This is a genomic window from Mesobacillus stamsii, assembly GCF_030814065.1.
Classification (GTDB): Bacteria; Bacillota; Bacilli; order Bacillales; family Cytobacillaceae; genus Mesobacillus; species Mesobacillus stamsii.
Window position 1 is genome coordinate 57,672 of the sequence record NZ_JAUSUN010000012.1, and the last position, 49,325, is coordinate 106,996.

Genomic DNA, 49,325 nt, shown 5'->3' on the forward strand with positions numbered 1-49,325 from the left:
TAAGCCCTTCGTAATCGGACGAAAAAACTGGCTTTTCAGCAATACCCCACGTGGAGCGCGTTCTAGCGCAGTCATTTACAGTATTGTAGAGACAGCGAAAGAAAATGACTTAAATCCATATTATTATTTACGCTATCTATTTGAGGAGCTTCCCAATCTGGATTCAAAAGACCAGAATGCACTGGACAAATTACTGCCATGGTCAGAAACGCTCCCGGTCCATTGCAGGCTCTTTAATCAATTATCTAAATCATAATTTGATCCCCATCTATAATATAGGTGGGGATTATTTTACGCTTACGAATAAACAAGAAGGGAAGGGGGTTATTCCACTTGGAGCAATACAATGTTCTTGTCGTAGATGATGAAAAGGAGATACGGGATGCGATTGAGATTTATTTAAAGAACGAGGGAATCAAGGTTATCAAGGCAGCGGATGGGATCGAGGCGATCGAGAAGCTGAACGAGCAGCCGGTGCATTTGATCCTGCTCGATGTGATGATGCCGCGTCAGGATGGGATTACGACGACATTCCGAATTCGGGAAGACAAGAATATCCCGATCATCATTTTGAGCGCGAAAGCAGAGGATACCGATAAAATCCTCGGGCTACAAGTCGGAGCGGATGATTATGTGACGAAGCCGTTCAACCCGCTCGAATTGATCGCAAGAGTAAAATCGCAGCTCAGGAGATATGTCTCGCTCGGTACATACGAAGGGAAGGCGAAGGTGATCGACCTGAAGGGCTTGACACTTGACCAGTCCTCGAAGGAGGTCACCGCACATGGAGAACCGGTAAGACTGACGCCAATCGAGTACAAGATGCTCGAGCTATTGATGACAAATGCCGGCAGAGTGTTCTCCATTCATGATATTTATGAGCGAGTATGGAAAGAGCCGAGTTACAATGCCGAAAATACGGTTGCCGTTCATATTCGCAAGATCCGCGAAAAAATAGAGATCGATCCAAAGAATCCGAGATTTTTGAAGGTGGTGTGGGGGATTGGATACAAAATTGAAAAGTAAGTATGTATTTGCGGCATGGGTGCTCTTGATGGCATTTGGTTTGAGCGGGATTTTTTCCTTGCTGACAAACAGCAGCCGATATGTGCAGGGGAATTATTTTCAGTCGCAGGAATTCAACTCACAAATGGATCAGTTTATCGCGATGCTGAATGTCTACGAGCTTTATGGAATGCCAAAAGCAGAAATGAAAAAACAGATTACCGTTACTGATGAGGAAATAGAAGAACATCGAACAAGATATGGAAACCTTGCAGAGCAAATTTCCAATATCAGAATGCAATATGAAGATCAAATTCAGGTTGCAAATGATACAGGAAACAAGGCGGTCGAAGCGGTCCTTAAGAAGGAAAGAGACGCAAAAGTCGCGGACATAACAGAGAATTTCAAGAGCGATGAATATGTCCGCGCTAAAGTTGTGAAAGAAAAAGAAAAGAAGATTGATGAATTTTACAAGGGGCTGCAAAGTTACCAACGTGAATTCAATAATCTAGAGGGTGCCTTCAAATATTACCTGAAAGACAATGCAACAGGCGAAGTCTATACGAATCTTACCATTTCGAAGGGAAAAACGGCCTCTGACTATCTGAATAAAAAGGAAATGTATTATTTACAGGATTACGAGAACCTGCAAAATATCTACATGTATGAAATATTTATGCCTTTTAATGAAGTGGCTGAAGAAATTTTAAGAAATCATAAAGACCGGGAGGTGACCGGCCAAATCGGACTTTCCAAGCATGCGTCAGAAAAAAACAGCGTGATCATGAATTATCGAGACTACCAAAAGGGTCAAACACTCTTTTTCGGTTATCTCCTAACTAGCATCGCTACCTTGATTGCGAGCTATTTCCTCGGAAAAAGAAAACTGGCAACCGTAGTTGGTTCTTTTGATCAGTGGAAGCCCATTTATAGGAAAATCCCGCTGGACGTTAGAGCAGGAATACTTTTAACAACCTTGTTTTTCCTGTTGCTGTCAATGTCTCTGATTAATCAACAATTTGTGTATTATCATGAAAATTTCTTTGCGAATGTTATCGACTTGATTGTCAGCCTGATTGTAGCAGCTTCCTTGCTGGCATTCGCCTGGATCCAGCTGAGCTTTCTTTCTGAGTATCGCAACGATTGGCCAAAGTTTGAGGAGGAAATGAAAAAAACGATAGTAGCAAAAAGCTATCATGCCATTGTAAATGCGTTTTTCATCAAGAGCATTGGTTTCCAGCTGCTCATTCTTCTCGGGATTGTATTTGCAATGGGCATGCTGTTCGTAGCGGTCCTTGTAGCGGGCGGAGGGAATGTAATCGTAATAGCTTTCGCATTTGGAGTGGTCAGTTTGCCACTTTTCATCCTAATCATGAGCAAGGCTGGCTATCTGAATAAAGTATTGACGCATACAGAGGAACTGGCTGCAGGAAATTTAGGCGCGAACATACCGGTGAAAGGCAAGTCGGCAATCGCTAGGCATGCTGCCAATATTAATGACCTGCGAACGGCTGTGAATGTCTCCAACAAGGAACAGGCAAAAAGTGAACGGCTGAAAACGGAGTTGATTACCAATGTAAGCCATGATCTCAGGACGCCGCTTACTTCGATTATCACCTATACAGAGCTTCTCAAAACGCCTGACCTAGACCAGGAGGATCGGGCCTCCTATATCGAAATCCTCGACCGTAAATCGAAACGGCTGAAAGTGTTGATCGACGACCTGTTCGAGGCAACAAAAATGGCGAGCGGAAATATTGAACTTCACAAGGAGAAGGTGGACATTAATCAGCTGCTGCAGCAAGCTTTAGCCGAGCATAATGAAGCGCTGAGTCAGTCCTCTCTACAGCTGCGCGTAACACAGCCGGATCATTCGATTTATGTTTATGTAGACGGGCAAAAGCTCTGGAGAGTTTTCGATAATCTGATTGGCAATATTCTGAAGTATGCACTGGAAAATACGAGAGTTTATATTTCGGTAAAAGCAGACCAAAACCAGGTAGTGCTCCTCTTTAAAAATATTACCAAATACGAGCTGGGCGATGACCAGGGTGAACTGTTCGAGCGCTTCAAACGCGGTGATCAGTCGCGTCATACAGAGGGATCCGGGCTAGGGCTCGCAATCGCTAAATCCATCATCGACCTGCACGGAGGCTCACTTGAGATCGATGTCGATGGCGACCTGTTCAAGGTGACGATCACGCTGGACCAATACGCTTAATCAAACATCCCCCTTTGCCAGGCAGAGGGGGTGTTTACTGTTTTTGGCGGATTTTTATATACAGAATCCTTGATAGCACGATCATCCCTGCATGAAAAAAGCTATTCCAGAGCTTGTTCGTCCCCATTTTTAATAGGCCCGCCTGCACCAGAATCCAATCCATTCCGGTTAATCCTATAAAAATTTTCAGCCTTGGAAGCACTCCCTTTTTCGAAGAGTTGCTGACAAAGAAAACAGCGCAAACCAAACTATAGAGTGGAGCAAGAACGAAATGCTCATGCCATGAATGATACCTTCTCGGCCAAAAGCGTACCTTTTTTCCGACTGAAGATAGATAGATCCAAGTAAGCCCAATGACCTCAGTCGTCAAGTATTGGGCAAGCACCAACACTGATTTTTTTTTCGCAATCAGGGCGCGGTAAAACCAATCGCTGATCGAAAAATAAACCATTAGAAAGAATACCGTATAGGATGGCTTCCACCAGTATGCTTTATAGATTTTCAAGCGCAGGAATAATCGTTCAATCGCATAATAAATCAGCGTGATGGAAAGCTTCCAGTACCGATTTTTCCGATACAAGGTTAGCAAGGTAGCAGTAATGGGAACATAGAATCCCTGCGATAAAATTGCCCCGAGAAATTGGTCAAGGGCGCCGTTTTTATGAATATTTGGCTTATAGGAGTAGCCTTTTAATAAAATAAGGACTAGGTACTCAAAAAAATAGGCCAATCCAATATTTGCGAACAGCAGCGTCCAAATCTGCTTTTGCCGTCTGTTGAGCGTTAATAGGAAAAAAAGCAAGACATGAACAGCAGCCAGCAGCAGAAAGGGAGGAGCGTTCGTTCGAGTTTTTATCATATCAACACCCAGGTTTTCGTATTTAGCTATACTATTCGCTAATTCCAAAAAATTATTTAACGGGACAAGCGTTAGATCATGACTAGTGTAAAGACACATGGTAAGATAGAGAAGCAACAGATTCATGGTGGTAAAACAATTTTTTTTAGGGAAACTAGTTTTACACGCTAATGCGGCAGGAGGTTTTTATGAAAAAGTCACAGGAAATATCAGAAAAGAAGCTGTTAGGAATTGCCGGACTAGGCTGGATGTTTGATGCGATGGATGTGGGGATTTTATCCTTTGTCATCGCAGCCTTGCAGGTGGATTGGGGATTAACAGGCAAGGAGATGGGCTGGATCGGGAGCGTGAACTCGATTGGAATGGCAGTCGGTGCCTTAGTGTTTGGATTGCTTGCTGACAGGATTGGCCGGAAAAACGTCTTTATCATTACCTTATTGCTTTTCTCTGTCGGAAGTGGAATCTCTGCGCTGGCAACGAGCTTATCCTTCTTTTTGTTGTTGCGATTTGTGATTGGGCTAGGATTGGGCGGTGAACTGCCAGTTGCTTCCACACTTGTTGCCGAAAGTGTCCCTGCTGAAAAACGCGGACGCGTCGTGGTCCTGCTCGAAAGCTTCTGGGCTGCAGGCTGGCTTGTTGCTGCGTTAATCTCTTACTTCATCATTCCGAATTTCGGCTGGCAAATGGCATTGATTCTGAGTGCATTGCCGGGATTATATGCGCTGTATCTGCGCATCAACCTGCCTGATTCACCAAGGTTCCTGGCGGTTGCCAAAAAAGAACGGCTGACGATTTGGGAAAGCATTTCAGAGGTATGGTCAAGAGAACATTTCAAGAGAACCGCGATGCTTTGGATTCTCTGGTTTACTGTCGTATTTTCTTATTATGGCATGTTTCTCTGGCTGCCAAGCGTGATGGTGATGAAGGGCTTCACCTTGATCAAGAGCTTCCAGTATGTCTTGATCATGACGCTTGCTCAATTGCCGGGATATTTCACCGCCGCATGGCTGATTGAAAAAGCAGGCCGGAAGTTCGTGCTGGTAGGGTATTTGATTGGAACAGCCGTCAGCGCCTACTTCTTTGGAACGGCAGATTCTCTGGCATTGCTGATTATCACCGGCATTCTGCTGTCGTTTTTCAACTTAGGTGCCTGGGGTGCACTTTATGCTTATACACCTGAACAGTACCCAACAACCATCCGCGGCTCCGGGGCGGGAATGGCTGCATCCTTTGGCCGGGTCGGCGGCATAGCCGGTCCGCTGATGGTACCATATTTATCAGCACAAAACCTATCCATCACCACCATTTTTACAATTTTTTGCATCGCCATCCTGATCGGTGCCGCAGCCGTATTTTTCTGGGGCACAGAAACAAAGCAGAAAGAGCTTGCCCAAACTTAAAAGGAAAAGCCCGCTCTTTTTGAAAGAAAGATGCCCTTATAGAGCTGAAATTGCTCGCATAAGGGTATCATTCTGTTTGAAAGATGCCCTTATTGCAGTAGTTTTAGTGAAAATCATGACAAATATAAAATTTGGGGAGAGATGATTTCCAAGTCGCTATAAAAATCGAAAACTCGCTATTATTTTGAAACAGGCTAGGGCTTGCGCTAGTATTATGTTTCTGTTGGCATTACTGGCTTATTTCCTTGAATTCCCTAGGTGTGATGCTGTTATATTTTTTAAAAAGCACTGTATAGTAGCTTTGGTTGCAGAATTTGAACAACAAGGCTATATCCGATATCGAGGTGTCTGTATGGAGGATGAAGTATTTTGATTCCTCAATTCGTCTTTTGTTGATGAACTCCGTGATGGAAATGCCTACCTCCCGTTTGAATTTTCCCGATAGGTAATTAGGGTGGACAAACACATTTGCTGCAACAATCTCGAGGGAAAGGTCCTTTAAGATGTTTTCATAAATGTAAGAGATTGCCTGATTGACGGTGCGGCTATAGTTATGATTGGAGCTTTCATCTTTCAGTGTTTTTAAAAAGTGCTGTAGCATATCGTATTCGAGCATTTCGATAGGATCCAATGTCTGGTATTTTTCCAATTCCAAAATATAAGTATCGCTGAGATGGAAAGCGGTCTCTGGGTGGACGCCTCCCTTAATGATCGCACGGGTGAAAAGAGTACACATTGCAATAAGACTATTTTTGCGGGATCTGACCGGATCGTTCGCCAGTTTTGCACCTTTTAGCTTGTTGATTCGCTTGAGGATATCGAAGGCAAGTTCTTCTTTTCCTTTTGAAAGAGCCTCCATTAGCTGTTCCTCTAGATTGTATGGAGGATGCAAATAATTTTCCTGTTGGTTTCTCACTCTTGATAATAGAAACTGTTTTATGATGGAGGGGCTGATGGAAGTGGTCATTTTTCACCTCGATACATTATGAATTTATTAAAAATATGAATTATTTAATATAATTGTAAGCGCTTGCGGCTTATAATTCAAGTGAATCAATATCTTTTATATAAGGGGGCATTACAGTGAAAAAATGGTGGTCCATATTCGTAACGGTTGCACTTGTTGCTGGAATCATTGCAGGCTGCAGCGGAAACTCTGGTACAACAACAAAAGAAGGGGACAACGGTGCAGCTGTAGACAAAGAAAAAACAGCGGAAACAGTTACCTTGAAATTCGCTGCCCAGAATGATAATACACCAGCGACAAAACAGCTGATCGATGAGTTTAACAAAAGCCAGGATCAGTACAAAGTGGAATGGGTTGAAATGACGAACGATTCAGCGCAGATGCACGATCAGCTTTTAACTTCTTTATCGAGCGGTTCAGATGAATACGACATCCTGTCACTCGATGTTGTATGGGCTGGTGAATTTGCAGGGGCAGGTTATTTGGAACCGATCGATGCCCGCATGAAAGAAGAAGGAATAAGCAAGGATGATTTCAACAGTGGATCGATGGCTTCAGGGAACTATCAAGGCAAGCAATTCACCCTGCCATTCTTTCCTGACCTCGGTCTGCTATACTACCGCAAGGATATTGTCAGCCAAGAGGATGCAGCCAAGCTTGATAGCGGGAAGTATACGTATGCGGACCTAGGTGCCATGGCTGAAAAATACACCGGCCAAGGCGGAACGAAATTTGGTTTCCTATACCAGTCCAAACAGTATGAAGGCTTGACGGTCAATGTGAATGAATTTTCGAAGTCATTTGAAGATGTGAAAGGCGGACTAGAACAGATGTATGCCTTCACTAATGCTGCCTGGGCTCCGCAAGACCTTCTTAACTTTACGGAAGGGGAAACACATACAACGTTCGAACAAGGAAATGCCGTTTTTGCACGTAACTGGCCGTATCAATTTGGCCGTATCAAAGGGCAGGAAGATGGTGTTAAAGTTACCGTTGACCAAGTAGGCATTGCTCCGCTGCCAAATGGCGGATCGGTCGGCGGCTGGCTGCTAAGCATCAATAAGTCCTCCAAGAATGTAGATGGTGCATGGGAATTTGTTAAGTTTGTCTCAGGCAAGGAAGGCCAGAAAACCATGTCCACTGTCGGAGGCTATCTGCCAGGCTTCAATGAACTATTAGAGGATCAGGAAGTCATTTCTTCCAATGATATGCTTTCTTACGAAGGATTCAAAAATGCATTGTCGAATACGATTGCTCGTCCAGTTTCTCCTGAGTACTCCAAGGTGTCTGATACAATCCAGATAAATGCCCATAAATATTTGAGCACTGGTGAAGGACTGGAAGAAGCAGTAAAAGCAATCGAAGAAGCAACAAAAAAATAGATTCATTGATTGTAAGGGAGGCTCTATTTTGACTAGAGCCTTTTTTCCATCAAGCTCCTTGTTGGAGGATTTAGCGGAAAAGAGGTGTCCAACTAGATGAAAAAAATTGGTCTGAGAGAATTTTTGTTCCTTGCTCCTGTTATCGTGCTGATCTCGATCTTCTCATTGGTGCCGGTGATTCAGTCATTTACTTATACCTTCTTTGACTACAGGCTTAATGACCAACAGAACGCAGGTCTCTATCTGAACGAGCGGTTCAATTATGAATTATTTGATGAGACACAGCTTTACTTGACGATGTTTTTAGAAGAAGACAAGCAGCAGGTAACCGATCCTGTGCTTTTGGGAAAAATTGATACAGTCATTGCCAAGGTAGAGGATAAAGCAAAGGCTTTTGCGGGCAAAGAAGGTGTCCAAAAGATTACCAAAGAAGAGAAGACGGAGCTGATAGCTCTCTCAAAAGAGACGCAGGAAGTGGTCCAACAACTTGCTGAGCAATATGACACTGCAAATGAAGAAAACCTGCCGCTAATTGCGAAAGATATTGAAAACAGTATTATTCCTGCCAATTTCATCGGCCTCAAGGGGTATAAACAGGCACTAGGCGATGCCAGACTGGGCGCTGCACTTGTCAACACTACTATTTTCACTTTTGTTTCTGTCGCGTTTGAATTGGTGTTGGGCCTGGCCCTAGCGATGATCATGAACAAAGCAATGAGAGGAAAGGGACTCATTCGGACGACATCCTTGATTCCGTGGGCAATTCCTACAGCTGTAGCTGCTTTGATGTGGAGTTATTTATATGACGGAAGCAGTGGGATTGTTGCTCACTTGTTTCAAATGGTCGGCCTTGTCGATAACTCCCGGGAATTGCTGCTATCAGCAGGCGGTGCGATGGTTTCGACCATTCTTGCTGATGTTTGGAAGACGACGCCATATATGGCGTTGCTGCTATTAGCTGGGCTGCAGAATATTTCAAAAGACACCTATGAAGCGGCTGATATTGATGGAGCCAGCTCCATTCAAAAGTTCTTTACGATTACGATCCCGTTGCTCAAACCATCGATCCTTGTTGCATTGCTGTTCCGTACCCTCGATGCTTTCCGGGTATTTGACCTGATCTATGTATTGACAGGCGGCGGACCTGGCGGAGCGACAGAAACTTTATCAATCTATGGATATAAAGCAATGTTTGCCCAGACAAACTTTGGCTATGGTTCCGTCATCGTCATGATCATGTTCGTCTGCGTTGCCGTAATTGCAACCATTTATGTTAAGTTCCTTGGCGCTAATTTGATGGATAAAAACTAAAGGGGGCGTACTGAAAAGTGGACACAACAAGCAAAAAAATGAAATGGATTGTTGGCTTTTTGATTGCGATCTATCTGTTCGCAATGTTCTTCCCCTTTCTCTGGATTTTGATTACATCTTTTAAAACGTCAGGGGAAATATATGGGGATGGGGCCTTTCGATTCATACCGGATAATCCAACTCTGCAAAACTTCATTACGGTAATCGTTGACAAAGGCATTCTTGGAGCAATTAAGACGAGCTTGATTGTCTCTTTCACAACGACTATCTATATTGTCCTTGTCGCGACATTTGCGGCGTACGCGATCTCCCGCTTTGATTTCAAAGGGAAAAATGTCCTGCTAGGAATCATTCTTGCGGTATCGATGTTTCCCCAAATGATTGTTGTTGGGCCAGTCTATAATTTATTCCAGGATCTAGGATGGACGAACAGCTACGCCATTATTCTTCCTTATTCAACAATTACATTGCCGATGGCTGTCTGGATCCTTGTGACCCATTTTAATCAAATTCCGCTGGCGCTGGAGGAATCAGCAAAGATGGATGGAGCAACACCAGTACAGACCTTGTTTAAAATCGTCTTTCCGCTGGCAGCTCCCGGTGTATTTACGACGGCGATTATCGTTTTTATCGCGGCCTGGAACGAGTTCCTGCTGACGATTACAATCAATTCAAACAAAAGCTATCACACTGTTCCGGTTGCGATTTCCTTCTTGCGCACCCAATTTGAAATTCTTTGGGGTGAGGTTGCCGCGGCTACGACAATTGTTACGATTCCAACGCTGTTAATTGTTCTCTTTTTCCAGAAGCAGATTGTTTCAGGATTGACTTCAGGCGGCGTAAAAGAATGATTTAGGAGTGAGTGAAGAGTATGACTTGGACCTTAACTAGCAATGAACGGACACAGGATTCTCTGCTTCTGGAGGAAAGCTTATATTCGCTTGGGAACGGATACCTGGGCATTCGAGGAAACTTTGAAGAAGGCTACGGGGAAGGCATGGAATCCATTCGAGGTGCATACCAGAATGCTTTTCATGACATCATTGAAATTCCTTATGGGGAAAAGCTGTTTGCCTTTCCAGAAACACAGCAAAAATTGGTCAATGTAATCGACTCACAGACCGTCCAAATTTTTTTTGGCGAGGAGGAGGAACGTTTTTCCTTATTCGAAGGGAAAGTTCTTTCCTATAACCGCCAGCTTCATCTGGATAAAGGTTATGCAGATCGGGTGATCCACTGGCAATCTCCTGCAGGGAAGGAAGTCAAATTGACCTTCCGTCGGCTTGTATCGTTTTTCTACCGTGAATTATTCGTGATAGAGACAATGATCGAACCGGTAAATTTTTTTGGCAAAGTCAAAATCCTTTCTTCTATTAATGGAAATATAGCCAATTACGTCAATCCAAATGATCCGAGGGTTGGATCCGGACATGCAAAAATGCTGTCGGTAAAGGAAACGGGTATCTCACAGGAAATTCTCTATACCTTGAATGAAACGTTTGTTTCAAAGCTGCAAACTTCCTGTGTGTCCACCCACCATCTCTCTGGTGCGGAAGGCGTTCCCGAGTTTGTAAAAAAAGATTCAGGGGTAGAGATGGTCATTGATTTCCAATTGTCTGGCCCTGTTAAGCTGACGAAATGGAATGTGTATACGGACAATCTTCGGCATGAAGGGAATATAGTGGAACAAGGAATGGGAATCATTCAAAACTTACGGGACAAAACCTTTGATCAAATTTTGGAATTGCAAACAGAATATATGGAAGGCTTCTGGGAAGGCTCCGATATTATCATTCGCGGCGATGACAACCTCCAGGAAGGAATCCGCTTTAATCTGTTCCAGCTGCTGCAGTCTACAGGCAGGGACAAATACAGCAATATTTCAGCCAAAGGGCTCTCCGGTGAAGGCTATGAAGGACATTACTTTTGGGACACGGAAATTTATATTCTTCCTGTGTTCATGCTAAGTCATCCTGACCTTGCGAAGCAGCTTTTACGATACCGCTACTCCATTTTGGATCATGCTCGTGCCCGCGCAAAGGAAATGGGCCATAAACAGGGAGCTTTGTTTCCGTGGCGGACCATTTCAGGGGGAGAATCGTCCTCGTATTTTCCCGCAGGTACGGCGCAGTATCATATTAGTGCGGACATTGCCTATAGTTATGTCCAGTATTACCTCGCTACGGAAGACAGGGATTTTATCATGGAATATGGGGCAGAAGTATTGTTTGAAACTGCCCGGCTATGGCTGGAAGTTGGTCATTATCACGAAGGTTTATTCAAGATTGATGCGGTTACCGGCCCGGATGAATACACGTGCATCATTAACAACAATTACTACACGAATGTGATGGCAAAATATAATCTTCAATGGGCAGCAAAGATGTACAAGATGATGCTGGACAAAGAGCCGGAGCAATTGGCACAGCTCGCCGACAGACTGAAGTTATCAACAGCGGAGGTCAGCAGCTGGGAAAAAGCCGGCCAGAACATTTATCTGCCTTATGACAAAGAACTCAAAATAAATCCACAGGATGACTCCTTCCTGAAAAAAGCGGTATGGGATTTTGATCATACGCCGAAGGATCACTATCCTCTGCTGCTGCACTACCATCCGCTTACCTTATACCGATACCAGGTATGCAAGCAGGCGGACACCGTTCTCGCCCATTTTTTACTTGAGGAGGAGCAAGATTTCGAGACGATTAAAAATTCATTCAGCTATTATGAGCGAATTACGACACATGACTCATCCTTGTCTTCCTGCATATTCAGCATCATGGCCGCTAAAATAGGAGACTATAAAAAAGCGTATGAATACTTTATTGAAACCGCTCGGCTTGACCTTGATAATACCCATGGAAACACGAAGGATGGGCTTCATATGGCAAATATGGGCGGGACATGGATGTCGATTGTTTATGGTTTTGCAGGTCTGCGGCTTAAGGAAAACGGAATCGTCTTGAATCCTTCTATTCCAGAAAACTGGAGCCAATATGGATTTAAAGTCAAGTATAAAGGAATGCGATTGGATATTTTGATTAGCCAGGCTGGCGTGAAACTTGAACTCGTTGCCGGAGAGGAACTTACTTTGTATTTGAACGGTGAAAAAATCACCTTGCGAAGCGGCAAGGAATATGTCTCCTGATTTATCCAATTCGATTTATCATGATTTTCCCTTTTGCAGGGGAAATCATGGTATAATAGTGCAAACGTTTGTTCAACTGTAAAGGGAGATAAAAGCTATGAAAAGATTATTTGAGATTGATAGCTGGAAGATCATTGAAACGGAATTACATCGAGAGGATTTCCGCCTGGCTGAAAGCATTATGAGCCTTGGGAATGGACATATGGGCATGCGCGGGAATTTTGAAGAAACATACACAGGAGATTTTCACCGCGGTTCCTATATTGCTGGTGTCTGGTTTCCTGATAAAACCCGTGTCGGCTGGTGGAAGAACGGGTATCCGGATTATTTTGGGAAGGTGATCAACTCTACGAACTTTATCGGGATCAAAGTTCTTATCGATGGCGAAGAAGTGGATTTGAATAAGGCCGAAGTAAGCAAGTACTATCGCGAGCTTGATATGCAGCATGGTGTTATGACACGTACATTCACCATCAATCAAAACGGCAAGGAAACAGAAGTGGAAGTCGTGCGCTTCCTGTCAGTAGCTGACAAGGAGCTGGCAGCGATTCGCTACGCCGTCACAGCCAAGAACTACGATGGAATCGTAACCTTTGTTCCTTATCTCGATGGCGATGTTCGCAATGAAGACTCCAATTATGAAGAAGATTTCTGGTATGAAATCAGCAGGGATGCAGCAGCTTATCGCGGCAGCCTGGTGATGAAGACGAAAGACAATCCATTCGGCACACCGACTTTCCAAGTTGCGGCTACTATGCAAACGGTTGTGGAAGGGGAAGTAGTCAAACAGAAAGTCAGCCAAAAGGAAGAATATGTCGAAAATGTGATCGAAGTGAAAGCGGACAAGGGGCAGACAGTGACCCTTTATAAATATGTTGCTGTTACGACGGACCGTGATTATGAAGCGTTTGAGCTGGTTGCAAAAGGCCGTGACGTCCTTGATCGATCTGTTGCACAAGGCTTTGAACAGCTTTTGGAAAAGCACAGCAAGGGCTGGGAGAGCCGCTGGGAAATCGCAGATATCGAAATTGCCGGGGACGATTCGGCTCAGCAAGGAATCCGTTTCAACCTGTTTCAGCTGTTTTCCACTTATTATGGGGAAGATTCACGCTTGAACATCGGACCTAAAGGCTTCACGGGGGAAAAATATGGCGGTGCGACATACTGGGATACGGAGGCTTATGCAATCCCGCTCTATTTGTCGACTGCAGAGTCAACGGTTGCCCGAAATCTGTTGATCTATCGCCACAACCAGCTTGACGGCGCCTTCCATAATGCAAAGCAGCAAGGATCAAAGGGTGCGCTTTTTCCAATGGTGACGTTCACAGGTGTGGAGAGCCATAACGAGTGGGAAATCACATTCGAAGAGATTCACCGTAATGGAGCCATCGCCTATGCGATCTACAACTATGTCAACTATACGGGCGATAAAAATTATCTCCATGAATACGGAATCGATGTACTCGTCGGCATTTCCCGTTTCTGGGCAGACCGCGTCCACTACAACAAACCGAAGAATGTGTATATGATTCATGGCGTTACCGGACCGAATGAATACGAAAATAATGTGAACAACAACTGGTACACGAACCGCATCGCGGTCTGGACATTGCGCTACACGCTTGACGTCATTGATTTCCTAAACCAAAATGGCCATGAGGCGCGCCTCGTCGGCCATGCGATAACAGAGGAAGAGCTGACAAAGTGGCAGGAAATCATCGAAAAAATGTACTTCCCATATGATGAAGAAAAGGGCGTATTCATTCAGCACGATACATTCCTTGATAAAGATCTGATGACGGTGGAGGAGCTTGCCGCTGAGGAACGCCCGATCAATCAAAATTGGTCATGGGACAGAATTTTGCGCAGCTGCTTTATCAAGCAGGCGGACGTCCTTCAAGGCCTATACTTCTTCAATCACGAGTTCACAAAGGAAGAGAAGCGCCGCAACTTTGAATTTTATGAGCCAATGACCGTTCATGAATCTTCTCTATCTCCAAGCGTTCATGCGGTGCTTGCTGCAGAGCTTGGCATGGAAGAGAAGGCATATGAAATGTACAACCGCACGGCCCGCCTCGACCTTGACAATTACAACAACGATACAGAAGACGGCCTGCACATCACAAGTATGACCGGTGCATGGCTGGCGATCGTCCAGGGCTTCGCAGGTATGCGCACAGCAGAAGGCGTATTGTCATTCGCGCCATTCATCCCGAAAGCATGGAATCAATACAGCTTCCACATCATCTACCGCGACCACTATATCAAGGTAGAAGTAAACCAAGAAAGCGTCGTCCTCACACAGCAAGGACCTGAACTCGCGATAAAACTTTACGGCAAGGCAGCAACCATCCCTGCAGAAGGCGAGCTTTCTATAAAATATCGATAACAGTCTCTGTTGCTAAATGGGGAAGACAGGATAATGACAGTCTGAATGTTTTCAAAAAGGAGATTTACTCATGGTTAGATCACTTAAAGCATTTATTTTTGACCTTGATGGGGTCATCACTGATACAGCGGAATACCATTTTTTAGCGTGGAAAGCGCTGGCGGAGGAGTTAGGGATTTCGTTTACTCGCGAGGATAACGAGCAATTGAAGGGCGTTTCCCGGATGGATTCGCTCGAAAAGATTCTCGAGCTTGGCAGCCGGACAGGCGATTTTTCAGCGGACGAAAAACAAGCTTTAGCTGAAAAGAAAAATGAGCACTACCTAACCTTGATCCAGAACATCACTCCTGATGACCTGTTGCCGGCGATCAAGGAATTGATTGCCGACATTAAAACAAGCGGGCTAAAACTAGGCCTTGCGTCCGCTAGCAAGAATGCATTTACTGTGATGGAATCGCTCGGGTTAAAAGCCGAATTTGATGGGATAGTAGATGCAAAAACAGTCGCACACGGCAAACCGCATCCGGAAGTGTTCCTTCGCGCAGCAGAAATGCTAGGGGTTGAGCCGGAGGCCTGCATCAGTATCGAGGATGCAGCAGCAGGCATACAGGCTATCAAAGCTGCCGGCATGTTCGCTGTTGCAGTCGGTCCTAAGGAAAGCTTTGAAAATGCTGATATTGTCTATGCCAGCACTGCAGAGCTGTCTTTGGAGAAGATAATAGAAGTGTATAATGGCTAATATTTCAGAACCCAGAAGCAGATGTACAGCTGGGTTTTATAAATTAGCGATCACTCTATGAGTGATCGCTTCATTTCCTATAAAAGCTGGGCATCTTGTTGATCTTTGTTCTTATGATCCATATCTGATTTATATAACGGATTATCTACTCTTCAACAGGGAAATATGCTACTATTGGCTTTTTTTTAAGGACGGTGTAGCAATGTGTACGATTGCCTTATAGTTGGGGGCGGGATTGCCGGACTGCAGGCGGCGATTCAGCTCGGACGTTACAAACATAACATAATGGTGCTTGATGCAGGGGATGGACGGTCGGCATTATGCCAAAGCTATCATAATATACTTGGTTTTCCTGATGGTGTAAGCGGACCACAGTTAAGGGAGATTGGCCGAAAACAGGCAGCTGAATATGGCGTGAGCTTTGTGATTGGAAAGGCGGAAGCTGCACAAAAGACAGGTTCCGGTTTTGAAGTTAAGGCGGAGAGCGGGGACACTTACGAAGCGAAGACATTGCTCTTGGCCACAGGAGTCATGGACCGAATTCCGCCTTTCCCGGAGCTGATGCCTACTCTTGGAATCAGTGTGTATATCTGTCCGGATTGTGATGGACAGGAAGTGAAGGATAAATCGACAATCGTGATGGGATCTGGTAACCCCGGTGCGAACATGGCACTGACCTTGAATTATTTTACTGATAAACTCACATATGTGAATCATGAAAACAAAGAAGTGGACGAGGAGATAATGTCCGCCATGGAGAAAAAGGGAATAAAGTATGTGGAAGGACCGATTGAAAAAGTGCTGGCGGATGGTTCAGACTTTAGAGGAGTTGTGCTCGCAAACAGCGAGGAATGGACTTCAGAACGCGGTTTCATTGCTTTTGGCGGGAATGAAGTGAAATCCCAGCTCGCACAACAGCTTGGTGTCGATCTTCATAAAAATAAGCATGTATTAGTGGACCCACGGACGAAAAGGACTAATGTCGAGAACGTCTGGGCGGCAGGAGACCTTGTCGCCCACTCCGAGCAGACAACGATCGCGATGGGAGACGGCATGCAAGCCAGCATCTGGATTCATAAAACACTTTTAGCGGAAAAGGGATAATCTTATCTGTCAGGTGACTTTCCATTTTTGAAAGGCCTTTATCCTGGTTGGGGCACTTTATTAACCGGTTGTGAACCATATAATCCCGGTCGGGGAATGCGTTTCCTGCTGGACAAAACCAAAAAAAGCCGCCACTCAAACATGAATGGCGGCTTTTGCTTTATTCTAGATCGACTTTTTCCAGCGGCAGTTCGGCGGGACCGTCGATGACATCGCCTTTAAAAGAGAAGCGTGATCCGTGGCAAGGGCAGTCCCAGGTGCGATCGCCATTGTTCCAGTTAAGCTCGCAGCCCATGTGAGTACAGGTGGTATCCACGACATGCAGCTGGCCGTTTTCATCACGATAAGCTCCAGCTCGTTTGCCGTTCACTGTAACGACGGCGCCTTCCTCCTGACCGAGGCCCTCTGGATTTGTCGATGGCCGATCCAGTTTTCCTTTCATCAGCTCCTTTGCAACGAGGGCATTATCAGCAACAAATGCTGCGACATCGGGTTTTGAATGGAATCTTTGTGGTTCGAAAACGTCCTCGTAAGGATTTTCCTTCCGTAAGACAAGGTCGGTCATGAGCAGCGCGGCCTGTATGCCATTGCTCATTCCCCATTTCCGGTAGCCAGTGGCAACAAAAATGTTATCCGTGCTCGAGGAGTATTTTCCAACATAAGGTATTTTATCAAGTGTAGTCGGATCCTGGGCGCTCCAACGGAATGGGATGTCTTTTACGCCGAACGTCTCGGCAGCAAACGCCTCGAGGGCTTCATAATACTGGTGTGTATTGTCATCCTGTCCGGTAATATGACTGTCTCCGCCAAACAGCACAAGCTTCTCGCCGTTCCAGTCCGTAGAGCGCAGGGAGCGAGTCGGTGTTTCGGCATTGATGTACATCCCGCCTGGGAATTCCTTTTCAGTCTTGACAGCAAGCACATAGGAGCGATGGACCTGCATCCTGGCAAAATAAAAGCCTTTTAGATCATAAAATGGAAAATGAGTGCTGATGATCAGCTGATTGCAGTGCACCTTATGCCCGTCCCTTGTTGTAACAACGGGCTCAGAGCCTTCCTCCAAATCGACAGCGGTTGTATGTTCATAAATCTGGCCGCCCATTTCTGTAAAACGGTCCACTAAATGCTTCAAAAATTTCAGCGGGTGAAATTGCGCCTGGTTTCTCATGACAATTGCCGCCATTGCATCGACAGGAACTGGCAGCTTGGAAACATACTCACTGCCCGCCACACCCAGCTTCTCATAAGCCTTAAATTCCGACAGCAGCTTCGCCATTTCCTTGTCAGAATTGGTATATAAATAGGCATCTTCTTCAGAAAAATCGCAATCAATCTGTTGTTCTTTTACGAGCTGTTTGACAAATTGCATGGCAGCGAAATTGGCTTGATAGTAAAGGCGCGCATGGTCCTCACCAAAATGGCTGATGAGCTCATCATAAATCAGTCCATGCTGGGCAGTCACCTTTGCGGTCGTATGTCCGGTTGTTCCATTTAAAATGCTCCCAGCTTCGATTACAGATACTTTCGCACCAGCCTTTGCCAGCAAATAGGCAGAGGTCAAGCCGGTGATTCCACCTCCAATAATCGCAACGTCTGTCCTTAGATCTTCCTGCAGCTTCGAGAAAGCAGGCAGCTCAGCTGTCGTGCGCCAATAAGGTTCAGGGAAACGAGGTAGCTTTGAATCGTTCATCAACAATCCTCCTTAAAAGTCTTCATAGTCTTTAATTTTTCCTGTTTTCGTGAGAATCATGCTAGTTTTCCTTTTACCCCGTAAAAATGGCAATAGACAAGTTTTTCCCAAATGAAGCGAATTGACCAGGATTCGAAGTACTGCATGTTAAAATAAAGATAAAAAGCTACGGAGGCCAATATGAAAATTGCAGTTTTTGGGACAGGCTATGTTGGTCTTGTCACCGGTGTTTGTTTTGCCGAAATAGGCTACAATGTTACTTGTTTTGATATAGAGGAAACGAAAATCGACACTCTTTCCCAGGGGAAGTGTCCGATTTTTGAGCCGGGTCTTGAGGAGATGCTGAGAAGAAATCTTGCTAATGGAAGGCTTTCTTTTACAAACGATGGAAAAGCCGCTTGCAGGAACGCTGATTATTTTTTCATCGCAGTCGGAACGCCTGAAAAGGAAGATGGATCAGCAAATCTTGAGTACCTGGAGGGCGCAATTGCCGAGATCGCCAACAATCTGAACAAGGATGCCATCCTTGTCATTAAAAGTACGGTGCCTGTTGGGACCAATGAGCGGGTCAAGGACAAACTGAAAGCCAACATTCCGAGAGAACTGCGGGTAAGCGTCGTGTCAAATCCTGAGTTTCTCCGCGAGGGATCGGGCATTCTTGATACCTTTCACGCAGACCGGATTGTCATCGGGGCAGATGATCAGGAGACCGGCCGCGCGGTGGCTAGGCTTTATGAACCATTTGACCGGCCGATTTTACAGACAGATGTCCGCAGTGCCGAGCTAATCAAGTATGCGGCCAATGCGTTTTTGGCGACGAAAATTAGTTTTATCAATGAAATCGCAAATTTATGTGAGCATATGGGTGCTGATATCGGCGACGTGGCAAAAGGAATCGGCATGGACCACAGAATTGGCAGCCAGTTTTTAAATGCGGGAATTGGCTATGGAGGATCCTGTTTTCCGAAGGATACAAAGGCGCTGGAAAAACTGACAGAGTCCTGCAATTATGACTTTAAAATTCTTCGTTCCGTCATCGAGGTGAACAGCAGGCAGAAACAGCAGCTTTTTTATAAAGCAAAGGAGCTGTTTGGCAGTCTTCACGGAAAAAGGGTGGCTGTGCTGGGCCTTGCGTTCAAGCCGCATACCGATGACATCCGCGAGGCGCCCGCTATGGAGCTGATTGCTAGGCTGCTGGACGAACAAGCGGATATCTCTGTCTATGACCCGGCTGCTTCGGGCAAAGTATCACCAGTTTTTGGCAGCAGTCTTTATTATGCTGAAAATGCCGATGCTGCCATCAAAGGGGCGGATGCAGTGTTCATCATGACCGAATGGCCGGAAATCACCGAGTATGACTTAGCGCGGTATCGATTACTGATGCGGCAGCCAATTATTTTTGACGGGCGAAACTGCTATGACGTTGCCGAGGCAGAAGCAGCGGGAATAGCGTATGTTTCTGTCGGAAGGAAGGCGGTGAATGTTCAAGTCAGTCTGAAACGATGATGGCATGCAAAACCTCAGGTCGGGAGGGAACAGGATGGCAAAGGGCAAAACGAATGTAATGCGAATTTTAGATAAACAGAAAGTATCGTATGAAATTTTCGCTTATGATGCGAAGGACGGAAAGATTGACGGAGTGACGGTTGCCGGCAAAATCAGCCGCGACCCCGCACAGGTGTATAAAACGCTTGTAGTAGTTGGGGCAAGCAAGAATTTATATGTCTTCGTTCTTCCCGTCGCAGCCGAGCTGGACCTGAAAAAGGCGGCAAAGGAAGCTGGCGAGAAGAAAGTAGAAATGCTGCCGGTCAAGGACATCGAGAAATTCACCGGCTATATCCGCGGCGGCTGCTCACCGATTGGCATGAAAAAGAACTATCCAACGTTCTTAGACGAGAGCGCACGAGCACGAAATACGATCATCGTCAGTGCCGGGAAAATCGGCTTCCAAGTCGAGCTCGCACCGGATCAGTTGATTCAGGCAACTGACGCGAAATATGCCAATTTGAGAATCTGAATAGCTTTCCTAAAAAACAGTCTCTGGATGCGGAGACTGTTTTTTATGAGCTTTTCTATTGAATTTCCGCTAAAAAAGACTAAGCAATTTGCTTCGAAAAATAGGAAAACTTTCGTGCCAGCTAGCACCAAACTAGGCGTTTTGCATAGATTACATGGAATACATCAAGAGAGGGGATATGAGATTGCATAGCAATAACTTCTACCCATACGGACCGAATCAGCAATTGGAAGCTGAATATGATTATGATGAAAATGAATACGAACAACAGGTGTACCCTAGAATGTATGGTGGCTTCCCAGGAGGACCGGGCGGCTTCCCAGGGATTCCAGGTGGATTTCCAGGAGGGCCGGGCGGCTTCCCAGGCAGTCCAGGCGGCTTCCCGGGAGGACCGGGTGGATTTCCGGGTAATCCAGGCGGATTTCCAGGAGGACCGGGTGGGTTTCCAGGCAGTCCAGGTGGTTTCCCAGGAGGACCGGGTGGGTTTCCAGGCAATCCAGGTGGCTTCCCAGGAGGACCGGGTGGCTACCCAGGCAGTCCAGGTGGCTACCCAGGTAACCCCGGAGGACCAGGGGGATCACCTAGCGGAGGCCAGGCAGGAGGTCCGCCATCATCTCCGCCGCCAACCTATGTACCGCAGGAGCAAGCAACGGCCTTTGCAGTCGATCCAGGCGGAATCCGCAGATGCTTGTACCGATTTACTTATATTTGGTTGATGAACGGCAGAAGCTTTTGGTACTACCCGGTATTCCTTGGACGCAATTCAATAGCCGGCTGGAGATGGAGCCGCCGCCGCGGTTGGGTATATTACGGCGTAGATTTAAGTCAGATCCGTTCATTTCAGTGTCAATAAGTAAAAAAAGAGAAGCATGCTGCTTCTCTTTTCTGCTTCACAAAGTTGCAGGAGCGTTCTAATTTTGTTCAGCAGTGGTGAATTATTTTGTATAAACCCTTGTTTCATAAGGTTTGAAGGTGAACGCTGCTGCTGGTCCATGGTCTTCCACTTGATAATTGTGGAGCAAAAGCCTGCTTGTTTCGAGCGGGAAACCGTCAAATGCGAAGCTTGCCGGTTCACCGGACAAATTTGAAATCACGATCGCCTGCTTGTCATCCAATGTACGCGTGTATGCATAGATCTGCTCATGTCCTTCCAGAACCAAGTCGTATGTGCCGTAAGTGAACACTTGATTGGCCTTCTTCATCTGAATCATCTTTTTGTAAAAATGAAGGATGGAATCTTGGTCCATGAGCTGAGCTTCTACATGAACAGCTTGGTAATTTGGGTTTATCCCTAACCATGGACTTCCGGTTGTGAACCCGGCATTTACAGCATTGGACCACTGCATAGGTGTTCTAGAGTTGTCGCGGCTTGTTGCCCAGATGAAGTTCATGATTTCTTCATGGGAGACGCCATTTTCACGACGAATAGTGTACAGGTTTTTAGTGGCAACATCATCGTAATCATCGATGGAAGGAAATTGAACATTCGTCATGCCAATTTCTTGGCCCTGATAGATGAAGGGCGTACCCTGCATTAGGAAGTACATTGCGGCAAGCGCAGTCGCACTTTCGCGCCAGTAGGACTGATCATCTCCCCAGGTGGAAACAATTCGAGCCTTATCATGGTTTTCGATGAATAACGCATTCCAGCCTTTTCCTTCGAGGCCTTTTTGCCAGCGGGTAAAGGTGTTTTTCAATTTTGCCAAGTCCAGTGCTTTTTTTTCAGAATCCCACAAGTCAAGATGTTCAAACTGAAAGACCATATTGAACTTCCCCTGCTCCTCGCCGACCCAGAGATCCGCTTCCTCGATGCTGACACCATTTGCTTCCCCAACTGTCATGATATCGTACTTAGCGAAGGTCTCCTGTTTCAGTTCCTCAAGGAATGTCTGGATTCCATCGACATTCATATGCTTTTCAAAAGAAGACACATAGGGCAGTCCTTCAGGGTTTGGCATATCCTTCAGACCTTCCTCTTTTTTGATATGACTGATGGCGTCCACTCGGAAGCCGTCGATTCCCTTATCCAGCCACCAGTTAATCATCTCATACAATGCCGTACGGACTTGTTTATTTTCCCAGTTTAGGTCTGGCTGTTTGCGAGAGAAGATGTGCAAAAAGTACTGATTTGTCAGCTCATCGTACTCCCAGGCAGAGCCGCCAAAAATGCTCTCCCAGTTGTTTGGTTCTGCGCCGTCCTTGCCATCGCGCCAAATATACCAATCGCGTTTCGGACTGTGCTTGGATGCGCGGGATTCGATGAACCATTGGTGCTCATCGCTCGTATGGTTGATCACAAGGTCAATAATCAATTTCATGCCGCGCCTGTGCGTTTCAGCGAGCAGCTGGTCAAAATCTGCCATCGACCCAAATTCATCCATGATATCCTGATAATCACTAATATCATATCCGTTATCGTCATTAGGGGACTTGTACATTGGGCAGATCCAGATGACATCGATCCCCAAATCCTGTAAATAATCAAGCTTTGAAATGATTCCTTGCAAATCGCCGATGCCATCGCCGTTGGAATCCATGAAGCTCCTAGGATATATCTGATAGGCAACAGCCTCTTTCCACCACGTATGTTTCAATGGGAACCCTCCTCGAGTATAGTAGGGATAGTCTTGCGCGTGCAAACGATTGCATCATTACCGCGTATTATAGCATAGGGATGATTAACTGACAATATGGAATAATGTTAAAGGTGTTTGTAATTCGTCTGTTGTCTGACAACAACTTCTCCATAATATTTGCCTGTTGCAGCTTTTAGGGTCTATCATGAATAGTATTACAGAAAAATATAAGCAGAAGGTGAAGAGATGATTAAGTGCATAGCAACTGATATGGATGGAACATTATTGACGGCGACCCAAAAGATCCCACTTGAAAACCGCAAAGCGATTATCAGCGCCAAGGAGCAGGGCGTGGAGGTTGTGGTTGCGACCGGGCGCTCTTACCACGAGGCTAAATTCGTGGTGGAGGAAGCAGGTTTAAAGCTGCCAATGATTTGTGTGAATGGCGCCGAGGTCCGTTCGGAAGCAGGCGAGGTTATTGCCTCCAGTCCGCTGGATAAGGCGATCGCCAGTCAGGCTGCATTACGGCTTGTGGAGAGCGGTGTCTATTTTGAGGTATATACAAACGAAGGCACATTCACGGAAGACATAGATAAAGCAGTCTCCACAATTGTGGATATTTTTTCAACCGCCAATCCAGAAGTACCAATCGAACAGATTGCTGCGTCAGCCGAAGAAAGGCTGCACAAAGGGTTGATTACAAAAGTAGATCATTATGACGAGTTATTCGAAGACGATCAATATGAAATTTACAAATTGTTGGCTTTCTCTCTCGATGATGCCAAGCTTGATGCCGCCAGGATTGGGTTGAAGGAAATTGCCGGATTAGCGGTAAGTTCATCTGGGCGGGAGAATATCGAGATCTCAAGCCTAGAAGCACAAAAAGGCATCGCGCTTGGAAAATTCGTTCAATCAAGAGGGATTACCCTGGAGGAAACGATGGCTATCGGAGATCATTTTAATGACGTATCTATGCTGGAAAGAGTCGGAAAATCGGTTGCAATGGGCAATGCAGTCGAAGAAATCAAAGCATTATGCGATGAAGTGACAATGACGAATGAAGAGTGCGGAGTCGCGAAGGCCATTAGGAAGGTATTGACAGACTGATTTTCGAAAAGATTGGTAGAATCTTGTAGGTTTTGCTGTCGATTAGCGATAATACCACCGCCGAGTGAGGAAGATGACGTAAAATTGTACAGGAAGGAGAGTTTAACTTCCTATTATAAAGACGCTAACCATTTTATTGGCGAAAATCGAGTTTTATTGGCGGAGTTCACAATTTTATTGGCGAAAATCGAATTTTATTGGCGATTTTCACAGGTTTATTGGCGAAAATCAAAATATATTGGCGAACTGGAAATTTTCCTTGATTTTTTCCAATTCAAAAAAACCGGGCACCACGCCCGGTTCAATTCTTACTGTTCGGTCCTGCCAATCCATGCAGAATCGTCCGTTCTGTTTCTGCATCATCATCCCACTAAAATGAAAAATCCACCTGTACTAGGTGGATTAAAATGGATACGTCCAAAAGCGTTCATTATGAAGCCAAGCCATCGTTTGTGGATCCTTCGCTTTCAGCTTGTCAGCCATATTTGCAAGCATCAGCTCGGTTTGCGAGCGGTGGGCGCGAATGGCATCGAGCTTGATGTCGGCAACGGCACTGATATTATAGACGATGTCCGGTTCGCCAAGCTCTTCAACACAATTGCGCGAAAATGCGACACAATGCAGTTTTGGCCTGCTTGTTTCGGGCATTTTTTCTACTGCCCGCACCACTGCCGCCCCTGTTGCTTCATGGTCGGGGTGGACGGAGTAGCCAGGGTAGAAGGTGATAATAAGCGACGGGTTCAATTCAGTGATCAGAGAGGACATGAGGTTTGTGAGTCTGTTTTCATCCTCAAACTCAATCGTCTTGTCACGGAAGCCAAGCTTTCGCAAATCATTGATTCCCATTGCTCTAGCAGCGTTGTCTAATTCTTGTTCGCGAATCGCCGGTAAGGTTTCCCTATTTGCAAACGGCGGGTTTCCCATATTTCGACCCATCTGTCCAAGTGTCAGACAGGCATATGTGACAGGCGTCCCCATATTGACATGGGATGCAATTGTCCCTGAAACACCGAATGCCTCATCATCAGGATGAGGGAACACGACAAGAACCTGCCTTTCTTTTTCCATGTAAAATCTCTCCTTTCTCAGCAATCGTTAGTCGAACGGCGTTTCGCTTATTTCAAGGGCAACGGCTAATTTCCCATTGAAATCATGGCCAGCAAGCAGCAGCCTGCCCTTTTGATCAATCTCAAAATGAGTAATTCCTTCTGCGTACACCCAGCCGAATGGGATCTTTAAACCTACTCGATACGGGCCTTCCCCAGTAATTTTCCCGCGTTCATAAGTGACCTTTGCATTGCGGATATAGGCGCCTGATGAAAAGAACGACTCATCGTTATGGGAAGCGTATGCCCCATTGGTTGTTTCCAAATGAATGTAGACTTCCTTGTCTTTCAAACGGTCCAATGCGTCCTGGACAGTTGACAAAATCACCGGATCCATCGTTGTTCCTCCTTCCCCGGATTTCGACGTGTTCAAGTTTATACAAGCAGAAGGGACACCTTGTTAGTGAAAAGCCCACTCCTTCTGCTTTTTTAGTTTAGGAAAAGCGATGCTATGTCTATTTTACTAAAAAATTCTACTGAAAGCGAAATGTACGCTTTGGCCGTATAAAAAAGGATGGCAGCTGCCACCCCTTTTTTTCAATTTACTCTCCGCGGTTGCCGCCTGCATATTGATTGTAGGCAAGATGTGCGGTTGGTCCTACGTATTCGTTTAGTCGGAAGCCGTGCTTGATTGCCTCTGTGATAAATTTTTTCGCGACTCCGACTGCTTCTGGGACTGTATGGCCTTTTGCGAGCTGAGCGGTGATGGCGGCTGCAAATGTGCAGCCTGCTCCATGAATGAAGCCCGAAACTACTTTTTCCGATTCGAACAGAGTGAAGTCTTTGCCATCATAGAGAAGGTCAACTGCTTTATCGTGGTTGAGCTTGCTGCCGCCTTTAATCAACACGTTTTTTGCGCCAAGCTCATGGATTTTCCCCGCAGCTTCTTTCATATCATCAATCGTGCGGATTGGACCAGTCTGAGCCAGCTGCCATGCTTCGAAAATATTAGGTGTGACGATCGTCGCCCTTGACAGAAGAAATTCCCTCATTGCGTCGGTATTTTCAGGCATCAACACCTCATCTTCTCCCTTGCAGACCATAACGGGGTCAATAACGACTTTATCCAAGTGATATTCGTCGATTTTCCGGGCGGAGAGCTCGATGATATCAACCGTTCCCAGCATCCCTGTCTTCATTGCATCGATTCCGACGGATAGAATCGTTTCCAGCTGTTTCTCGACCAGTTCCACTTGATGAGTAAATACTTCATGATGCCAATGATTCTTGGGATCCATCGTCACGACCGTGGTAAGTGCGGTCATTCCGTAAACGCCAAGTTCCTGGAATGTTTTTAAGTCAGCCTGGATACCTGCGCCGCCGCTAGTATCGGATCCTGCGATGGTCAACACCTTTTTCAAACTCATGTGAACTACCTCCATTTATAGAATGGCGGCTGCCTGAATAGACAGGACCGCCGCCGCAACACTTTCTTATGATTATACCAATTCTACCAGATTAGACAAAAGAATTGGTTTTAAAGCAAGCAGGATAGGTAAAAATTAACTTTTGACAATTATGTGTCATTCATATCTTGACGTGAGGAAAGTTACTGAGTAGAAAAATGAATTAAGATAGGATGGGTTATAGGAAAATTTTCTAAAAAAAACTTTGTTAAAGAAATAGACAATTTTCATCTATATTATTGTAACAATTACATTGGTTATCCCTAGTCATTTTCCAGTAGATTATAGGTAGAGGGGTATTAACCATTTTGGCATAGTGAAATGTTTCTTTTTATGCAGGTATGTCAAGTTCGATAGGATAAAGATTGCCAGTTTATAAGATTAATCATTATTTTTCATTTCCATTGAACTAAGAAGGTTGCCAATTGCTGAACGAGACCAACGGATGACCGAACAAATAAGGGGTGAAGAACATGACAAAGAAAGGCCTTCCTGAGGAATATCCAATCAGCCTGATTTTGAATGGATATGAAATTGCTGTTTTTCAGCTGACAAATCTGGATCTGGAAGATTGGGTTTACGGCTACCTTTTTTCAGAAGGGTTGATCGATGGCCCAGAGGATGTTGTTAGCGTTGATATTAGGGAAAAGGCTGGCATATTGAATGTGACGTTATGCAATTCCTTCGATCCAGAACAGATGTTTTCGAAAAAGAAACACTATACAGCTGGCTGCGGCCGCGGAGTGACCTTCTTTTCGATGACGGATGTCAAAAATTTCAATAAAGTGAATTCCAATGACACCTATTCGTTGACGTATTTATTGAAAAAACGAGCGGAATTTGCGCAAAATTCCCCATTGTACCTGGAAACGGGCGGAATGCATGGAGCCTGCCTCATTCTGGAGGATGGCAGCATCGAAGTCCGGGAAGACATCGGCAGGCATAATGCTGTTGATAAGATTATCGGACACGCAATTCGAAAGCGCTTGCAACCAGACCGGCTCATCTTGCTTACGACCGGCAGGGTTTCTTATGAGATGCTCTCAAAAGCCGCAAAATTTGGTTTTGCCGTCATCGGTTCGCGCACAGCCGCGACTAAGCAGGCGGTTCAGCTGGCGCGATTCCTCAATATAGAAGTTGTCGGCTATCTTCGCGGCAAAATGGCGACGATTTACACATCGGCCGGGAGGATCCATGATGATTTAACTCCCCGCGCCGCTGCGGAAGACCTGCTTGAAAGGGGGGAAGCCCAGGCCCAGCAACTATTAAATTAACGCTAATTTGGGGATCAAGGATGTTCAAACAACTATTGGGAAGGAGAGAGAGAGATGGTTGAAATCAACCTGAATCGCAGGCAGTTTCTTAAGCTGTCAGGTGCCACTGCGGCAACCCTGGCAATTGTCGAGCTCGGATTCAATGAAAAAGAAGTCCATGCGAAAACAAAAGAACTCAAGATTGCCAAAGCTACTGTAACACCAACCATTTGTCCATACTGCGCTGTGGGCTGCGGGATTTTAGTCCATACGAAAAACAATGATGTGGTATATACGGAAGGGGATCCGGATCATCCCATCAATGAAGGAAGCCTGTGCAGCAAAGGGACAACGATCAGACAATTATTCACCTCAGAAAAGCGCGTCCTGAAGCCGCGTTACCGCGCTCCAGGCAGCGATAAGTGGGAAGAAAAAGATTGGGGATGGATGCTAGATACTATCGCCAAACGAGTGAAAGAAACACGGGACAAAACATTCGTTGAAAAATCAAACGGAATTTTTGTCAATAAAACAGAAGCGATTGCCAGTCTTGGCGGCGCAGCTCTGGATAACGAAGAAACGTATTTGCTTGCGAAAATGATGAGAGGGCTTGGTGTCACCTATTTAGAGCACCAGGCACGAATATGACACAGTTCAACGGTTGCCGGTCTGGCACCATCATTTGGTCGTGGAGCAATGACAAATCACTGGACTGATCTGCAGCATACCGATTGTGCGCTGATCATTGGTGCGAACCCTGCTGAAAACCATCCAATCAGCTTCAGATGGCTTTTAAAAGCAAGGGAAAACGGAGGGAAAATACTGTCAGTCGACCCGCGTTTCACAAGAACGTCATCTCAGGCTGATATTTATGCACCGCTTCGTTCTGGAACGGATATTCCTTTTATCGGCGGATTGATCAATTATGCGATTGAACATGATCTTGTTCACAAAGAGTATGTTGCTAAATATACAAATGCTTCCTTTATCGTCAATGAAGGCTTCACATTCAAGGACGGCTTGTTCAGCGGATATGATCCAAAAACCCGTTCCTATGACATGGCGAGCTGGTCTTTTGAAACACAAGAAGATGGAACTCCGCTCAAGGATGAAACACTGCAGCATCCTCGCAGCGTGTTTCAATTGCTGAAAAAGCATTATTCCCGTTATGATGTCGACTCTGTGTCAACAGTGACAGGAACACCGAAGGAAGAATACCTCAAGGTGGCGGAGGCTTACTGTGCAACAGGAAAGCCTGGAAAATCTGGTACGATCCTTTATGCGATGGGTACAACCCAACATACGGTCGGCACCCAAAACGTCCGCTCCTATGCAATGCTGCAGATGCTTCTTGGCAATATCGGTATGCCTGGCGGCGGAGTGAATGCACTTCGCGGCGAATCAAACGTACAGGGCTCCACCGACTTCGGTCTGTTGTTCGGGGACCTTCCAGGATATCTGGGAGCGCCGAAAGAGCAGCCAGTACACGCAACCCTTAAAGCTTATCTCGAAAAAGAAACACCTGCTGCTGGTTATTGGAGCAATAAGCCGAAATTTGTCGTCAGCCTTCTCAAGGCATGGTATGGCCCGAACGCGACGAAAGACAATGAATTCTGCTATCAGTATCTTCCAAAAGGAAACAAGAATTACTCTCATATCGCCCTGTTCAATGCCATGTATAAAGGCGAGTTGACTGGTGCATTCCTGTTTGGAACCAATCCTGTCGTCGGCGGTCCGAACGCTGGCAAGGAAAAAGAAGCACTCAGCAAGCTCGACTGGCTCGTTGCAATGGACCTTTGGGAGACAGAAACATCAGCATTCTGGCAAAAAGAAGCTGGCAGTGATCCTTCAAAAATCAACACAGAAGTGTTCCTGCTTCCGGCCGCGTCCTCCTATGAAAAAGAAGGAACGGTATCAAACAGCGGACGCTGGATGCAGTACCGCTGGAAGGCGATCGAACCTAAAGGCGAATCAAAGGCAGATATGGAAATCATCCATATGCTGATGCAAAGAATCAAAGGCCTGTATAAAAATGAAAGCTCGCCTGCTGCAAAATCGATTAATGCACTGTACTGGAATTACGGGGAACATGATCACCCAGAATTTGATCTTGTCGCCCGTGAAATCAACGGCTATTACACGAAGACAGGCAAGCAGGTCGAGAACTTCGGCATGCTCGCAGATGACGGCTCGACATGTTCGGGAAACTGGATTTATTCAGGCTTTTATCCGGAAGAAGGCAATCTGTCCAAGCGCCGTGACAACAAGGATAATGGCATGGGCAACTTCCTGAACTGGTCTTATGCATGGCCGATGAACCGCCGGATTCTATACAACCGGGCATCGGCAGATCCAGCTGGAAAGCCTTGGAATAAGGATAAGGCAGTCATCTGGTGGGATGCTGCTGCGAAAAAATGGACTGGACATGATATTCCAGACTTTAAAGCGGTTGTCGCCCCAACTGATAAGGGTGGTATGAACCCATTCATCATGCTAAAGGATGGCGTCGGCGGCATGTATGCTCCAACGCTCAACGACGGACCATTCCCAGAGCATTACGAACCGTTTGAAAGTCCGGTGCCAAATGCCTTCTCTAGCCAGGAATACAATCCGACCATCAAAGTCTGGGGTGGCGACTTCAACTTAAAAGGCACGAAGAAGCAGTATCCGATCGTGGCGACAACATACCGTGTAAGTGAACACTGGCAATCCGGTTCGATGACGCGTAACCAGGAGTGGCTGTCAGAGCTTGCCGGACATATGTACATCGAGATGAGTGAAGAACTTGCGAAGGAAAAAGGCATCAAGAATAAGGATCAAATCATCGTGACATCCGCTCGCGGCGAGGTTAAAGCCTATGCAATGGTAACAAAACGCTTCAAGCCGCACATGATTAATGGCAAGAAGGTGCACCAGATCGGCATGCCTTGGCACTTCGGTTTTAAAGGATATGCAACAGGGGATACAGCAAACCGCTTAACACCTCATATTGGGGACGCTAATACCATGATTCCTGAATATAAGGCATTCCTCTGCGACGTAAGGAGGGCTGACTAATGGCAACGGCTGAATATGTAAAATTTGTCGATGTGACCAAATGTGACGGCTGTCGCGCCTGTATGGTCGCCTGCAAAAACTGGAATGACCTTCCGGCTGAGCGGGAAGCGTTCCAGGGCAGCGTCCAATCACATGCGAATGTGACAGCGAACACTTGGAATGTGCTGTCATTCATTGAACACGAGAACGGACAAGGCAATCTTGAATACCTTTTCCGCCACTCCTCCTGTTTCCATTGTACGGATGCCGCCTGCGTCAAGGTGTGTCCAGAGGATGCGATGCACTATACAGAATTTGGCACTGTCGATGTGGACAGCGATAAATGTGTCGGCTGTGGTTACTGTGTGCAGAACTGCCCATTTGATGTGGTTCAGCTGGCAACCTACAAAGATACGAACGGCAAAGAGTACAAAAAAGCACAGAAATGCACGATGTGCGTTGACCGTCTGGAAGAAGGGATGCAGCCTGCTTGTGTCACTACTTGTCATACAGACGCCTTGGAGTTCGGTACAAAAGAAGAAATGCTCAAAAAGGCCGAAAAGCGTCTGAGTGAAATCAAGGGAAAATTCCCTAACGCAATGATTTACAACCCAGAAGGAGTCGGCGGTACTCATACGATTTACGTCCTTGCGGAAAAACCTTCTGTATATGGCTTGCCTGAAAAGCCGAAAGTTCCGACATCAGCGATCGTCTGGAAGGATTATGCTCAGCCAATCGGCAAAATGATGCTTGGAGCAACAAGCATGGCGCTTGTTGGTGCATTCGTCAGCAACAAGCTGTTCAATAAAGAGGGCAAAGACCATGAAGAGGATGGAGGTGGCGGCCATGAGTAAAACCCAGTATTCGGGTGTAAAAGTCAAGCGCTTTTCGAAAGGCTTTGTTATTGCGCATGCGGTGAACGCCATTTCCTTCTTCGCCCTTTATATCACGGCCTTGCCGATGTATACGGAATGGTTTGACTGGCTCTACCCTGTGCTTGGCGGTCCTGAAGGTGCCAGAATGCTTCACAGGATTTTCGCTGTCACATTTATAATGCCGACATTCATTTGGCTGATCTTGGAACCGAAAGGCCTGCTTCGCTGGGGCAAGGAACTTGTTACCTGGAAAAAGCGGGATTTACAGTTTTTCACCGAGTTCGTCAAAGAACTGTTCGGCTTTAATTTCAAACATGTAAAACAGACTTTCTTCAATGCTGGAGAAAAAATCAACTCCATCATCCAGATTTTTACGGCGATTCTGATCATCGGCTCTGGATTTCCGATGTGGTTCCCGGACTTGTTCCCGGCAGCAATCGTTCAATGGGCATATGTAGCTCATAATGTTGGCTTCGGTTTGGCGATTGCAGTCGTAGTCGGTCATATCTACCTGAGCGTCATTCACAAAAACTCTCGTCCAGGATACACTGGTGTCCTTACAGGCGAGGTTCCGGCAGAATGGGCAAAAGAACACTATACAGAATGGTATGAAGAAGAAGTCAAGAAAGGCAACTTTCCCGATCTTGACAAAGGAAAAAACAAGAAAAAAGGCGCTTAAAACCTTTGACAGAGGGAATGGGTCCATCAAATGGGTCCATTCCCTAAAAATTTTTTTTACTAAAATCTAATGAAAAGAGGCTACTGCCATGAAAAAGTCCGTTGTCTCAAAAGAGTACCAGAAGCTGCAGAAGGAAATTATTTCCTTGCAGGAACAATGGAAAACGTCCCTTGACCCTGACCGAATTCTTCCAAGGATAGATAAAGCAGCCATGGAATCAGGGGTGCCAGTCGTTGCATGGACGGCGATTGACTTTGACATACCCCTATTCTTACAGTGGATAGAGGATATAGGCAAGCTATTAGCGAATTATCAACCAGAGCTAGAAAAAACGATTGAAACAATCAAGGGGCTTTTAGATGAAGAGACAGCAAAACGCTGGATTGATGAAGCCTTCGCTTTTAACCATATGTATTTCGCCAGCTTTGCAGAGGAGCAAGAAATCGATGGATGGATTCCGCAATTCATCGCGGAAACGGTACTTCGTCCTTATTTGCAGCTGACTGCGGAAAAAGTCCAGGGGGAAATTCAGTACGCCGTTCATGGCGCCGGATGCCCTGTCTGCGGAGAACCGGTCCGGCTTGCACAGCTGGAAGACGGTGGGAAAAAGGTATTGCACTGTCCGCGCTGCCTAGCCCACTGGAATGATAAACGAATTACATGCTCCCATTGTGGCAATGAGGACCATGAAACAGTCCATTTCTTGACGATCGAAGGAGAGTCCGCAGCGCAAATCCAGGTTTGTGAAGAATGCAAAGGCTATACGAAAATAATTGATACAAGACAATATATTGTAAAGCCGACACCGGCAATGCTAGACTTGAATACAATCCACCTCGATTTTGTAGCACAGGAAAATGGCTACAAAGCCGCTGGGGAAACCAAACAGACAAATTAAAAGAGGTGCTGTCGGATGAAAGCCGGAGCGATTATTTTGGCAGGCGGCAAATCTAGCAGGATGGGAACGAATAAGGCTCTCCTGAAATTTCACGAAAAATCGAATATTGAGAGAATGAAGGATGAGTTACAGCAAGTATTTGATGATATAATTCTAGTAACGAATGATCCTGAAAGCTATCAGTTTTTACATCTGAAAAGTGTAACAGACCAGTATCCGGGTTCCGGGCCGCTTGCGGGCATCCATGCAGGGCTGGAAGCATCAGATTACGAAGAGAATTTCATCGTAGCCTGTGATATGCCGTTTGTATCTGCAGAGCTTGCCGGAAATCTTGTGAAAGCGCTCAAGCACCACGATGCCGTTGTGCCCGTCAGTGATGGCAGGGAGCATCCGCTTTTTGCGGCGTACCAAAAACGGGTTGCCCGCGATGCGGTGAAATGCCTCGAGGACGGCAACTTAAGGATCAGGCATATGCTTGCAAAACTGGATGTTCGCTACCTCGAGGACTCAGACTTGCAGCTGTATGGCGGCAGCAATCTGGAACGCATTTTTTTCAATATGAACCATCCCGAAGAATATGAAGCTGCGAAGAAATGGATGGAATCCGGGGAATAGTTTCAGGTGCCAGAAAGGAAGATAGCCAGCATGCAATTTTTCAAAGTGAAAACGGTTGAAGAGACATTTGCGTTAATCGATGAAAAAATTAGCAAAATCAAAGAAACCGAAGTTCGTGCGCTTGATGAGTCCCTTCATTCTATCCTGGCCGAGGACATCAAGGCCGATGAGAATGTACCGGGCTTTGACCGCTCTACCGTCGATGGGTATGCGGTCATCGCCAGAGACACCTATGGCTCATCGGAATCGATGCCGGGATTTCTAAATGTCACCGGAGAGATTCATATGGGCGAAGTGGCGATCAAACCAGTGGGCAGGGGAGAAGCCATTTATGTACCGACGGGCGGAATGCTTCCACCGGGCAGCGACAGCGTGCTAATGATCGAGCATTGCGAGGAAATCGGCGGGCTATTGAATACGTACAAGCAGATCGCTCCTGGCGAAAACGTTATCCGTACAGGCGAGGATATTCGCATCGGCGAGGTGCTGTTAACCGCAGGGACGAAATTGCGGCCGCAGGAACTGGGAGCCTTGGCGGCACTTGGTATTTCCGAGGTGAAGGTCTATCGCAAATTGAAAGCTGCTTACCTATCTTCAGGCGACGAAATCGTTCCTTTTGAAACCAAAACACTTGAAACTGGGCAAATCCGTGACATTAACTACCTGACTGTCAAAGGCTTGGCCAATGAATGGGACATCGAGCTGATGTATGGCGGCATCACCCGCGATGATTATCAGGAGTTTGCTAGCAAGGCACGTGAACTATATCAACAGGTGGACTGCCTTATTTTATCAGGGGGAAGTTCCGTTGGCACGAAGGACTACACAACGGAGGTCATCCAGTCCCTTGGAGCTCCAGGCGTGTTTGTCCATGGAATCTCAATCAAGCCAGGCAAGCCGACGATTTTGGCGGTAGCAGATGGAAAGCCGGTGATTGGATTGCCGGGGCATCCGGCATCGGCAATGATCATCTTCAAGCTGTTTGGCGAACAGATCTTCCGCAGGCTAAAAGGGGAAAAACAGGAACAGAAGCCCGAGCGGATTTTCGCTCGGATTGTTAAAAACATCGCATCCTCAGCAGGAAGATCCGATTATATCCGGGTCAGGCTGGAAAAAAAGGATGGGGAATGGTGGGCCGAGCCAATCATCGGCAAATCAGGGCTAATCACAACTTTGGTAAAAAGCGATGGAATCGTTGAGATTATTTCCGAAAAAGAGGGAATTTCTCAAGGCGATTACGTTCCAGTCATTTTGACGAGATAGGGGGAGCCGCATCATGGATAAAATCCGCTATAACCGAAAGATTTATCTAGAAGACAAGCCGCGCGCGCAAGCAAGGGAGGAAGTCCTGTCTGCATTTGACTTGCCCCAGAAAAAGGAATGGATTCCGGCTGCTGCTGCCCTTGGCCGTATTACTGCTGAACCTGTTTTCGCCAAGGTTTCGATGCCTTTTTACCATGCATCCGCGATGGATGGAGTTGCTGTCAACGCCGAGGATACGTATGAAGCCCATGAGCAGCGCCCGCTCCAGTTAAAAAAGGATGAGCAATTCACCTATGTTGACACCGGAAATGCCATCCCTCAGGAATTTAATGCCGTCATTATGGTCGAAAACATTCATGTTATCGACGATGAGACGATCGAAATCATCGAGCCGGCAACGCCATGGCAGCATATCCGCCCGATTGGCGAGGATATCGTTCAGGAGGAAATGCTGTTCACACAGGGGCATCAGCTGCGTCCTGCCGATCTTGGCGCACTGCTTGCCGCACAGGCCACCGAGGTATGTGTAGTGAAAAAGCCGCTTGTAACGATTATCCCAACAGGTAATGAACTGGTCAGCGCAGATGCATCGCTGTCGTCAGGCAGAATCATCGAATTCAATGGCACCGTTTTTAGCGCTTATGTAGAAGATTGGGGCGGCCAGCCTTTTTTGCATCCGATCGTTAAGGATGAACCGGAAAAAATCAGGGAAGCATTGCTGAACGCGGCTGACACATCTGAAATCGTTGTGATCAACGCAGGTTCTTCTGCAGGTTCAAAGGATTATACGGTACACATTCTGGAGGAGCTTGGCACTGTTTTTACCCATGGTGTTGCGACAAGGCCGGGCAAGCCTGTCATTTTGGGAAAAATAAAAGAGAAAGTGGTCGTAGGTGTTCCGGGTTATCCGGTTTCGGCCTATATGGCATTAGAGTGGTTTGTCAGGCCGCTTATTTGCAAGTATCTCGGGGTCCAAGAGCCAGAACGGGCAAAGCTGAAAGTCAAGCTTGGCCGCAGGATTGTCTCCACGATGGGGGCAGAGGACTTTGTCCGAATGAATATCGGCTATGTGAATGGACAATTTGTCGCCAATCCGCTGACGCGTGCGGCGGGCGTTACGATGTCGCTCGTGCGCGCGGACGGCTTGCTCGTCGTGCCGCCGGAAGAGTTGGGATACGAACAGGGAGACACTGTCGAGGTGGAGCTTTACAGACCGGTGGAAGAGATAAAAAATGCAATCGTCTTCAGCGGCAGCCATGACATGACAATAGACCTGCTATCCTCCCAGCTCAAAAATCAGCGCACCGATATGAAAATTGTTTCTTCCCATGTTGGCAGCATGGCCGGTTTGATGGCAATCAGAAAAGGAGAAGCCCATGTAGCGGGCATTCATTTGCTTGACCCAGAGACAAAGGAATATAATATTACCTATGTAAGGAAATTACTTGCTGGGCAAGACGCAGTCCTTTACCCCTTCTTGAAGAGAACGCAAGGCTGGATGCTTCCAAAAGGCAATCCGCTCGGAATTGAACATGTCAGCGACATCGCCGCGAAGAATGCCGATTATGCCAACAGGCAAAAAGGTGCCGGTACTCGTATATTGTTCGATTTATTGTTACGAGAAGCTGGCCTCGACGCAGACCAGATCAATGGGTATGACCGTGAAATGTTCTCCCATTTAAGCGTCGCTGCTGAAGTAAAGGGAAACGACAATGCCGCCGGACTCGGGATCTACCCGGCTGCCCGGGCAATGGGACTCGACTTCATCCCGGTTGCAGACGAAAGCTATGATTTGCTGATGACAAAAGCATTTTTCGAAAGTGAAAAGGGAAGATGGTTAACATCGGTGATTCAATCACACGCCTTCCAATTAGAAGTCGACAAAATCGGCGGATACGCTGTCGTCGAAAATCCTCAACCTATTTATTTTTAAAAGGCGTGGGGAAAGGGAAAAATCCAAAACATACATCCTGATCTGGATCAGTTTTATAGAGGTGATTTTGATGAATTTTGAAATAGCGAAAGATCCAATCAACGTTCAAGCGGTGATTGATAAAGTAATCCAGCGCGAAGCAGGGGCAATCACAACATTCATTGGCACTGTCCGTGAATGGACAAAGGGAAAGAAAACCGTTTACCTTGTATATGAAGCCTATGAGCCAATGGCTGTCAAAAAACTGGAGCAGATTGGCACGGAAATTCAGGAACGCTGGAGTGGTGCACAGGTCGCAATCACGCATCGGGTAGGCAAACTCGATATCACGGATATTGCGGTCGTGATCGCCGTTTCCACCCCTCACCGCAACGATGCCTATGAAGCCAATCGTTACGCGATCGAGCGCATCAAGGAAATCGTCCCAATCTGGAAGAAAGAGCATTGGGAAGATGGCGAAGAATGGATTGGCAACCAACTAGAAACTGTCCCATATCCGACAGGGAAACCGGAGGAGAAGGATTTCCATGAATAAACTATTATTTTTTGCCCACCTGCGAGACGAAGCTGGCCATGAATCAGTCGAAATCGATGCTGCAGGCAAGACAGTTGCTGAACTGAAGCAAATGGTTGCAGAAAAATATGGTGTCCAAAAGCTTGATAGTTCCATGACAGCGATCAATGAAGAATTTTCATCCAATGAGGAAGTCATTAAAGAAGGGGATACCATCGCCTTCATCCCGCCAGTTTCCGGCGGTTGATCGATAGCAAATACCCGTTCCGTTGACAGACTTGTCGATGGAATCTGGGCGTTTGTTTTACAGGAGGTAACACCTATGTCAGAAAGGTATTCACGCCAGACGCTGTTTCCTCCAATAGGAAAATCTGGGCAGGAAAAAATTCGCAGCAAGCATGTGCTGATGATTGGTGCAGGTGCCTTAGGATCAGGAAACGCCGAGCTGCTAGTGAGAGCTGGGATCGGCCGTCTGACGATAGTCGACCGTGATTATATCGAAGCAAGCAATCTGCAAAGACAGCAATTATACACCGAAGAGGATGTCGCTCAGAAGCTTCCCAAGGCTGCCGCAGCTGAAAAAAGACTGAAAGCCATCAATTCTGATGTGGAGATCTGTGCCTTGATCGCAGATGCCACTCCTGAAAAACTGGAGGAGCTAGTCGATGGTGTCGATTTAATCATCGATGCGACGGATAATTTTGAAACAAGAATGGCGATTAATGATATTTCGCAAAAGTACCAGATTCCGTGGATTTATGGTGCCTGTGTCGCCAGCTTTGGCATGAGTTTCTCGATCATTCCTGGAAAAACGCCATGTCTAAACTGCTTGCTGAAGACGATGCCGCTGCAAGGGATGACTTGCGACACAGGTGGCATCATTGGGCCTGCCGTACAAATGGTCATCGCCCATCAAGGAAGCGAAGCACTGAAAATTCTTGTCGAAGACTGGAATGCGCTCAGAACTTCTTTTGTCAGCTTTGATCTGTGGCGAAATCAGTATACAAGCATGAAAATGTCAAAAGCGAAGGATTCTGGCTGCCTCTCCTGCGGCGAAAATCCGACCTACCCTTATTTGGATGCGGAAAATAGGACGAAAACGACGGTTCTGTGCGGACGGGATACAGTCCAGGTGAGACCGCCGAAGCAGCAGCAGCTGAACCTTCAGGAAACGGCTGAAAAAATGAGGGATTTGGGTTATCAAGTAAAAGCAAACCCCTATCTAGTATCGGTCGAAATAGACGAAAACAGGATGGTCATTTTCCAAGACGGCCGGGCATTAATCCACGGAACGAAGGATTTGGCACAGGCACGCAGCATCTATCAGCGGTTTTTAGGCTAGAGAAACGCAAAAACCCCCTGCCGGCTTCCGGAGGGGGTTTTTTTGAAAATCGACGTTTGCTACCCTTGGTTTATTTTGCTTCATCCTTTGCAACAAGGACTAAGCGTCCCTTGTCCAATTCGGCTTCATACTGCTCTGCTTCTTGCTTTGTGAGTCCGAGTGATTCGAATTTACTGCGCAGCTCGTCCCCGCGTGATTTGAACAAATTGCCGATGGAATCAAAGAAGCCCTGTTCCTTGAAGCCGAGATCGCCTGTTTCGGTTGCCTCTGTCAGGTGCTCACTGCGGTCTTCCTCATGAGCGAATATATAAATATTTTCTTTTCCAAAACCTGCAGCCTCGAGCGAGCTGATTTTTCCCGTTGCCTGTACGCCGTTTTCAACGACTTCGACTTTTACCATGCTATCTTCCTCCTTAGTGGTTTTTCATCTATACTAGTTTGGGAAGCTGTTATAGCCTTCCACGTCTACACTATATATATAACCGATATACGCTCGTCTAAACTTGTTGGGAAAAATGTTCACATATCGTTATGGAAAGAAAGGAGCGACATTCAGGATGCAATTGCTGAAAAACGGGTGGGCATCCTTGTTGGCGGAGGAATTTGAAAAAGCCTATTACCTTGAATTAAGAGAATACATGATGGAAGAATACGAGAAGGAAACGGTCTATCCCGAGAAGGAAGACATCTTCAATGCATTGCTGTTTACCGACTATGATAAGGTGAAAGTAGTCATTCTTGGCCAGGATCCCTATCATCGACCAGGGCAAGCCCATGGTCTTAGTTTTTCGGTTAAACCAGGGGTTGCCGTCCCGCCATCCCTGCGAAATATTTTCAAGGAGCTGAAAGAGGACCTTGGCTGCAAAATTCCCAATCATGGCTATTTAAAAAACTGGGCAGACCAAGGTGTCCTGCTGTTAAATACGGTACTAACAGTCAGAAAGGGAGAAGCGCATTCCCACAAGGGGAAGGGATGGGAAATCTTCACCGATAAAGTTATCAAACTGTTGAATGAGCGTGAAGCACCAGTGATTTTCATCCTTTGGGGCAAACCAGCCGAAACGAAAAGGAAGTTAATTGATGAAAGCAAGCATAAAATCATCCAGTCTGCCCATCCAAGCCCATTGTCCGCTAGCAGAGGCTTCTTTGGAAGCAAACCTTTCTCTAAAGTGAATGAGATTTTGCGACAATCGGACAGACAGGAAATCGATTGGCAAATCGAAGATAGGTAATTGTTTCTTAAAAATTCGACATGTTCCACGTGAAACCGACAGCAACTTCCTCTACAGTCGAAAATAGTGCGGATATAAGGTAGAATGGAACCATACGACAACATAGAGTCTGATCTTACCCTATCAGCTAGCGCCCGTGGAGGTGAATGCATGAATATTTCTCTGCAGAAATTGCTTTTAAAAATGGAAGAAGAAGTAAGGATAGCCAAATCAGCACGATCAGAAGCTGCACAGCGAGAACGCATCCAGTCCATTAAAACGCTTTGTGAACTTGTTCTTGATGAACCAGGAGGATCCGGGCAAGGCCCAATCGTCCATCAGCCAGCTCAACCATTTATTCCTGCCCAACCACAGCAGCAACTGCCGGTGAGCCAGCCATCTCCAATCGCTCTGCAACCGAAAAAACTGGAAATGGATGATAACTCAAACGGAGATTCGCTATTCGATTTCTAAATTAAAAATAGAGGTGAAAACGATGAAAATTTTTATTATAATTGGAGCGATCAATGCCTTTCTTGCAGTCGCCCTAGGAGCTTTCGGTGCGCATGGACTGGAAGGCAAGGTGGAGCTGAAATATATTGAAATCTGGAAAACGGGTGTTACCTATCAGATGTTCCACGCAATCGGAATTTTATTCATTGGCGTGCTGCTAGGAAAACTCCCGGCAACTTCACTGCTAAACTGGTCAGGCTGGCTGATGCTGATCGGAATCATCCTATTTTCCGGAAGCCTGTATGCGCTAACGCTTACAAAAATCAGCATCCTCGGTGCCATCACCCCACTTGGCGGAGTATCATTCCTCGCCGCTTGGGTATTATTGATCATTGCCGCAGTTAAATACCTATAATAAGATGGGTTGTTTTTTCAGAGCCATTCGGCAATTTTCGGACTTTGAACGCTTTGAGTAATAAAAAAAACGGCCGAAGCCGCTTTGTAGGGTTGAGGATCTTTATCTAGGCGGGTAAGTTGTTAATCCAGGACCGCCTCCGTAGGGGTAATCATATTCGATTTCTTCATCAAACGTTACGTAATCCACGTAAATCATTGGCAATAGATAGCGTTTGCCCGTCTGTGGGTCACTGAGGATGAGATGATCCCTTCCAGCTGCTTCAATGATTCCTTGAAAAATTTTCGCATTCCACTCGGTGTTATTTTCGAAAGTCGCATACACTGTTGCCAGCTTTCCTTTGTTCAATCGAAGGATATTTTCGATATAGGATGCTTCGATTGGAAGCATTCCTGGTACCTGGACGCCTCCAACAGCACCTCCACCTCCACCAACACCAGGCATGAAACCGCCGGACTGGGCAGGGGGGAAGGGAGTACCTCCCTGCCCCATCTGTCCCATCTGTCCCATCTGTCCCATCTGAGCCATTTGCGGCATCTGTCCTGGTGCAGCCGATTTTTCCTCATTGCCGCTATAAGGCTGATACATCTGTGGAAACGCTCGGTAGTTATAGTAGGGATTATTGTATTGAGTCATTGCGTAGCCTCCTCAAAAATGATTTCTTTCTCAACTAAGCTTTAATAGGATAGAGTACAAGTAACCGATCCTCACTAGTTCATCATATGAGGGAAGTAGCATTTTATGACTCAAACATTTTAAACGAACAGACAAAAAACCCCCAAGCATTTGCTTGGGGGTTTTCTTATCTTTTAAACATTCAGGAATGCAGGGATGCGGTCTTCTTCTAGCAGAGTTCCTACGAAGAAGGATCCGAATTCGCCGTAGCGGGCGCTGACTTCATCAAAGCGCATTTCATAAACAAGCTTCTTGAATTGCAGGACATCGTCAGCGAACAAGGTGACGCCCCATTCATAGTCGTCGAAGCCAACGGAGCCGGTGATGATCTGCTTTACTTTGCCTGCATACTGGCGGCCGATCATGCTGTGGCTGCGCATCATATTGCGGCGATCCTCCATTGGGAGCATATACCAGTTGTCTGCACCTTGGCGGCGCTTGTCCATAGGATAGAAGCAAACATACTTAGCCTTTGGAAGTTCAGGGTAAAGGCGGGCAAGGATTTGCGGGTTCTGATATGGATCTTCGCCAGCTGGCAGATAGTTGCTCAGCTCGACAACTGAAACATAAGAATGAGCAGGAAGCGTGAATTCAGCAAGTCTCGATTTGTTGAATTCTGTTTCGATCTCATTTAATTCTTCCATCGTTGGGCGCAGGATCATCATCATGAAGTCTGCTTTTTGGCCGACAATCGTATACAGGGCATGACTTCCTTGTTTATCAGTCTGAGTCTTGTTCCATTTTTCCACCAGACCTAGAAATTCTTGGATGATTTCCTGGCGTTCTTCAGCCGGAATCATCTTCCAGGTTATCCAATCAACCGTGCGGAAATCATGTAGGGAATACCAGCCATCTAAAGTCTGTGCTGCATCAGTCATTTCTATCACTCCTAAAAATAAATTATACCAATATCATAGCATAGTTTCTCCTTTCGCCATGTTAATATTACCCGGGATTGTTTATCCTGTTTGGAAAAAGGATATTTTGTTAAGGATTGCAAATAGTAAAAGAAGCACGGAACATGTAGGAAAATTTTTAATAAAAAGATTTCAAGGGTGAAAGCGGTATCACTCTTGTATTTTAATGGCGGTAAAGTATGCTAATAGTATAGATTAAAGGAGGATTCAGCATGAGTGATTTATTTGAAGGCTTGAAAGCCAAATTAACCGGTCAAAATTCACGGATCGTGTTTCCGGAAGGACTCGACGAACGGATTTTGACAGCAGCCGGAAAACTAGCTGCAGACGGCGTATTAACCCCGATTTTAATAGGAGATATTAAACAAATCCAGGCGAAGGCATCAGACTTGGATGTATCGCTTGACGCAGCAGAAATATATGATCCTGCCAACTTCGCGATGATGGACGAGCTTGTCGCAGCCTTTGTGGAAAGACGGAAAGGGAAAGCTACAGAGGAGCAAGCGCGCAAAATTCTGCTTGATGAAAACTATTTTGGCACAATGCTGGTGTACTCAAACAAAGCAGACGGCCTTGTCAGCGGGGCAGCCCACTCGACTGCGGACACGGTAAGACCGGCATTGCAGATCATCAAAACAAAGGAAGGCGTAGGCAAGACATCTGGAGTTTTCATTATGGTTCGTGAAGAGGAGAAGTATGTATTCGCCGACTGTGCGATCAATATTGCTCCCGACAGCCAGGACCTTGCTGAAATTGCGGTTGAAAGTGCGAAGACAGCCAGAATGTTCGATGTGGAACCGCCGCGCGTGGCAATGCTTAGCTTCTCCACAAAAGGCTCAGCTGTCTCCCCAGAAACGGAAAGGGTATCAGCAGCAGTAGCCGAAGCCAAGCTCCGTGATCCGCTGCTAATTGTTGATGGAGAGTTCCAATTCGACGCCGCCTTCGTTCCATCGGTTGCAGAGAAGAAAGCTCCAGATTCAGCGATCATGGGCAACGCCAATGTGTTCGTATTCCCAAACCTTGAGGCAGGGAATATCGGCTATAAAATCGCACAGCGCCTTGGCGGATTTGATGCAATTGGACCGATTTTGCAAGGGCTGAACCGCCCGGTAAACGATTTATCGCGCGGCTGCAGTGAAGAAGATGTGTACAAGCTGGCACTGATCACAGCAGCACAGGCGTTAACTAAGTAAAAAGAATAGATTCTCGGCTGGTCGGAATTTTTCGATCGGCTTTTTTCAGCAGCTTCAACGAAAAAAAGCTAAAGGTAGAAAAGAGGAAATTGCGATGGATGAGGCGCTTAGTTTACTGCGTCAGGATAAATGGAGAGTGATCGACCAGTCAGCTCTTGGCCCTGAATTTCATGCCCTGCAGTCATTCGGGACGGACGATACATTATGTGAATCGGTCGGAAAAGGCGAGTCACCGGCAACGGCGAGAGCATGGGTTCATCATGACACAGTCGTCCTTGGAATCCAGGATACAAGGCTTCCCTATATCGAGGAAGGTCTCGACTACCTCGAAAGGCAAGGGTACAAGTATATTGTCCGCAACTCGGGTGGTCTTGCCGTCGTGCTGGATGAAGGAGTCCTCAATCTTTCGCTCGTTCTCCCTGAAAAGGAAAAAGCGATCGACATCAATCGCGGCTATGATGCCATGTGGTTATTGGTCAAGGAGTTGTTCGCTGATTTCAACAAAAGCATAGAGGCTAGGGAAATTGCTGCATCCTATTGTCCTGGAAGCTATGATCTGAGCATCGGCGGGAAAAAATTCGCCGGAATCTCGCAGCGCCGTCTGAAAAAGGGGGTCGCTGTGCAAATCTATCTTTGTGTCTCAGGGAAGGGCAGCCAGAGGGCTGAATTGATCCGTCTGTTTTATGAACGCGCCATTAACGGAGAAAGGACGAAATTTACCTATCCAAAAGTCCAGCCAGAAGTGATGGCCTCCTTGTCCGAATTATTCGGAGTGGAACTCACCATTCAAGATGTGATGCTGCGGCTGTTAACATTCCTGCAAGCAAACAGCAACGAGCTCACCTCAGGATTTTTGAACGGAGACGAGTTGATTCTATTTGATCATTATTACCAGCGAGTGATCGAACGGAATGAAAAATTTTTGGAATAGGCGACAAGAAAAGCTGGGAATCGAATGATCCCAGCTTTTTTAAAAACATAGAGGCAGTTGTTGCCATCTTCTCCTTCTCTATCTTCTGTGATGATTGGAGCGTTATTCGGCTACTTTTTCGAGATTGCCATTGCGGTCCATCTTAAACTTGGTTGCTGATCGCTCTTCCTCATCAAACAGGGCGAGTTTGCGGGCCCGGTTCATGATTTTCATGAGCGTTTCGTAATCTTCCTGCATGGTGTTCGTATTTTCCTCGAGACTGGTGATTTTGTTCTGCAAGTCTTCATTTTGTTTTCTTAAACTATTGATTTCTCGTTTCAATCTTTCATTCTCGCTCTTATAAATGTCAATCTGGAGCGATGAACCGCTCAGGCTTTGCAGATAGGCGATGACATGTCCCATCGTTAATCCAGTTGGCGGAACGGTGTAGCGGACAGGTGCTGTACGAGATACAGGTGTTTCGACCGTTTTCGCTGGTATTTCGGCCAGCTCTTCGGCTGTTTCTACTGAATAATCCTTCGGGGTCTTGTCCTTGTTCACAAACTCTTGCATTTCGGCCATCAGTGCAGCGTCGATCTGCTTGTCGTCCTGTTCCAGTATCGATAAATCGAAGCTTGGCTGGTCACCATTGTTTAATTCTGCTGCTGGCAAGGATGCTGTTAAACTGTCATCTATGGTTGGAACCGGTGGATTGTAGAGCAGTTTCTTTTTACCGCTCTGATCTTTTCCTAGGATTCTCTGTCTCTGTTTCCGCTGCTTTTTGGCAAGTTGCAAGGCTTTTTCATAGCTATGCCGCACGACGGCGTTCCAGCGGAATCCGCAGGCGGCGGAAGTGCGGTCCAGCTTGTCGCCCACCTCTTCAAAAGCATTTAATTGGGTGCTTCCTTCCCTTACATGGCGGAGCACGGTTTCAGCCAGCAGTAAATCATTTTCCTCTGTCCAGGCATCTTGACGTGTTTTCATCATTTTTCAACTCCCTTTTAAAACTTATAATTCAAGCTTGTCCGGAAATTGGAAACCTTATACATCGTATAATGGAAGGATAGTAGATTTTTTGCCGGAAATACATGTTTTCCATATAGCTAGATAAGCAAATAGGCCTGTTCAACGGCTTGCAATCAAGTACAATTAGAGGTAAAATACGCTTTAGTCAAAAAGAAAAGCGCGGCCGCCTTGCACAGCTACAAGCAAACGATGGAACAGGTTAGGCTGGTAAAGAACGGCGAGTTTGTAAAGAAAGGATTGTCTTAAATGGCAAACGAATTTCGTGTTTGCGACGATTGTCAGGCCGTAAACCTTAAAACATTGTTTCCGAAGCTCAAGCAGCTCGATCCTCAAGCAACGATTGAAATCGGCTGCCAGTCCTACTGTGGACCAGGCAGGAAGAAGACATTCGCATTCGTCAACAATCGTCCCGTCGCTGCACTAACCGAGGAAGAATTGATAGAAAAAGTACAGAAGAAGCTTAAATAAACTTTTTCAAAAAAAAAGCAAATCACCTTTATAATGAGGTGATTTTTTTAAACATATTTGCTGCATTTTTTGTAAAAATTTGCAGAAAACCGTGATGATTTGACGAAGGAAACAAGCTATAATGGAAACAAGCTAATCAGGGAGAAGGAGAACGATGGAATATTCGGAAGAAAAATTATTTGAAGAAAAAGTATTCAAAGATCCAGTACACCGGTATGTCCATGTCCGTGACCGGGTGATCTGGGATCTGATCGGGACGAAGGAGTTCCAGCGTTTGAGAAGGATCAAGCAGCTCGGCACAACGTATTTGACCTTCCACGGAGCTGAGCACAGCCGTTTCAACCATTCACTCGGTGTCTATGAAATCACCCGGCGGATCGTGGATAATGTGTTTGCTTCCCGTCCTGAATGGAACGAGGGGGAGCGCCTGCTTTCTTTATGCGCCGCCCTGTTACATGATTTAGGCCATGGACCGTTCTCCCACTCGTTCGAGAAAGTTTTCGACCTCGATCACGAAGATTTCACAAGGAAAATCATTCTTGGCGATACAGAAGTGAACCAAGTTCTTTCAAGGGTGGCGGTAGATTTTCCGAGAAAGGTAGCCGAAGTAATCGAAAAAACGTATGAAAATAAGTTGATCATCAGCTTGATTTCGAGTCAGATTGACGCAGACCGGATGGACTACCTGCAGAGAGATGCCTATTTTACAGGAGTCAGCTACGGACATTTTGATATGGAACGAATTTTGCGTGTCATGCGACCGCGGGAAGATCAGGTCGTCATCAAGCAGAGCGGGATGCATGCTGTCGAGGACTATATAATGAGCCGCTACCAAATGTACTGGCAAGTCTACTTCCATCCTGTGACAAGAAGTGCGGAGGTCATCCTGTCGAAGATCCTGCACCGTGCCAAACACCTTCATGAACAAAACTATACATTTAAACATAAACCGCACCATTTTTACTCGATTTTTGAGGATCGAATCTCCTTGCAAGACTATTTAAAATTAGACGAGGCAGTCTTTCTCTATTATTTTCAAATATGGGAAGAAGAGGAGGACCAGATTCTCAGCGATTTGTGCCGCCGCTTTAATAATCGCAATCTGTTTAAATATGTCGAGTTCGACCCTGCAAAAGAATACAAGAAGCTGGCAAAGCTTTCGGTGCTGTTCGAGCAGGCAGGGATTGACCCGGAATACTATCTGGTAGTCGATTCTTCTTCAGACCTTCCATATGATTTTTACCGTCCTGGCGAGGAGGAAGAACGCCTGCCAATCCACCTGCTGAAAAAGAATGGGGAGATCCGCGAACTGTCTCGTGAGTCTGAGATTGTCGACGCCATTTCTGGTAAAAGGCGGACAGATCATAAATTATATTATCCAGCCGATTTTTTGGAAAAGGAAAAAGCACGACCTGAAATGATGCAGATTGCACAGATTCTTGAGCTGAACTTAGACAATGGGACCATTTGATACAGGAGTTGACGCGTTTTGTTAAAAGACCACGCTAAAATCATACATGCCATTTCCGTTTCTGGAGAGGTCACTGGCAGGAAAAAACTGCAGAAAATGATCTATATCGCCAAAAAGCTGGACTTTCCGTTCCAGGAACGCTTTCAGTTTCATTTTTACGGACCGTATTCGGAAGAGCTGACTTTACGAGTGGAAGAGCTTTGCAATATGGGCTTTTTGGAAGAAGTGAAAGAAAAGAAAGGTGGCTATTACCAGTACCGCTACACCCTAACAGAAGCTGGCCAGGAATTCCTCGGAGAGAACAGCGTCGAGATGCCACGGCTACATGATTGTCTGACCGATATCAACGGACAAAATGCCAGATTCCTTGAACTCGTTTCCACTGTTTTGTATTTTGATAACTTGTCAGAAGCCGAGGTCCGGGAAAAAATCCAAACCGTGAAAAAAAGCCAGAAATACAGCAACGAAGAAATCGACGAAGCTTACTCATATATAGCGAGTTTAAAAAATAAGTCCAGGCAATAGTTTTTAATGAATCGAGTATGGAACCTAATCTAAGGTTTTGTGCTCGATTTTTTTATAAAAAAGAGAGATATATGCCCGGAATACAGAAATAGAAGGAAACTAGTCACACATGTACCCGTGAAAAGAGGAAACGGCGGTTCACGGTCACATACAAGGGAAACATGTGCCCGGGAAAAGAGGAAACAGCGGTTGACGGTCACATACAAGGGAAACATGTGCCCGGGAAAAGAGGAAACAGTGGTTGACGGTCACAAGAAAGGGAAACATGTGCCCGTGAAAAGAGGAAACGGCGGTTCACGGGCACATAAAAGGGAAATATGTGCCCGTGAAAAGAGGGAACAGCGGTTCACGGGCACATACAAGGGAAACATGTGCCCGTGAAAAGAGAAAACAACGGTTCACGGTCACATAAAAGGGAAATATGTGCCCGTGAAAAGAGGAAACAGCGGTTCACGGTCACATACAAGGGAAACATGTGCCCGTGAAAAGGGGAAACAGCGGTTCACGGGCACATACAAGGGAAATATGCGCCCGTGAAAAGAGGAAACAGCGGTTCACGGTCATAAGAAAACATTTTTTCCTATATACTAAAATTTAGACAAGAAGGGAGGAGAAATAGATTGTTAAATAGAATTTTTTAGTATAAAAATATTAAATATTATTTTTATATTTCAAAGACGAGGAGGAAAAAGATATGGAAAGAAAATTAGTAGCTGCTTTAACTATCATTGTTTTAATAGTTTTAAGTCTGCTTGCTTTCATGTTTTCCAATTCGTCTGGAGACACAGTTAGCAATGAGAGTGAGAATAGCATGGAAGGTATCATAGCACAAATAAAAGACGGGCAAATATTGCTCGTGCGTGGACTAACAAGTGAGGAAATTAATGAATTATTGTCTGAACAAGAAATAATAACAAGAGCTGAAAGTGCAACTTACTTCGAGTTAACACAAGATCAGCAAGTTGATAATTTAAAGATTGGAATGGCAGTAAGGGTTTGGTATGAAAATTTAGATACTTCAAATCCAGCTTACGGAGTTAGCAAGAAAGTAGAGATTTTAGATTAATTAGTACTTAATTATCTTGAGGAGGAGACAAGTTGATAAATAATAGTCTTATAAAATTTTTATTTACTTGACTCTTGCAAAAAAGTTGTCGCCTTGAGTTTTGTAGAGAACACTCAGATGCTAAGAACTTTTGTCGATTAAGAAAAATAAAAAAGGACAT

Annotated in this window: 46 protein-coding genes and 1 pseudogene (1 of these 47 only partly in view); 36 read left to right on the plus strand and 11 right to left on the minus strand. The window is 45.8% G+C overall.

Annotated features, from left to right (window positions below; genetic code table 11):
• From tnpC to J2S25_RS11230, 3 genes are all read left to right on the plus strand, one after another.
• On the plus strand, nt 1-256 hold the end of the coding sequence (gene tnpC, locus J2S25_RS11220) for an IS66 family transposase (protein ID WP_307191929.1). It extends 1,370 nt beyond the left edge of the window; the window shows 256 of its 1,626 coding nt (coding positions 1,371-1,626); its start codon lies beyond the left edge, outside the window; the stop codon is at nt 254-256.
• Nucleotides 257-333: 77 nt separating this feature from the next.
• The gene (locus tag J2S25_RS11225; protein ID WP_307191930.1) at nt 334-1,026 is read left to right on the plus strand and encodes a response regulator transcription factor; all 693 of its coding nucleotides are present in this window, start codon (nt 334-336) and stop codon (nt 1,024-1,026) included.
• Nucleotides 1,004-3,226 carry a sensor histidine kinase gene (locus tag J2S25_RS11230; RefSeq protein WP_307191931.1) on the plus strand — a complete coding sequence of 741 codons (2,223 nt, stop codon included), beginning with the start codon at nt 1,004-1,006 and terminating at the stop codon, nt 3,224-3,226. The genes J2S25_RS11225 and J2S25_RS11230 overlap by 23 nt, the downstream gene beginning before the upstream one ends.
• Nucleotides 3,227-3,260: 34 nt before the next feature.
• On the opposite strand, the gene J2S25_RS11235 is transcribed toward J2S25_RS11230, so the two are convergent.
• Entirely contained in the window at nt 3,261-4,085 is an 825-nt protein-coding gene (locus J2S25_RS11235) for a hypothetical protein (protein ID WP_307191932.1), read from the minus strand.
• Nucleotides 4,086-4,273: 188 nt separating this feature from the next.
• On the opposite strand from J2S25_RS11235, the gene J2S25_RS11240 reads away from it, so the two are divergent.
• The gene (locus J2S25_RS11240) at nt 4,274-5,485 is read left to right on the plus strand and encodes an MFS transporter (protein ID WP_307191933.1); all 1,212 of its coding nucleotides are present in this window, start codon (nt 4,274-4,276) and stop codon (nt 5,483-5,485) included.
• A 229-nt stretch (nt 5,486-5,714) separates the two neighbouring features.
• Here J2S25_RS11240 and J2S25_RS11245 read toward each other — a convergent pair whose 3' ends face one another.
• Nucleotides 5,715-6,452: a helix-turn-helix transcriptional regulator gene (locus tag J2S25_RS11245; protein WP_044393639.1), complete on the minus strand. Its 738-nt coding sequence runs from the start codon at nt 6,450-6,452 to the stop codon at nt 5,715-5,717.
• A 116-nt stretch (nt 6,453-6,568) separates the two neighbouring features.
• On the opposite strand from J2S25_RS11245, the gene J2S25_RS11250 reads away from it, so the two are divergent.
• From J2S25_RS11250 to J2S25_RS11280, 7 genes are all read left to right on the plus strand, one after another.
• Entirely contained in the window at nt 6,569-7,834 is a 1,266-nt protein-coding gene (locus J2S25_RS11250; protein WP_044393641.1) for an extracellular solute-binding protein, read from the plus strand.
• 96 nt (nt 7,835-7,930) lie between these two features.
• A complete protein-coding gene (locus J2S25_RS11255) occupies nt 7,931-9,145 on the plus strand; it encodes a carbohydrate ABC transporter permease (protein WP_307191934.1) in 1,215 nt (404 codons plus the stop codon).
• A gap of 38 nt (nt 9,146-9,183) precedes the next feature.
• On the plus strand, nt 9,184-9,996 hold the full coding sequence (locus J2S25_RS11260) for a carbohydrate ABC transporter permease (protein WP_044393706.1): 813 nt from the start codon (nt 9,184-9,186) through the stop codon (nt 9,994-9,996).
• 20 nt (nt 9,997-10,016) lie between these two features.
• On the plus strand, nt 10,017-12,293 hold the full coding sequence (locus J2S25_RS11265; protein ID WP_307191935.1) for a glycoside hydrolase family 65 protein: 2,277 nt from the start codon (nt 10,017-10,019) through the stop codon (nt 12,291-12,293).
• 97 nt (nt 12,294-12,390) lie between these two features.
• Entirely contained in the window at nt 12,391-14,682 is a 2,292-nt protein-coding gene (locus J2S25_RS11270) for a glycoside hydrolase family 65 protein (protein WP_044393647.1), read from the plus strand.
• 70 nt (nt 14,683-14,752) lie between these two features.
• The gene (pgmB, locus tag J2S25_RS11275) at nt 14,753-15,421 is read left to right on the plus strand and encodes a beta-phosphoglucomutase (protein ID WP_044393649.1); all 669 of its coding nucleotides are present in this window, start codon (nt 14,753-14,755) and stop codon (nt 15,419-15,421) included.
• 204 nt (nt 15,422-15,625) lie between these two features.
• Nucleotides 15,626-16,525 carry an NAD(P)/FAD-dependent oxidoreductase gene (locus tag J2S25_RS11280; RefSeq protein WP_307191936.1) on the plus strand — a complete coding sequence of 300 codons (900 nt, stop codon included), beginning with the start codon at nt 15,626-15,628 and terminating at the stop codon, nt 16,523-16,525.
• Between the two features lie 160 nt (nt 16,526-16,685).
• On the opposite strand, the gene J2S25_RS11285 is transcribed toward J2S25_RS11280, so the two are convergent.
• Entirely contained in the window at nt 16,686-18,215 is a 1,530-nt protein-coding gene (locus tag J2S25_RS11285) for an FAD-dependent oxidoreductase (protein ID WP_307191937.1), read from the minus strand.
• Between the two features lie 180 nt (nt 18,216-18,395).
• Here J2S25_RS11285 and J2S25_RS11290 point away from each other — a divergent pair, with 180 nt between their 5' ends.
• From J2S25_RS11290 to J2S25_RS11300, 3 genes are all read left to right on the plus strand, one after another.
• Nucleotides 18,396-19,721, plus strand: a complete 1,326-nt coding sequence (locus tag J2S25_RS11290) for a UDP-glucose dehydrogenase family protein (protein WP_307191938.1) — start codon at nt 18,396-18,398, stop codon at nt 19,719-19,721.
• 34 nt (nt 19,722-19,755) lie between these two features.
• On the plus strand, nt 19,756-20,232 hold the full coding sequence (gene ybaK, locus J2S25_RS11295) for a Cys-tRNA(Pro) deacylase (RefSeq protein WP_307191939.1): 477 nt from the start codon (nt 19,756-19,758) through the stop codon (nt 20,230-20,232).
• 184 nt (nt 20,233-20,416) lie between these two features.
• The gene (locus tag J2S25_RS11300) at nt 20,417-21,085 is read left to right on the plus strand and encodes a hypothetical protein (protein WP_307191940.1); all 669 of its coding nucleotides are present in this window, start codon (nt 20,417-20,419) and stop codon (nt 21,083-21,085) included.
• A gap of 82 nt (nt 21,086-21,167) precedes the next feature.
• Here the strand turns inward: J2S25_RS11300 and J2S25_RS11305 are convergent, their stop codons facing one another.
• Nucleotides 21,168-22,826 carry a glycoside hydrolase family 13 protein gene (locus tag J2S25_RS11305; protein ID WP_084221797.1) on the minus strand — a complete coding sequence of 553 codons (1,659 nt, stop codon included), beginning with the start codon at nt 22,824-22,826 and terminating at the stop codon, nt 21,168-21,170.
• A gap of 228 nt (nt 22,827-23,054) precedes the next feature.
• Between J2S25_RS11305 and J2S25_RS11310 the strand changes: the two genes are divergently transcribed.
• Nucleotides 23,055-23,915, plus strand: coding sequence for a Cof-type HAD-IIB family hydrolase (locus J2S25_RS11310; protein ID WP_044393657.1), 861 nt, complete (start codon nt 23,055-23,057; stop codon nt 23,913-23,915).
• 402 nt (nt 23,916-24,317) lie between these two features.
• Here the strand turns inward: J2S25_RS11310 and bshB2 are convergent, their stop codons facing one another.
• The 3 genes from bshB2 to pdxK form a co-directional block, all read right to left on the minus strand.
• On the minus strand, nt 24,318-24,983 hold the full coding sequence (gene bshB2 / locus J2S25_RS11315; protein ID WP_044393659.1) for a bacillithiol biosynthesis deacetylase BshB2: 666 nt from the start codon (nt 24,981-24,983) through the stop codon (nt 24,318-24,320).
• Nucleotides 24,984-25,010: 27 nt separating this feature from the next.
• Nucleotides 25,011-25,358: a YojF family protein gene (locus J2S25_RS11320; RefSeq protein WP_044393661.1), complete on the minus strand. Its 348-nt coding sequence runs from the start codon at nt 25,356-25,358 to the stop codon at nt 25,011-25,013.
• Nucleotides 25,359-25,563: 205 nt separating this feature from the next.
• Nucleotides 25,564-26,388: a pyridoxine/pyridoxal/pyridoxamine kinase gene (gene pdxK / locus J2S25_RS11325; protein WP_044393662.1), complete on the minus strand. Its 825-nt coding sequence runs from the start codon at nt 26,386-26,388 to the stop codon at nt 25,564-25,566.
• A 512-nt stretch (nt 26,389-26,900) separates the two neighbouring features.
• Here pdxK and fdhD point away from each other — a divergent pair.
• The 12 genes and pseudogenes from fdhD to J2S25_RS11380 all read left to right on the plus strand — a co-directional run bounded on the left by fdhD (nt 26,901) and on the right by J2S25_RS11380 (nt 38,835).
• Nucleotides 26,901-27,701, plus strand: coding sequence for a formate dehydrogenase accessory sulfurtransferase FdhD (gene fdhD, locus J2S25_RS11330; protein ID WP_044393663.1), 801 nt, complete (start codon nt 26,901-26,903; stop codon nt 27,699-27,701).
• Between the two features lie 54 nt (nt 27,702-27,755).
• Nucleotides 27,756-28,328, plus strand: a complete 573-nt coding sequence (locus tag J2S25_RS20155) for a twin-arginine translocation signal domain-containing protein (protein WP_044393665.1) — start codon at nt 27,756-27,758, stop codon at nt 28,326-28,328.
• A gap of 12 nt (nt 28,329-28,340) precedes the next feature.
• Nucleotides 28,341-30,737, plus strand: a pseudogene (fdnG, locus tag J2S25_RS11335) (formate dehydrogenase-N subunit alpha); the annotation flags it as partial.
• Nucleotides 30,737-31,570 (plus strand): 4Fe-4S dicluster domain-containing protein, encoded by an 834-nt coding sequence (locus J2S25_RS11340; protein ID WP_307191941.1) that lies wholly within the window; start codon nt 30,737-30,739, stop codon nt 31,568-31,570. The pseudogene fdnG and the gene J2S25_RS11340, both read left to right, overlap by 1 nt.
• Nucleotides 31,563-32,270: a formate dehydrogenase subunit gamma gene (locus J2S25_RS11345; protein WP_307191942.1), complete on the plus strand. Its 708-nt coding sequence runs from the start codon at nt 31,563-31,565 to the stop codon at nt 32,268-32,270. The genes J2S25_RS11340 and J2S25_RS11345 overlap by 8 nt, the downstream gene beginning before the upstream one ends.
• A gap of 88 nt (nt 32,271-32,358) precedes the next feature.
• The gene (locus J2S25_RS11350) at nt 32,359-33,168 is read left to right on the plus strand and encodes a formate dehydrogenase accessory protein FdhE (protein WP_307191943.1); all 810 of its coding nucleotides are present in this window, start codon (nt 32,359-32,361) and stop codon (nt 33,166-33,168) included.
• A gap of 15 nt (nt 33,169-33,183) precedes the next feature.
• Nucleotides 33,184-33,783 carry a molybdenum cofactor guanylyltransferase gene (gene mobA / locus J2S25_RS11355; protein ID WP_307191944.1) on the plus strand — a complete coding sequence of 200 codons (600 nt, stop codon included), beginning with the start codon at nt 33,184-33,186 and terminating at the stop codon, nt 33,781-33,783.
• Nucleotides 33,784-33,813: 30 nt separating this feature from the next.
• A complete protein-coding gene (locus J2S25_RS11360; protein WP_307191945.1) occupies nt 33,814-35,046 on the plus strand; it encodes a molybdopterin molybdotransferase MoeA in 1,233 nt (410 codons plus the stop codon).
• 13 nt (nt 35,047-35,059) lie between these two features.
• Nucleotides 35,060-36,979, plus strand: coding sequence for a molybdopterin biosynthesis protein (locus J2S25_RS11365; RefSeq protein ID WP_307191946.1), 1,920 nt, complete (start codon nt 35,060-35,062; stop codon nt 36,977-36,979).
• 70 nt (nt 36,980-37,049) lie between these two features.
• Complete coding sequence (locus tag J2S25_RS11370; RefSeq protein ID WP_044393679.1) at nt 37,050-37,514, plus strand: molybdenum cofactor biosynthesis protein MoaE; 465 nt, start codon at nt 37,050-37,052, stop codon at nt 37,512-37,514.
• Nucleotides 37,507-37,740: a molybdopterin converting factor subunit 1 gene (gene moaD / locus J2S25_RS11375; RefSeq protein WP_307191947.1), complete on the plus strand. Its 234-nt coding sequence runs from the start codon at nt 37,507-37,509 to the stop codon at nt 37,738-37,740. Before J2S25_RS11370 ends, moaD begins: the two co-directional genes overlap by 8 nt.
• A 75-nt stretch (nt 37,741-37,815) precedes the next feature.
• On the plus strand, nt 37,816-38,835 hold the full coding sequence (locus J2S25_RS11380; RefSeq protein WP_307191948.1) for a thiazole biosynthesis adenylyltransferase ThiF: 1,020 nt from the start codon (nt 37,816-37,818) through the stop codon (nt 38,833-38,835).
• A 70-nt stretch (nt 38,836-38,905) separates the two neighbouring features.
• Here J2S25_RS11380 and J2S25_RS11385 read toward each other — a convergent pair whose 3' ends face one another.
• On the minus strand, nt 38,906-39,235 hold the full coding sequence (locus J2S25_RS11385; protein ID WP_307191949.1) for a YflT domain-containing protein: 330 nt from the start codon (nt 39,233-39,235) through the stop codon (nt 38,906-38,908).
• A gap of 157 nt (nt 39,236-39,392) precedes the next feature.
• On the opposite strand from J2S25_RS11385, the gene J2S25_RS11390 reads away from it, so the two are divergent.
• The 3 genes from J2S25_RS11390 (at nt 39,393) to J2S25_RS11400 (ending at nt 40,914) form a co-directional block, all read left to right on the plus strand.
• Nucleotides 39,393-40,067, plus strand: coding sequence for a uracil-DNA glycosylase (locus J2S25_RS11390; protein WP_307191950.1), 675 nt, complete (start codon nt 39,393-39,395; stop codon nt 40,065-40,067).
• Between the two features lie 150 nt (nt 40,068-40,217).
• On the plus strand, nt 40,218-40,520 hold the full coding sequence (locus tag J2S25_RS11395; RefSeq protein ID WP_307191951.1) for a YwdI family protein: 303 nt from the start codon (nt 40,218-40,220) through the stop codon (nt 40,518-40,520).
• 22 nt (nt 40,521-40,542) lie between these two features.
• The gene (locus tag J2S25_RS11400) at nt 40,543-40,914 is read left to right on the plus strand and encodes a DUF423 domain-containing protein (protein ID WP_307191952.1); all 372 of its coding nucleotides are present in this window, start codon (nt 40,543-40,545) and stop codon (nt 40,912-40,914) included.
• A 102-nt stretch (nt 40,915-41,016) separates the two neighbouring features.
• On the opposite strand, the gene gerQ is transcribed toward J2S25_RS11400, so the two are convergent.
• Nucleotides 41,017-41,550: a spore coat protein GerQ gene (gene gerQ, locus J2S25_RS11405; protein WP_307191953.1), complete on the minus strand. Its 534-nt coding sequence runs from the start codon at nt 41,548-41,550 to the stop codon at nt 41,017-41,019.
• 173 nt (nt 41,551-41,723) lie between these two features.
• Complete coding sequence (gene hemQ, locus J2S25_RS11410; RefSeq protein WP_307191954.1) at nt 41,724-42,467, minus strand: hydrogen peroxide-dependent heme synthase; 744 nt, start codon at nt 42,465-42,467, stop codon at nt 41,724-41,726.
• A gap of 251 nt (nt 42,468-42,718) precedes the next feature.
• On the opposite strand from hemQ, the gene pta reads away from it, so the two are divergent.
• Both pta and lipL read left to right on the plus strand, forming a co-directional pair.
• A complete protein-coding gene (pta, locus tag J2S25_RS11415; RefSeq protein WP_307191955.1) occupies nt 42,719-43,699 on the plus strand; it encodes a phosphate acetyltransferase in 981 nt (326 codons plus the stop codon).
• A 94-nt stretch (nt 43,700-43,793) separates the two neighbouring features.
• Complete coding sequence (gene lipL, locus J2S25_RS11420) at nt 43,794-44,630, plus strand: octanoyl-[GcvH]:protein N-octanoyltransferase (protein ID WP_307191956.1); 837 nt, start codon at nt 43,794-43,796, stop codon at nt 44,628-44,630.
• Nucleotides 44,631-44,732: 102 nt separating this feature from the next.
• On the opposite strand, the gene J2S25_RS11425 is transcribed toward lipL, so the two are convergent.
• Complete coding sequence (locus tag J2S25_RS11425) at nt 44,733-45,593, minus strand: RsfA family transcriptional regulator (protein WP_307191960.1); 861 nt, start codon at nt 45,591-45,593, stop codon at nt 44,733-44,735.
• Between the two features lie 288 nt (nt 45,594-45,881).
• On the opposite strand from J2S25_RS11425, the gene J2S25_RS11430 reads away from it, so the two are divergent.
• The 4 genes from J2S25_RS11430 (at nt 45,882) to J2S25_RS11445 (ending at nt 49,165) form a co-directional block, all read left to right on the plus strand.
• Nucleotides 45,882-46,103: a YuzB family protein gene (locus J2S25_RS11430; RefSeq protein WP_307191957.1), complete on the plus strand. Its 222-nt coding sequence runs from the start codon at nt 45,882-45,884 to the stop codon at nt 46,101-46,103.
• A 154-nt stretch (nt 46,104-46,257) separates the two neighbouring features.
• Nucleotides 46,258-47,574: an HD domain-containing protein gene (locus tag J2S25_RS11435; protein ID WP_044393702.1), complete on the plus strand. Its 1,317-nt coding sequence runs from the start codon at nt 46,258-46,260 to the stop codon at nt 47,572-47,574.
• Between the two features lie 18 nt (nt 47,575-47,592).
• A complete protein-coding gene (locus J2S25_RS11440) occupies nt 47,593-48,099 on the plus strand; it encodes a YwgA family protein (protein ID WP_044393704.1) in 507 nt (168 codons plus the stop codon).
• A 694-nt stretch (nt 48,100-48,793) separates the two neighbouring features.
• The gene (locus J2S25_RS11445) at nt 48,794-49,165 is read left to right on the plus strand and encodes a YobA family protein (protein ID WP_044392789.1); all 372 of its coding nucleotides are present in this window, start codon (nt 48,794-48,796) and stop codon (nt 49,163-49,165) included.
• Nucleotides 49,166-49,325 lie beyond the last annotated feature (160 nt).

Coding starts and splice junctions, on each gene's coding strand:
- J2S25_RS11380 (WP_307191948.1), top strand. CDS start 37,816: ATGTCAGAAAGGTATTCACGCCAGACGCTGTTTCCTCCAATAGGAAAA.
- J2S25_RS11340 (WP_307191941.1), top strand. CDS start 30,737: ATGGCAACGGCTGAATATGTAAAATTTGTCGATGTGACCAAATGTGAC.
- hemQ (WP_307191954.1), bottom strand. CDS start 42,467: ATGACTGATGCAGCACAGACTTTAGATGGCTGGTATTCCCTACATGAT.
- mobA (WP_307191944.1), top strand. CDS start 33,184: ATGAAAGCCGGAGCGATTATTTTGGCAGGCGGCAAATCTAGCAGGATG.
- pta (WP_307191955.1), top strand. CDS start 42,719: ATGAGTGATTTATTTGAAGGCTTGAAAGCCAAATTAACCGGTCAAAAT.
- J2S25_RS11395 (WP_307191951.1), top strand. CDS start 40,218: ATGAATATTTCTCTGCAGAAATTGCTTTTAAAAATGGAAGAAGAAGTA.
- J2S25_RS11425 (WP_307191960.1), bottom strand. CDS start 45,593: ATGAAAACACGTCAAGATGCCTGGACAGAGGAAAATGATTTACTGCTG.
- J2S25_RS11235 (WP_307191932.1), bottom strand. CDS start 4,085: ATGATAAAAACTCGAACGAACGCTCCTCCCTTTCTGCTGCTGGCTGCT.
- J2S25_RS11240 (WP_307191933.1), top strand. CDS start 4,274: ATGAAAAAGTCACAGGAAATATCAGAAAAGAAGCTGTTAGGAATTGCC.
- J2S25_RS11255 (WP_307191934.1), top strand. CDS start 7,931: ATGAAAAAAATTGGTCTGAGAGAATTTTTGTTCCTTGCTCCTGTTATC.
- J2S25_RS11320 (WP_044393661.1), bottom strand. CDS start 25,358: ATGGATCCGGTGATTTTGTCAACTGTCCAGGACGCATTGGACCGTTTG.
- pgmB (WP_044393649.1), top strand. CDS start 14,753: ATGGTTAGATCACTTAAAGCATTTATTTTTGACCTTGATGGGGTCATC.
- J2S25_RS11290 (WP_307191938.1), top strand. CDS start 18,396: ATGAAAATTGCAGTTTTTGGGACAGGCTATGTTGGTCTTGTCACCGGT.
- pdxK (WP_044393662.1), bottom strand. CDS start 26,388: ATGAGTTTGAAAAAGGTGTTGACCATCGCAGGATCCGATACTAGCGGC.
- J2S25_RS11260 (WP_044393706.1), top strand. CDS start 9,184: ATGAAATGGATTGTTGGCTTTTTGATTGCGATCTATCTGTTCGCAATG.
- gerQ (WP_307191953.1), bottom strand. CDS start 41,550: ATGACTCAATACAATAATCCCTACTATAACTACCGAGCGTTTCCACAG.
- J2S25_RS11435 (WP_044393702.1), top strand. CDS start 46,258: ATGGAATATTCGGAAGAAAAATTATTTGAAGAAAAAGTATTCAAAGAT.
- J2S25_RS11270 (WP_044393647.1), top strand. CDS start 12,391: ATGAAAAGATTATTTGAGATTGATAGCTGGAAGATCATTGAAACGGAA.
- lipL (WP_307191956.1), top strand. CDS start 43,794: ATGGATGAGGCGCTTAGTTTACTGCGTCAGGATAAATGGAGAGTGATC.
- J2S25_RS11265 (WP_307191935.1), top strand. CDS start 10,017: ATGACTTGGACCTTAACTAGCAATGAACGGACACAGGATTCTCTGCTT.
- ybaK (WP_307191939.1), top strand. CDS start 19,756: ATGGCAAAGGGCAAAACGAATGTAATGCGAATTTTAGATAAACAGAAA.
- J2S25_RS11310 (WP_044393657.1), top strand. CDS start 23,055: ATGATTAAGTGCATAGCAACTGATATGGATGGAACATTATTGACGGCG.
- J2S25_RS11245 (WP_044393639.1), bottom strand. CDS start 6,452: ATGACCACTTCCATCAGCCCCTCCATCATAAAACAGTTTCTATTATCA.
- J2S25_RS11430 (WP_307191957.1), top strand. CDS start 45,882: ATGGCAAACGAATTTCGTGTTTGCGACGATTGTCAGGCCGTAAACCTT.
- J2S25_RS11400 (WP_307191952.1), top strand. CDS start 40,543: ATGAAAATTTTTATTATAATTGGAGCGATCAATGCCTTTCTTGCAGTC.
- J2S25_RS20155 (WP_044393665.1), top strand. CDS start 27,756: ATGGTTGAAATCAACCTGAATCGCAGGCAGTTTCTTAAGCTGTCAGGT.
- bshB2 (WP_044393659.1), bottom strand. CDS start 24,983: ATGGAAAAAGAAAGGCAGGTTCTTGTCGTGTTCCCTCATCCTGATGAT.
- J2S25_RS11370 (WP_044393679.1), top strand. CDS start 37,050: ATGAATTTTGAAATAGCGAAAGATCCAATCAACGTTCAAGCGGTGATT.
- moaD (WP_307191947.1), top strand. CDS start 37,507: ATGAATAAACTATTATTTTTTGCCCACCTGCGAGACGAAGCTGGCCAT.
- J2S25_RS11385 (WP_307191949.1), bottom strand. CDS start 39,235: ATGGTAAAAGTCGAAGTCGTTGAAAACGGCGTACAGGCAACGGGAAAA.
- J2S25_RS11345 (WP_307191942.1), top strand. CDS start 31,563: ATGAGTAAAACCCAGTATTCGGGTGTAAAAGTCAAGCGCTTTTCGAAA.
- fdhD (WP_044393663.1), top strand. CDS start 26,901: ATGACAAAGAAAGGCCTTCCTGAGGAATATCCAATCAGCCTGATTTTG.
- J2S25_RS11350 (WP_307191943.1), top strand. CDS start 32,359: ATGAAAAAGTCCGTTGTCTCAAAAGAGTACCAGAAGCTGCAGAAGGAA.
- J2S25_RS11285 (WP_307191937.1), bottom strand. CDS start 18,215: ATGAACGATTCAAAGCTACCTCGTTTCCCTGAACCTTATTGGCGCACG.
- J2S25_RS11390 (WP_307191950.1), top strand. CDS start 39,393: ATGCAATTGCTGAAAAACGGGTGGGCATCCTTGTTGGCGGAGGAATTT.
- J2S25_RS11445 (WP_044392789.1), top strand. CDS start 48,794: ATGGAAAGAAAATTAGTAGCTGCTTTAACTATCATTGTTTTAATAGTT.
- J2S25_RS11360 (WP_307191945.1), top strand. CDS start 33,814: ATGCAATTTTTCAAAGTGAAAACGGTTGAAGAGACATTTGCGTTAATC.
- J2S25_RS11365 (WP_307191946.1), top strand. CDS start 35,060: ATGGATAAAATCCGCTATAACCGAAAGATTTATCTAGAAGACAAGCCG.